At 74.5% G+C, this 56,513-nt stretch carries 50 protein-coding genes, 1 other RNA gene and 2 pseudogenes (2 of these 53 running past the window's edge); 19 read left to right on the plus strand and 34 right to left on the minus strand.

Annotated elements, in window-relative coordinates; genetic code table 11:
- From ACGF4F_RS09980 to nadE, 4 genes are all read left to right on the plus strand, one after another.
- Window positions 1-1,441, plus strand: partial view of a DUF2079 domain-containing protein gene (locus ACGF4F_RS09980; protein ID WP_393076402.1) — the 3' portion only. The gene continues 377 nt to the left of window position 1, outside the view; 1,441 of the gene's 1,818 nt are visible here — the last part of the coding sequence; the start codon falls outside the window, past its left edge; its stop codon occupies window positions 1,439-1,441.
- Between the two features lie 53 nt (window positions 1,442-1,494).
- Window positions 1,495-2,136, plus strand: a complete 642-nt coding sequence (gene lipB, locus ACGF4F_RS09985) for a lipoyl(octanoyl) transferase LipB (RefSeq protein WP_393076405.1) — start codon at window positions 1,495-1,497, stop codon at window positions 2,134-2,136.
- A 152-nt stretch (window positions 2,137-2,288) separates the two neighbouring features.
- Window positions 2,289-2,681 (plus strand): VOC family protein, encoded by a 393-nt coding sequence (locus tag ACGF4F_RS09990; RefSeq protein ID WP_357435000.1) that lies wholly within the window; start codon window positions 2,289-2,291, stop codon window positions 2,679-2,681.
- A 75-nt stretch (window positions 2,682-2,756) separates the two neighbouring features.
- Window positions 2,757-3,635 carry an ammonia-dependent NAD(+) synthetase gene (gene nadE, locus ACGF4F_RS09995; RefSeq protein WP_393076409.1) on the plus strand — a complete coding sequence of 293 codons (879 nt, stop codon included), beginning with the start codon at window positions 2,757-2,759 and terminating at the stop codon, window positions 3,633-3,635.
- Window positions 3,636-3,738: 103 nt separating this feature from the next.
- Here nadE and aspS read toward each other — a convergent pair whose 3' ends face one another.
- Window positions 3,739-5,025 carry an aspartate--tRNA(Asn) ligase gene (gene aspS, locus ACGF4F_RS10000; RefSeq protein WP_393076412.1) on the minus strand — a complete coding sequence of 429 codons (1,287 nt, stop codon included), beginning with the start codon at window positions 5,023-5,025 and terminating at the stop codon, window positions 3,739-3,741.
- A gap of 403 nt (window positions 5,026-5,428) precedes the next feature.
- Here aspS and lipA point away from each other — a divergent pair, with 403 nt between their 5' ends.
- Window positions 5,429-6,475, plus strand: a complete 1,047-nt coding sequence (gene lipA, locus ACGF4F_RS10005; protein ID WP_357434995.1) for a lipoyl synthase — start codon at window positions 5,429-5,431, stop codon at window positions 6,473-6,475.
- A gap of 106 nt (window positions 6,476-6,581) precedes the next feature.
- Window positions 6,582-8,420 carry a DUF423 domain-containing protein gene (locus tag ACGF4F_RS10010; protein ID WP_393076415.1) on the plus strand — a complete coding sequence of 613 codons (1,839 nt, stop codon included), beginning with the start codon at window positions 6,582-6,584 and terminating at the stop codon, window positions 8,418-8,420.
- Window positions 8,421-8,430: 10 nt separating this feature from the next.
- Here the strand turns inward: ACGF4F_RS10010 and ACGF4F_RS10015 are convergent, their stop codons facing one another.
- Entirely contained in the window at window positions 8,431-11,598 is a 3,168-nt protein-coding gene (locus ACGF4F_RS10015; protein ID WP_393076418.1) for an AAA family ATPase, read from the minus strand.
- Entirely contained in the window at window positions 11,595-11,765 is a 171-nt protein-coding gene (locus ACGF4F_RS10020; protein ID WP_387272310.1) for a hypothetical protein, read from the minus strand. Before ACGF4F_RS10020 ends, ACGF4F_RS10015 begins: the two co-directional genes overlap by 4 nt.
- Before the next feature lie 211 nt (window positions 11,766-11,976).
- Here ACGF4F_RS10020 and ACGF4F_RS10025 point away from each other — a divergent pair, with 211 nt between their 5' ends.
- Window positions 11,977-12,666 carry a DUF4191 domain-containing protein gene (locus ACGF4F_RS10025; protein ID WP_073833683.1) on the plus strand — a complete coding sequence of 230 codons (690 nt, stop codon included), beginning with the start codon at window positions 11,977-11,979 and terminating at the stop codon, window positions 12,664-12,666.
- A gap of 68 nt (window positions 12,667-12,734) precedes the next feature.
- On the opposite strand, the gene ACGF4F_RS10030 is transcribed toward ACGF4F_RS10025, so the two are convergent.
- Entirely contained in the window at window positions 12,735-13,133 is a 399-nt protein-coding gene (locus ACGF4F_RS10030) for an RDD family protein (protein ID WP_393076423.1), read from the minus strand.
- 299 nt (window positions 13,134-13,432) lie between these two features.
- Here ACGF4F_RS10030 and glnA (ACGF4F_RS10035) point away from each other — a divergent pair, with 299 nt between their 5' ends.
- The gene (gene glnA / locus ACGF4F_RS10035) at window positions 13,433-14,857 is read left to right on the plus strand and encodes a type I glutamate--ammonia ligase (protein WP_357434986.1); all 1,425 of its coding nucleotides are present in this window, start codon (window positions 13,433-13,435) and stop codon (window positions 14,855-14,857) included.
- A 72-nt stretch (window positions 14,858-14,929) separates the two neighbouring features.
- On the opposite strand, the gene mptB (ACGF4F_RS10040) is transcribed toward glnA (ACGF4F_RS10035), so the two are convergent.
- Window positions 14,930-16,429, minus strand: coding sequence for a polyprenol phosphomannose-dependent alpha 1,6 mannosyltransferase MptB (gene mptB / locus ACGF4F_RS10040; protein ID WP_393076426.1), 1,500 nt, complete (start codon window positions 16,427-16,429; stop codon window positions 14,930-14,932).
- A gap of 12 nt (window positions 16,430-16,441) precedes the next feature.
- Window positions 16,442-17,845 (minus strand): polyprenol phosphomannose-dependent alpha 1,6 mannosyltransferase MptB, encoded by a 1,404-nt coding sequence (gene mptB, locus ACGF4F_RS10045; protein WP_357435300.1) that lies wholly within the window; start codon window positions 17,843-17,845, stop codon window positions 16,442-16,444.
- A 45-nt stretch (window positions 17,846-17,890) separates the two neighbouring features.
- On the opposite strand from mptB (ACGF4F_RS10045), the gene ACGF4F_RS10050 reads away from it, so the two are divergent.
- On the plus strand, window positions 17,891-19,474 hold the full coding sequence (locus ACGF4F_RS10050; protein ID WP_393076429.1) for a hypothetical protein: 1,584 nt from the start codon (window positions 17,891-17,893) through the stop codon (window positions 19,472-19,474).
- 312 nt (window positions 19,475-19,786) lie between these two features.
- Here the strand turns inward: ACGF4F_RS10050 and ACGF4F_RS10055 are convergent, their stop codons facing one another.
- Window positions 19,787-22,813: a bifunctional [glutamine synthetase] adenylyltransferase/[glutamine synthetase]-adenylyl-L-tyrosine phosphorylase gene (locus ACGF4F_RS10055; protein WP_393076432.1), complete on the minus strand. Its 3,027-nt coding sequence runs from the start codon at window positions 22,811-22,813 to the stop codon at window positions 19,787-19,789.
- Window position 22,814: 1 nt separating this feature from the next.
- Window positions 22,815-23,582 (minus strand): type 1 glutamine amidotransferase, encoded by a 768-nt coding sequence (locus ACGF4F_RS10060; RefSeq protein WP_393076435.1) that lies wholly within the window; start codon window positions 23,580-23,582, stop codon window positions 22,815-22,817.
- Window positions 23,583-23,653: 71 nt separating this feature from the next.
- On the opposite strand from ACGF4F_RS10060, the gene ACGF4F_RS10065 reads away from it, so the two are divergent.
- On the plus strand, window positions 23,654-24,586 hold the full coding sequence (locus ACGF4F_RS10065) for an LD-carboxypeptidase (protein ID WP_393076438.1): 933 nt from the start codon (window positions 23,654-23,656) through the stop codon (window positions 24,584-24,586).
- Between the two features lie 19 nt (window positions 24,587-24,605).
- On the opposite strand, the gene ACGF4F_RS10070 is transcribed toward ACGF4F_RS10065, so the two are convergent.
- On the minus strand, window positions 24,606-25,490 hold the full coding sequence (locus ACGF4F_RS10070) for a virginiamycin B lyase (RefSeq protein WP_393076441.1): 885 nt from the start codon (window positions 25,488-25,490) through the stop codon (window positions 24,606-24,608).
- A gap of 181 nt (window positions 25,491-25,671) precedes the next feature.
- On the opposite strand from ACGF4F_RS10070, the gene ACGF4F_RS10075 reads away from it, so the two are divergent.
- Complete coding sequence (locus ACGF4F_RS10075) at window positions 25,672-26,148, plus strand: hypothetical protein (protein WP_393076444.1); 477 nt, start codon at window positions 25,672-25,674, stop codon at window positions 26,146-26,148.
- A gap of 95 nt (window positions 26,149-26,243) precedes the next feature.
- Here ACGF4F_RS10075 and ACGF4F_RS10080 read toward each other — a convergent pair whose 3' ends face one another.
- The 3 genes from ACGF4F_RS10080 to glnA (ACGF4F_RS10090) all read right to left on the minus strand — a co-directional run bounded on the left by ACGF4F_RS10080 (window position 26,244) and on the right by glnA (ACGF4F_RS10090) (window position 28,781).
- Window positions 26,244-26,612, minus strand: a complete 369-nt coding sequence (locus ACGF4F_RS10080; RefSeq protein WP_393076447.1) for a VOC family protein — start codon at window positions 26,610-26,612, stop codon at window positions 26,244-26,246.
- A 95-nt stretch (window positions 26,613-26,707) separates the two neighbouring features.
- Window positions 26,708-27,400 (minus strand): helix-turn-helix transcriptional regulator, encoded by a 693-nt coding sequence (locus ACGF4F_RS10085; RefSeq protein ID WP_393076450.1) that lies wholly within the window; start codon window positions 27,398-27,400, stop codon window positions 26,708-26,710.
- Between the two features lie 31 nt (window positions 27,401-27,431).
- Window positions 27,432-28,781 (minus strand): type I glutamate--ammonia ligase, encoded by a 1,350-nt coding sequence (gene glnA, locus ACGF4F_RS10090; protein ID WP_357434937.1) that lies wholly within the window; start codon window positions 28,779-28,781, stop codon window positions 27,432-27,434.
- Between the two features lie 209 nt (window positions 28,782-28,990).
- Here glnA (ACGF4F_RS10090) and ACGF4F_RS10095 point away from each other — a divergent pair, with 209 nt between their 5' ends.
- Together ACGF4F_RS10095 and panB are read left to right on the plus strand one after the other, a co-directional pair.
- Window positions 28,991-30,751 carry an NAD+ synthase gene (locus ACGF4F_RS10095; protein ID WP_393076453.1) on the plus strand — a complete coding sequence of 587 codons (1,761 nt, stop codon included), beginning with the start codon at window positions 28,991-28,993 and terminating at the stop codon, window positions 30,749-30,751.
- Window positions 30,752-30,924: 173 nt separating this feature from the next.
- Complete coding sequence (panB, locus tag ACGF4F_RS10100) at window positions 30,925-31,770, plus strand: 3-methyl-2-oxobutanoate hydroxymethyltransferase (RefSeq protein WP_393076456.1); 846 nt, start codon at window positions 30,925-30,927, stop codon at window positions 31,768-31,770.
- A gap of 63 nt (window positions 31,771-31,833) precedes the next feature.
- On the opposite strand, the gene npdG is transcribed toward panB, so the two are convergent.
- The 8 genes from npdG to ACGF4F_RS10140 all read right to left on the minus strand — a co-directional run bounded on the left by npdG (window position 31,834) and on the right by ACGF4F_RS10140 (window position 39,310).
- A complete protein-coding gene (gene npdG / locus ACGF4F_RS10105; RefSeq protein ID WP_393076459.1) occupies window positions 31,834-32,532 on the minus strand; it encodes an NADPH-dependent F420 reductase in 699 nt (232 codons plus the stop codon).
- An 82-nt stretch (window positions 32,533-32,614) separates the two neighbouring features.
- Window positions 32,615-34,072, minus strand: coding sequence for an RNB domain-containing ribonuclease (locus ACGF4F_RS10110; protein ID WP_393076462.1), 1,458 nt, complete (start codon window positions 34,070-34,072; stop codon window positions 32,615-32,617).
- Window positions 34,073-34,255: 183 nt separating this feature from the next.
- Window positions 34,256-34,954: a histone gene (locus tag ACGF4F_RS10115; protein WP_357434933.1), complete on the minus strand. Its 699-nt coding sequence runs from the start codon at window positions 34,952-34,954 to the stop codon at window positions 34,256-34,258.
- Between the two features lie 76 nt (window positions 34,955-35,030).
- Window positions 35,031-35,234: a hypothetical protein gene (locus tag ACGF4F_RS10120; RefSeq protein ID WP_073833768.1), complete on the minus strand. Its 204-nt coding sequence runs from the start codon at window positions 35,232-35,234 to the stop codon at window positions 35,031-35,033.
- A 195-nt stretch (window positions 35,235-35,429) separates the two neighbouring features.
- Entirely contained in the window at window positions 35,430-36,395 is a 966-nt protein-coding gene (locus tag ACGF4F_RS10125) for a hypothetical protein (protein WP_393076466.1), read from the minus strand.
- A complete protein-coding gene (locus tag ACGF4F_RS10130; RefSeq protein WP_393076469.1) occupies window positions 36,389-36,718 on the minus strand; it encodes a PadR family transcriptional regulator in 330 nt (109 codons plus the stop codon). Before ACGF4F_RS10130 ends, ACGF4F_RS10125 begins: the two co-directional genes overlap by 7 nt.
- Window positions 36,719-36,887: 169 nt before the next feature.
- Window positions 36,888-38,099 (minus strand): PP2C family protein-serine/threonine phosphatase, encoded by a 1,212-nt coding sequence (locus ACGF4F_RS10135; RefSeq protein WP_393076472.1) that lies wholly within the window; start codon window positions 38,097-38,099, stop codon window positions 36,888-36,890.
- A 134-nt stretch (window positions 38,100-38,233) separates the two neighbouring features.
- The gene (locus ACGF4F_RS10140) at window positions 38,234-39,310 is read right to left on the minus strand and encodes a cation diffusion facilitator family transporter (RefSeq protein ID WP_393076475.1); all 1,077 of its coding nucleotides are present in this window, start codon (window positions 39,308-39,310) and stop codon (window positions 38,234-38,236) included.
- Between the two features lie 66 nt (window positions 39,311-39,376).
- On the opposite strand from ACGF4F_RS10140, the gene ACGF4F_RS10145 reads away from it, so the two are divergent.
- Complete coding sequence (locus tag ACGF4F_RS10145) at window positions 39,377-39,736, plus strand: metalloregulator ArsR/SmtB family transcription factor (RefSeq protein ID WP_357434929.1); 360 nt, start codon at window positions 39,377-39,379, stop codon at window positions 39,734-39,736.
- 36 nt (window positions 39,737-39,772) lie between these two features.
- Here the strand turns inward: ACGF4F_RS10145 and rnpB are convergent.
- The 3 genes from rnpB to ACGF4F_RS10160 all read right to left on the minus strand — a co-directional run bounded on the left by rnpB (window position 39,773) and on the right by ACGF4F_RS10160 (window position 40,910).
- Window positions 39,773-40,184: RNase P RNA component class A (gene rnpB, locus ACGF4F_RS10150), an RNA gene on the minus strand.
- A gap of 58 nt (window positions 40,185-40,242) precedes the next feature.
- Window positions 40,243-40,623, minus strand: a complete 381-nt coding sequence (locus ACGF4F_RS10155; protein WP_393076480.1) for a hypothetical protein — start codon at window positions 40,621-40,623, stop codon at window positions 40,243-40,245.
- A 2-nt stretch (window positions 40,624-40,625) separates the two neighbouring features.
- Entirely contained in the window at window positions 40,626-40,910 is a 285-nt protein-coding gene (locus ACGF4F_RS10160) for a hypothetical protein (protein WP_393076486.1), read from the minus strand.
- A 99-nt stretch (window positions 40,911-41,009) separates the two neighbouring features.
- On the opposite strand from ACGF4F_RS10160, the gene ACGF4F_RS10165 reads away from it, so the two are divergent.
- Window positions 41,010-41,771 (plus strand): sulfite exporter TauE/SafE family protein, encoded by a 762-nt coding sequence (locus ACGF4F_RS10165; RefSeq protein ID WP_393076489.1) that lies wholly within the window; start codon window positions 41,010-41,012, stop codon window positions 41,769-41,771.
- A 69-nt stretch (window positions 41,772-41,840) separates the two neighbouring features.
- Here the strand turns inward: ACGF4F_RS10165 and ACGF4F_RS10170 are convergent, their stop codons facing one another.
- Complete coding sequence (locus tag ACGF4F_RS10170) at window positions 41,841-43,073, minus strand: MFS transporter (protein WP_393076492.1); 1,233 nt, start codon at window positions 43,071-43,073, stop codon at window positions 41,841-41,843.
- A gap of 53 nt (window positions 43,074-43,126) precedes the next feature.
- On the opposite strand from ACGF4F_RS10170, the gene ACGF4F_RS10175 reads away from it, so the two are divergent.
- Complete coding sequence (locus tag ACGF4F_RS10175) at window positions 43,127-43,606, plus strand: MarR family transcriptional regulator (RefSeq protein ID WP_357434924.1); 480 nt, start codon at window positions 43,127-43,129, stop codon at window positions 43,604-43,606.
- Between the two features lie 53 nt (window positions 43,607-43,659).
- Here ACGF4F_RS10175 and mctP read toward each other — a convergent pair whose 3' ends face one another.
- The 7 genes from mctP to ACGF4F_RS10210 form a co-directional block, all read right to left on the minus strand.
- Window positions 43,660-45,315 carry a monocarboxylate uptake permease MctP gene (gene mctP / locus ACGF4F_RS10180; RefSeq protein WP_357434923.1) on the minus strand — a complete coding sequence of 552 codons (1,656 nt, stop codon included), beginning with the start codon at window positions 45,313-45,315 and terminating at the stop codon, window positions 43,660-43,662.
- A complete protein-coding gene (locus ACGF4F_RS10185; protein WP_357434922.1) occupies window positions 45,315-45,560 on the minus strand; it encodes a DUF3311 domain-containing protein in 246 nt (81 codons plus the stop codon). Before ACGF4F_RS10185 ends, mctP begins: the two co-directional genes overlap by 1 nt.
- Window positions 45,561-45,758: 198 nt before the next feature.
- Complete coding sequence (locus ACGF4F_RS10190; protein WP_393076496.1) at window positions 45,759-46,979, minus strand: bifunctional RNase H/acid phosphatase; 1,221 nt, start codon at window positions 46,977-46,979, stop codon at window positions 45,759-45,761.
- 5 nt (window positions 46,980-46,984) lie between these two features.
- On the minus strand, window positions 46,985-47,722 hold the full coding sequence (locus tag ACGF4F_RS10195; RefSeq protein WP_357434920.1) for a C4-type zinc ribbon domain-containing protein: 738 nt from the start codon (window positions 47,720-47,722) through the stop codon (window positions 46,985-46,987).
- Window positions 47,712-48,584, minus strand: coding sequence for a Nif3-like dinuclear metal center hexameric protein (locus tag ACGF4F_RS10200; protein ID WP_393076499.1), 873 nt, complete (start codon window positions 48,582-48,584; stop codon window positions 47,712-47,714). Before ACGF4F_RS10200 ends, ACGF4F_RS10195 begins: the two co-directional genes overlap by 11 nt.
- 160 nt (window positions 48,585-48,744) lie before the next feature.
- Window positions 48,745-49,326: a flavoprotein gene (locus tag ACGF4F_RS10205; protein ID WP_393076502.1), complete on the minus strand. Its 582-nt coding sequence runs from the start codon at window positions 49,324-49,326 to the stop codon at window positions 48,745-48,747.
- 4 nt (window positions 49,327-49,330) lie between these two features.
- A complete protein-coding gene (locus ACGF4F_RS10210; RefSeq protein ID WP_357434917.1) occupies window positions 49,331-50,554 on the minus strand; it encodes a helix-turn-helix domain-containing protein in 1,224 nt (407 codons plus the stop codon).
- A gap of 243 nt (window positions 50,555-50,797) precedes the next feature.
- Between ACGF4F_RS10210 and ACGF4F_RS10215 the strand changes: the two genes are divergently transcribed.
- Together ACGF4F_RS10215 and ACGF4F_RS10220 are read left to right on the plus strand one after the other, a co-directional pair.
- On the plus strand, window positions 50,798-51,469 hold the full coding sequence (locus ACGF4F_RS10215) for a bifunctional DNA primase/polymerase (RefSeq protein ID WP_393076505.1): 672 nt from the start codon (window positions 50,798-50,800) through the stop codon (window positions 51,467-51,469).
- Window positions 51,470-51,999: 530 nt separating this feature from the next.
- Window positions 52,000-52,257 (plus strand): DUF3040 domain-containing protein, encoded by a 258-nt coding sequence (locus ACGF4F_RS10220; RefSeq protein ID WP_073833711.1) that lies wholly within the window; start codon window positions 52,000-52,002, stop codon window positions 52,255-52,257.
- Between the two features lie 45 nt (window positions 52,258-52,302).
- Here the strand turns inward: ACGF4F_RS10220 and ACGF4F_RS10225 are convergent, their stop codons facing one another.
- The 3 genes and pseudogenes from ACGF4F_RS10225 to ACGF4F_RS10235 form a co-directional block, all read right to left on the minus strand.
- A complete protein-coding gene (locus tag ACGF4F_RS10225; protein ID WP_393076508.1) occupies window positions 52,303-53,271 on the minus strand; it encodes an SWIM zinc finger family protein in 969 nt (322 codons plus the stop codon).
- A pseudogene (locus ACGF4F_RS10230) lies at window positions 53,268-55,853 on the minus strand (DEAD/DEAH box helicase); the annotation flags it as partial. The pseudogene ACGF4F_RS10230 and the gene ACGF4F_RS10225, both read right to left, overlap by 4 nt.
- A 116-nt stretch (window positions 55,854-55,969) precedes the next feature.
- Window positions 55,970-56,426: pseudogene (locus ACGF4F_RS10235) on the minus strand (ATP-dependent helicase); the annotation flags it as partial.
- A 63-nt stretch (window positions 56,427-56,489) separates the two neighbouring features.
- Between ACGF4F_RS10235 and ACGF4F_RS10240 the strand changes: the two are divergent.
- On the plus strand, window positions 56,490-56,513 hold the 5' portion of the coding sequence (locus ACGF4F_RS10240) for a carbohydrate kinase family protein (protein WP_393076511.1). The gene runs 849 nt beyond the window's last position; only the first 24 of its 873 coding nucleotides appear in the window; it begins with the start codon at window positions 56,490-56,492; its stop codon lies off the right edge, out of view.

Consider the following 56,513-nt stretch of genomic DNA (forward strand, 5'->3'; position numbering starts at 1 on the left):
CGCCACCGGGGTGGCCTGGTACTGGCTGCTCAGCCGATACCTGGTGGGCAGCCGGCTGGCCGCCGCCGTCGGCGCGCTCTTCATCGCCTACTGCCCGGCGATGGTCTCGCACGCCAACGCGCACCTGAACTGGACCGCCGGTTGGCTGGTGCCGCTGCTGATCTGGGGCGTGTTCCGGCTGCGCCGCCCCGGCCGGGCGGTCCGCGGCGGGATCGTGCTCGGGCTGCTGGTGGCGGTCGCCTTCTCGATCGCCGCCGAAGGGCTCTTCTTCACCGCCCTGGCGCTCGCCCTGTTCCTGCTGGTGTGGGCGCTGCACCCGGCCCGTCGGGCCGAGGTCCGCGCCGCGCTGCCCCGCTTCGCGGCCGGGCTCGGGGTGACCGCGCTGGTGGCCGGGGCGCTGCTCGCGTACCCGCTGTGGCTGCACTTCGCCGGGCCGCAGCGCTTCCACGGCACCGGCTTCGACCCGCTCATCCACTCCGAGGACATCGCCGCGTACGGGTCGTACCCGCGCCGGTCCCTGGCCGGCTGGGCCGGGCTGGGCACCTCGCTGGCACCGAACCCGACGGAGGAGAACTCCTTCTTCGGCATCCCGCTGCTGCTGCTCACGGTGGCCTGCTTCGGGCTGCTCTGGCGGCGCGCCGACCGGGCGTTCCGGGCCACCCTCACCGCGCTCGGCGTCACCGCCGTGGTCTTCGCGGTGCTCTCCTGGGGGCCGACGGCCAAGTGGAACGGCCGGCGCACCGGCCAACTCCTCCCGTTCGGGGTGCTGGACAACCTGCCGGTGATCAACGCGGCGCTGCCCTCGCGGCTGGCGCTGGTGGTCGCGCCGGTGATCGGGCTGCTGCTGGCGCACACGGTGGACCGGCTCCGCGCCCGGCCACCCCGGCACCGGTTGACCACGGTGGCCTGGGCGCTCGGCTTCGCCGTCGCGCTGGTGCCGTTGCTGCCGACCCCGCTGCTGACCAGCGTGCGGGAGCCCGTCCCGCAGTTCATCACCAACGGCACCTGGCAGCAGTACGTCTCGCCCGGCGGGGTGCTCACCCCACTGCCGCTGACCGTCGACGTCACCCCGGACGGCCAGCGCTGGCAGGCGTACGCCCTGGCGCACCGGCAGGGCGAGTTCCGCATCCCGGCCGGCTTCTTCCTCGGCCCGGGCGGCCCGGAGGGCCGGGGGCGGATCGGGCCGGTGCCGCGGACCTTCGACTCGCTGATGGACCAGGCCGGGCGGACCGGGCTCGTCCCGATCATCACCGAGGGCAGCATCCGGCAGAGCCGGGAGGACCTGCGCTACTGGCACGTCGAGACGGTGGTCCTGGCCGACCGGGTGCACGGCGCCAAGTACGACATCAACGAGGAGGCCCTGCTGCGCACCGCCACCGGCCTGCTCGGCCCGCCCCAGCGGGTGGACGACGTGTGGGTCTGGCGGGTCCCGCCGGCCTGACGCGACGAGGCTCACAGGGGCGCACCGGCAGGTGGCGGGACTAGGCTGGACGGGTGAGCGTGACGACTTCCGGGCTGACCCCGGTCCGTGCCGGTGTGCTCGACTACCAGGCCGCCTGGGACGAGCAGCGCCGGCTGCACGAGGCCGTGGTGGCCGGCGAGCAGGGCGACACGGTGCTGCTGCTGGAGCACCCCAGCGTCTACACCGCCGGCAAGCGGACCGAGCCGTGGGACCGGCCGATGGACGGCACCCCGGTGATCGACGTGGACCGCGGCGGCAAGATCACCTGGCACGGGCCGGGGCAGCTGGTCGGCTACCCGATCGTCAAGCTGCCCGACCCGGTGGACGTGGTGGCGTACGTCCGGCGCACCGAGCAGCTGCTGATCGACGTCTGCGCCGAGTTCGGGCTGACCGCCGGCCGGGTCGAGGGGCGCAGCGGCGTCTGGGTGCCCGAGGACGACCGCGGCCCGGCCCGCAAGGTGGCCGCGATCGGCATCCGGGTGGCCCGGGGCGTGACCCTGCACGGCTTCTCGATCAACTGCGACTGCGACCTGACGTACTACGACCGGATCGTGCCGTGCGGCATCCGCGACGCGGGGACCACCTCGCTCACCGCCGAGCTGGGCCGCCCGGTCACCGTCGCCGACGTGCTCCCGGTGGTCGAACGCCACCTGCCGACCCTCGTGCAGGTCTGAGAAACAATCCGCCGCGTGGTGTCCCGGCGGGCAGCCCGCCGATTGTCCCTACCCGACCGCGAGGCGCTGGCCCTGGGCCTGAGCGTTCCGCAGGCCGACCACCTGCGCCGGCGCCGGGCCGAGCTGCCGGGCTGATCGCGTACTCTCGTCCGGTGCGGATCGATCTCGTCACCCTGGTCGTCGCCGACTACGACCCGGCGATCACGTTCTTCACCGAGGTGCTCGGCTTCGAGCTGGCCGAGGACAAGCCGTCGCTGACCAACGACGGCCGCCCGAAGCGCTGGGTGGTGGTCCGCCCGCCCGGCGGCGGGACCGGGCTGCTGCTGGCCCGCGCCGACGGCGAGCGGCAGGAGGCGGTGGTCGGCGACCAGACCGCCGGTCGGGTCGGCTTCTTCCTCCAGGTCGACGACTTCGACGCCACCTACCGCCGGATGCGCGAGGCGAACGTCGAGTTCGTCAAGCCGCCGCGCACCGAGCCGTACGGCCGGGTCGCCGTCTTCCGCGACCTGGAGGGCAACCCCTGGGACCTCCTCGGCCCCGCCTGAACTCGGCCCGCCTGAACTCGGCCGGCCAAAACCGGCCGGCCTGAACTCGGCCCCGCCTGAACCGGAAAGGACCCGATGACCGACCTGATCTCGACGCAGCGGCAGATCGCCGAGGAACTCCAGGTGGCGTCGACCTTCGACGCCGCCGTGGAGATCGAGCGCCGGGTCGTCTTCCTCGCCGACCGCCTGGTCGACACGGGGCTGACGGCGCTGGTCCTCGGCATCAGCGGCGGGGTGGACTCGACCACCACGGGCCGGCTCTGCCAGCTCGCCGTCGAGCGGGCCCGCGCCGCCGGCCACCCGGCGGTGTTCGTGGCGATGCGCCTGCCGTACGGGGTGCAGGCCGACGAGCACCACGCCCAGGCGGCCCTGGCGTTCATCCGGCCCGACCGGGTGCTCACGGTCGACGTCAAGCCGGCCAGCGACGCCGCCCTGGACGCGCTGGTGGCGGCCGGGCTGGCCTTCACCGACGCCGCCCAGCGGGACTTCCTGCACGGCAACGTCAAGGCCCGGCAGCGCATGATCGCCCAGTACGCGGTCGCCGGGGCGATGGGTGGCCTGGTCGTCGGCACCGACCACGCGGCCGAGGCGGTCACCGGGTTCTTCACCAAGCACGGCGACGGGGCGGCGGACGTGGTGCCGCTGACCGGGCTGACCAAGCGGCGGGTCCGCGCGCTCGCCCAGGCGCTCGGCGCCCCGGCCGAACTGGTCGGCAAGGCGCCCACCGCCGACCTGGAGAGCCTGGCCCCGGGCAAGCTTGACGAGGACGCGCTCGGCCTGACGTACGAGCAGATCGACGACTTCCTGGAGGGCCGGCCGGTCCTGGCGGAGGTGGCCGAGGCGCTGGTGGCCCGCTACCGGGCCACCGACCACAAGCGCTGCCTCCCGATCGCGCCGCCGCAGGTGCCAGCGGGCCGCGAGGCGGACGACCGGGTCACCGCCCAGCAGGGCTGATCCGCGCCCGAAGCCACGGTTCGCAGAGCACGATCACGCCGCCGATGAAGCAGCTGGAAAGGAGAGGTCCCCGGTTGACGGGCTGTCAACCGGGGACCTGTCCTCATGGGGTGAGCCGGTGCAGGTCGCGGGGGAAGGCGGTCACCTCCCGGACGTTGGCCGCGCCGGTGAGCCGGGCCACGAAGCGTTCCAGGCCGATCGCGAAGCCGCCGTGCGGCGGCATGCCGTGCCGGAACGCGTCCACGTAGCCCGCGTACGGCTCGACCGGCTCGCCGCGCGCGGCGAGGGCGGCCAGGTAGTCCTCGTACCGGTGCAGCCGCTGCCCGCCGGTGACCAGCTCCATCCCCCGGAACAGCAGGTCGAAGCCGTTGGAGTAGGCCGGCCGGGCCGGGTCCGGATGGGTGTAGAAGGGCCGCTTCGCCATCGGGTACCCGGTGACGAAGAGGAAGTCCGAACCGTGCCCGCGCCGGGCCCACTCCCCCAGCGCCCGCTCGTGGGCGGGGGCGAGGTCCGGCTCGTCGGCCGGCGCCCCGGCGATCTTCAGCGCCTCGGTGAAGTGCACGGCGGGGATCTCGGCCGGCACCTCGGGCGCCGCCACCCCGAGCGTGGCCAGCGCGGCGCCGGCCCGGTCGGCGACCGCCCCCAGCATGCCGGCGAGGGTGTCCCGCAGCACGGCCATCACGTCCCGGTGGTCGGCGACGAAGCCCAGCTCGACGTCGAGCGAGGTGTACTGGGCCAGGTGCCGCACGGTGTCGTGCGGCTCGGCCCGGAACACCGGCCCCACCTCGTACACCCGCTCGAAGACGCCGACCATGAGCTGCTTGTAGAACTGCGGCGACTGGGCCAGGTAGGCGGGCCGGCCGAACCAGTCCAACGCGAACACGTTCGCCCCGCTCTCGGTGGAGGACGCCACCACCTTCGGGGTGTGGATCTCCACGAAGTCGCGGGCGTCCAGGGCGGCCCGGAAGCCGGCCACCGCCGCCGCCGAGATCCGCAGCGCCGCCGAGCGGGTCGGGTGGCGCAGCGCGGTCGGCGCGTGGTCCAGCTGGGTGGGCAGGGTGGCGGTGAGCGCCGGCCGGTACAGGTCGAACGGCGGCGGGACGGCGGGCGGGCCGAGCGGCCGTACCGTCGGCGCGGTGAGCTCGACCCCGGCGGGCGCCGTGTCGTTCGCGACCACCGTGCCGACGACCTCGACGACGGTCTCCTCGGTGAGCTTCTCGACGGCCGCGCGCACCGCCGGGTCGGCGACCACCACCTGCGCCAGGCCGGCGGCGTCGCGGACGATCAGGAAGGCCACCGACTTGAGCAGCCGGCGGCGGTGCACCCAGCCGGCGATCCGGACGGACTCGCCGACGTGGGCGGACAGTCGGGTGGAAAGGATGCGTTGCACGGCTACCTCCTCGATCAATCGCAACGCGATCCCCGGGAGGTGTGGGCGAGCGGGATCCTCGCGGTGCCACCACACCTTCGCCCCCGCCGGAGCGGGAGCCTCGTTCGTCGCCCGTGACGGGGGCCAGCCGGCGGGCTCTACTGGGCGCGGTGAGCAGAGTTACCCGCTCCACCGGAGGCGTGGAGAGGGGCCCTGCCGGGCACGAGCGCCGTTCTTCCCGCAGCTCGGGAGGGTCTTCACGCGCCGGCGCCAGACCGCCTTCCAGCAACCGGCGGCTCTCTGCGCTGGCGGGTCGGCGCGCTACTCGGCTCCGTCGCAGCTTTGCCGGCACGTTAGCACCCCGTACCGGCCCCTGTGACGACCTTTTTTCACCGTCGGTGTCCGGTGTCACAACATCTGCGGCGTGACGCCGGTCGCCCGACGTTCATCGACGGCCACCGTCCGGCGTAGGCTCGGATTCGTGACGATCGAGCACTCCACGCCGACGACCCCGCAGGCCGGCCGCACCGCGACCGCGGCACCCGAGGGGCGGCGGCTGCTGCGGATCGAGGCGCGCAACGCCGAGACGCCGATCGAGCGCAAGCCGCCGTGGATCAAGGTCAAGGCCAAGATGGGGCCGGAGTACACCCAGCTGCGCGGGCTGGTCTCGCGCGAGGGGCTGCACACCGTCTGCCAGGAGGCCGGCTGCCCCAACATCTACGAGTGCTGGGAGGACCGGGAAGCCACCTTCCTCATCGGTGGCGACCAGTGCACCCGGCGCTGCGACTTCTGCCAGATCGACACCGGCAAGCCGGCCGAGTTCGACGCCGACGAGCCGCGCCGGGTCGCCGAGTCGGTGGCCGCGATGGGCCTGCGCTACGCGACCATCACCGGCGTCGCCCGCGACGACCTGCCCGACGGCGGCGCCTGGCTCTACGCCGAGACGGTCCGGCAGATCCACGCCCTCCAGTCCGGGTGCGGCGTCGAGCTGCTGATCCCCGACTTCAACGCGGTCCCGGAGCAGCTCGCCGAGGTCTTCGGGTCGCGGCCCGAGGTGCTGGCGCACAACGTGGAGACCGTGCCGCGGATCTTCAAGCGGATCCGGCCGGCGTTCCGCTACGAGCGCTCCCTCGACGTGATCCGCCAGGCCCGGGCCGCCGGCCTGGTCACCAAGAGCAACCTGATCCTCGGCATGGGCGAGGAGCGGGCCGAGGTGTCCCAGGCGCTGCGCGACCTGCACGAGGCTGGCTGCGAGCTGATCACCATCACGCAATACCTGCGCCCCTCCCCCCGGCACCACCCGGTCACCCGCTGGGTCAAGCCGGAGGAGTTCGTCGAGCTGCGCGAGGAGGCCGAGGAGATCGGCTTCGCCGGCGTGATGAGCGGCCCGCTGGTCCGCTCGTCGTACCGGGCCGGGCGCCTCTACCAGCAGGCGCTCGCCGCCCGCGAGGGCGTCCCCGCCGCCGGCTGAGGCCCGGCCGCCGGCGCGGACCGCGCCACCCGCCGGCTGCGTCCGGGCGGGGGCGCCGGCCGTGTCAGCCGCCGCCGGCCACCGCCCGGATGCCATGATCGCAGGCATGACCGTCGGGGTACGCCAGGAGCCACGCGAGGGCGCCCGCCCGCGCCCGCCCCTGCGGCCCCGGCTGCCGGTGCTGCTCGCGCTGCTCGTCGGGCTGGCCGGGGTCGGATACCGGCTGGCGCTGCTGCTCGCCGACGCCCCGCCCACCAACAGCGACGAGGCGACGATGGGCCTGGCCGCCCTGCACATCGCCCGCGGGCAGGGCTTCCCGGTCTGGTTCTACGGGCAGGCGTACATGGGGACGCTGGAGGCGTACCTGGCCGCGCCGCTGGTCGCCCTCGCCGGACCGTCGGTGCTCGCGCTGCGGCTGCCCACCCTCGCGCTCTACGCACTCTTCCTCGCCCTGTCCTGGCGGCTCACCCGCCGGCTCGGCGGAGATGCCTGGTTCGCCCTGCTGGTCGTCGGCTTTCTCGCGCTCGGCTCGGACCGCGTCGTCAAGAACCAGCTCATCGCCGGGGGCGGCTACCCCGAGCTGAACCCGGCCGGAGTCGCGCTCGCCCTGCTCACCGTGGGGTTGTGCGCCGGCGCGCCGCAGCGGCGCGCCGGGGGGTCGGGGCGGCCGACGTCCAGCCGCGCCGCGCCTCCGGGCCCGGACGCGCGCACCGTCGATGCCGATCCCAGCCGCCCACGGCCCGGGGCGCGACTGCTCCGGTGGGCGGCCTGGGGGTTGGTGTCCGGGCTGATGCTCTGGGTCGACCCGCTGCTGCTGCCGTACATCCTCGGGGCCGGCGCGGTGCTGATGGCCCGCCGCCGGCGGGAGCTGGCCGGCCGGGCCGGGCTGGTGGTGGCCGGCACGCTGCTGCTGGGCGCGGCGCCGATGCTGCTGGACAGCCTCCGGCACGGCCGTAACCCGCTGGCCGCGGTCCTGGCCGCCGGCGGCGGGGACGCGGCGGCAGGCTGGGGCGAGCGGCTGTACGGCGGCCTGGTGCTCGGGCCGCCGCTCGGCATGGGCTTCTGCTCGCCGAGCCACTGCGCCGGCTGGCAGCTCTGGTGGGCCGTCGCGTTCCCGGTGCTGCTGCTCCTCGGGGCGGTGGCCGCCTGGCGCACCCTCCGCACGCCGGTGGCGCCTGCCGCCGGCACGGGACCCGACGACGATTCGGGCGGCGCGGACGAGCGGCGGGTCTCGGGGGCGGTGCGGCTGGCGCTGCTCGCCGGAGCGGCGGCCGTGCTGGCGGCGTACACGGTGAGCAGCTCGGCCGGGCAGACACCGGTGGAGAGCGCCCGCTACCTCTCCTGCCTGGCGGTCGCCACGCCCGCCCTGCTCTGGCCGCTGTGGCAGCTCCCTTTTCCACGCCAGTTCGGCGATCTGGCGGTGTCCGGGTCGGTCGGACGACACCGCCTCGCCGATGTGGAGTCGACCAGCGCCGAGCCGGCCGGCGGACTCGGGCCGGCGGAGGGCGGCCGGCGCGCCCGGGTGGCGGCCCTGGCGGCGGTCGCCGTGCTGGCCGCCATGCTCGGTACGGCGGGGGTCGCCACCGCCGGGGCGATGGCCCGGGTACCGGCCATCCACGCCGAGGCCGAGCGGCACCGCGCGCTCGTCGACACCCTCGGCGGGCTGGGCGTACGGCACGTGCGCGGCGGCTACTGGACCTGCAACCGGCTCACCTTCGCCACCGGGGAGGACGTGGTCTGCTCGGTGGTCGACGACGAACTACGCCCGGGCTTCGACCGGCTGCCGAGCTACCGGCGGGCGGTGACGGCCGATCCGGGCGCGGCCTGGGTCGCGCCGGCCGGCTCCCCGCTGGCCGCCCGGCTCGACCAGCGGCTCGGCCCCGGCCCGGGCGCCCTCGACGTGGTCACCGTCGCGGACTGGCGGATCTACCTCCCCCGCCCCTGACCCGGGCGGGTCAGCGCGGGGTGGGGTCCAGCAGGCCGAGGCGGTGGGCCAGCGCGGCCGCCTCCACCCGGTTGCTCACGTCCAGCTTGGCGATGATCCGGGACACGTGGACGCTGGCCGTCTTCGGCGAGATGAAGAGCCGCTCCGCGATCCGGCTGTTGCTGTGTCCCTCGGCGACCAGCCGCAGCACCTCCTGCTCGCGGCTGGTGAGCAGGTCCGGCCCGGGACGGCCACCGCCGCGCAGCCCGACCCGGCGGGCCAGGACGGCAGCCTGCTCGCCCAGCGGCGTGGCGCCGAGCCGGGCGGCGATGTCGCCGGCCTCGCGTACCGCGGCGGCGACGCTGTCCCGTTCGCCGGCGGAGGCGGCCGCCTCGGCCAGCCCGAGCAACGCCCGGCCCAGCGGGTACGGCTGCCCGACCGCCCGCCACTGCGCCACCGCCGCCCGCCAGGCCGCCAGCGCCACGGCGCCACCGCCGACGGCAGGAGCGCCGGCACCAGCCAGGATCGCGGTGACCTGGGCGGCGTGTGCCCGTTCCGCCGGATAGCGGACGGGCAGGGCGGCGGCCACGGTGGACACCTCACCGGCCAGTTCGGCGTCGCCGGCCAGCGCGGCGGTCCGCGCCGCGGCGCTGAGCACCGGCCACCCCTCGCGGGGCAGGTCGACCAGGCGCTCGTCGGCCAGGGCGGCCCGGCTCGCCTCGAGCGCCGCCGTCTTGTCGTCGGCTGCGAGGGCGGCCTCGATCCGCAGCTCGCGCAGCGGCAGCCGGTGGTTCGGCCAGAGGTACGGCCGAGCCAGGAAGGCCAGCGCCCGCCCGACCAACTCGTCGGCGGCGGGGTGCGCCCGGGCCAGCCGCAGCCCGGCGCGGAGCTGCAGCCAGTGCAGCCCGGAGACGCCCGGCGGGTCGATCCGGGCCGCCTCGGCGCAGGCCGCGTCGGCCTCGTCCCAGCGCCCCAGGGCGATCAGCGCCTCGGCCCGGTTCGACAGCAGGTACGCCCCGATGGAGCGGCTGATCCCGACCCGGCGCGCTTCGGCCACCCCGGCCACGGCCGCCTCGGCCGATTCCTGATAGCTGCCCAGCTCGTAGAGCACGTCGGAGAGGTAGACCAGGGCGCTGACCAACGCCGGCGCGTTGTCGGTCGCCCGGGCCCGGGCCTCCGCCTGGCGCAGCTCGGCCAGCCCGAGGTCCGGCGTCTGGTCGGTGCGGCGGAGCATGGCGATCCGGGTGGGCAGCAGGACCAGGTCCGCCCCGATCGCCTCGGCGCCGGCCATCGCCTCGGCCGCCACCGAGGCGGCCTGTTTCGGATCGACCTTCATCAGGTGTGCCGCGATGTCGGCGAGCAGACCCACGCGCTCCGGCCCGTCCGGCACCCCGGCCGCCAGCCGGTACGCCTCACCAAGCTCGGCCGCACCGTCGCTCTTGCCGAGCAGCGCCAGGAGCCGGCCACGCTGGTCGAGCAGGCGGGCCGCGCGCAGCGGCTCGGCGTCGGCGTCCACCTCGGCCAGCGCGGCCCGGGTGAGGGTGAGGGCCCGGCTGAGGTCGCCGGCCGTGGTGGCCGCGCCGAGCGTCTCCTCCAGCACCCGCAGGTGGTCCATGCCGAGCCGCTCGGCGGCGTCGGGCACCAGCTCCCACAGTTCGAGGACCCGTTCCAGCAGCCGGCTCTGCTCGGCGTACGCGTACCGGTCGGCGGCGGCGCAGGCGGCGACGCGGGCGGCGATCAGGGCGCGCGGGTGGTCGTGTGCCGCGTACCAGTGGTGGGCGATCTCGGCCGGGGCGCGGCCGGCGGCCACCAGGTGCGGCTGCGCCTCGATCGCGGCGGCGTACCGGGCGTGCAGCCGGGCGTGCTCGCCGGGGAGCAGTTCGTCGTGCACGGCCTCCCGGACCAGGGCGTGCCGGAACTCGTAGTCGCCGTCCGGGTCGGCCACCACGAGCTGGGCGGCCACGGCGGCGCGCAGCGCGTCCTCCAGCTCGGGCTCGGGCAGGCCGGCGACCTCGGCGAGCAGCTCGTGGGCGAAGCGGGTGCCACCGGCGGCGGCGATCCGCAGCACCCGCTGGGCCGGCTCGGGCAGCCGGTCCACCCGGGCCAGCAGCAGGTCGCGCAGGGTCTCCGGCAGCACCGCGCAGCCGACGGGGTCGCCGGCGGCGGCCAGCTCCTCGATGAAGAACGGGTTGCCCTGGGTACGGCGGTGCACGTCGTCGACGGCCCGCGGGGGCGGCTCGGTGCCGAGCAGGTCGGCGAGGATGGTGGCGGTGCCGTCCCGGTCGAGCCGGCTCAGCTCGACCCGGTCCACCCCGCGCGCCCGGTCCAGCTCGGCGAGGAACGGCCGCAGCGGGTGGCCGCGGTGCAGCTCGTCGGTGCGGAAGGTGCAGACCAGCAGCAGGCGGGCGGCGCGGGCCGCCCGCACCAGAAAGCCGATCAGGTCGCGGGTGGACCGGTCGGCCCAGTGCAGGTCCTCGATGACCAGCACCAGCGGTCGTTCCTCGGCGATCCGCCGGAACAGGTCGGCGACCAGGTCGAACAGGTAGCCGCGCGGGGTGTCCGAGACGGGCAGGCCGGTGGGCGCGGCGACGCCGGCCGGCACCCGGGCCAGCTCGGGCAGCAGCCGGGCGAACTCCGCCTCGTACCCGGCGAAGGCGGCCGGGCCGTCGCGGCGCAGCACCTCGCGCAGCGCGGCGGCGAACGGCGCGAAGGGCAGGCCGGCCTCGCCCAGCTCCAGGCACTGGCCGACCAGCACCCGCGCCCCGGCGGCGCCGGCCTGGGTGCCGAACTCCTCGAGCAGCCGGGTCTTGCCGACGCCGGCCTCGCCGCCGACCAGGACGGTGGCGGGCTCCCCGGCCCGGGCCCGGCCGAACGCGTCGCGCAGCCCGGTCAGCTCCGGCTGGCGGCCGACGAGGACGGTGCTGGTGGCGCGTGCGGTCACGGCATCGAGCATGCCACGACGGGCGCCGGCACCGTCCCGGCCGACCGGTCGGACTGCCCGGCCGCCGGCCGCCGGTCCGGCCGCCCCCGTGGCGGCCGGACCGGTGCCGTCCGGAGGTCCCCCGTCCCGTCGGGTGGCGGCCGGCCCGGGTGCGGTCGGCACCGGGCCGGCCGGGGACGCCGCCGGACCGGGCATCGCGGTCGCGTCCCGGTCGGCCGGGGCGGTCGCCGCGACGGCCGGCGCGGCGAGGGTGGTCACCGGCGGCCGTCGACGGTACGGGCGGCCTGGTGCCGGCGGCCGAGCCAGCTGCGCGGGTGGCGGCGGGGCAGCGACCGGGCGAGCCGGTCGCGGGCCGCGTCGGCCTGGAGCTCGGCGGCGTGGCTGCGGTGGATGGTGAGCAGGAGTTCTGCGTCGTTACCGAACATCTCGGTTTCCCCTGTCGTGCGGTGTCGTTTCGCGGTCGACACTGACTTTCCGCGCGAAGGTGCCCCCGGGGCATGAGTCCCCTGCCTGATCTTCGGCGTCGCCCCCTCCTTACCGGGACGGCTCAGGGGGCGGACGGCGGCGTAAGGTACTCAGCCGCGGAGGGCCGGCCGGGAATCAACGGGTGGCGGGGCGCCCACTAGACTCTCAGGCATGGCAAAGCCCCAGGAGAAGGTCTCGTTCGGCCAGCGGCTGAAGCAGATCGGGATGGTGTTCCGGTTCACCGCCAAGCAGGACCGGTGGTTCGCGCCGCTGGTCGCCGCGGCGGTGCTGATCCCGCTCGCGCTCACCGTGGTCGCGGTCATTCTCTATGGCTGGCTCTGGCTGCCGATCGGCATCCTGCTCGCGCTGCTCGCCGTGCTGATCGTGCTCAACCTGAGGTCCAACACGGCGATGATGAGCGCCGCCGAGGGGCAGCCCGGCGCGGCGGCGCAGATCATGGAGAGCATGCGGGGCGACTGGCGGGTCACCCCGGCCGTCAGCTCCACCACCCAGATGGACATGGTCCACCTGGTGCTCGGCCGCCCCGGCGTGATCCTGCTGGCCGAGGGCAACCCGCAGCGCGTCCGCGGCCTGCTGGGCCAGGAGAAGCGCCGGCTGGCCAAGGTGATCGGCACCGCCCCCCTGCACGACTACGTGATCGGCCAGGGCGAGGACGAGCTGCCGATCCGCAAGCTGCGCACCACCCTGATGCGGCTGCCCCGCTCCCTCTCCCCCAAGGACGTCAACGCCCTCGACAAGCGGCTCAAGGCGCTCACCGCCCGCCCGCAGATGCCCAAGGGCGCGATCCCCAAGAACATGCGGCCGCCGCGCGGCGCGTTCCGCCAGACCCGGGGCCGCTGACCCCTGCCGTACGCGTGAAGGAGCCGGACCCGCACGGGGCCGGCTCCTTCGTCGTCGGGGCGACCGGGTCAGCGGGGGGCGGCGACGATCACCGAGCCGGTGAGGCGGTCGTGCAGCCCGCGGCGGTGCTCGTCCATGATCACGGCGGGCACCACGAGGGCGAGCAGCACGCCGCGGAGCAGGGCCCGGAGCAGCCCGATCCGTCCGCCGTCGGCCCAGGCCAGGCAGCGGATCCTCGTGACGTACATGCCAGGGGTCTGGGCGAAGAGGCCGAGGAAGAGGGCGTATTCCAGGACCAGCACCAGGACCGGGGCCCAGCCGTCCCGCGCCGGGTCGGCGAAGAGGTTGGAGATCAGCAGGCAGAGCACCCAGTCGATGACCAGCGCGCCGAAGCGGCGGCCGAGGCTCGGGGGTGTGAAGGTCGGGTCCGCGGCGGGCGGCACCGGCACGGCGGCGGTATCGGTCACAGCGGTCAAGGGTAGCCAGGCCCGGCCGGGGCCGGGACGGGCGCGGTGACCAGGGGTGTCGGTCACTGCCCGGGTACGCCGGTTCGGCGCGGAGCGGGGAATCGGACCAAAGCCGTCAATTGGCACCACACCACTACAGCGAGTATCGTCCGAACGGAGACTGACCGGCACCTGAGTGGCCGAGATGACGCTCCGCGAGGGACGTAACACGGCGGAAACAGGGGAGACACGGCCGGGCAACTCCACGGTCATACCGTCGCCAGGAGCCAGCCACCGGAGTGGACCTGCCAGGAGGACGTGTGTTCGCCAATCCCGAGGAACTCCTGCGATACCTCAAGAACGAGGACGTGAAGTTCGTCGACGTACGTTTCTGTGACCTGCCCGGCGTGATGCAGCACTTCAACCTGCCGGTCGAGTCCGTCGACGACGCGCTCTTCACCGACGGCCTCGCGTTCGACGGTTCGTCGATCCGTGGCTTCCAGGCGATCCACGAGTCGGACATGCTCCTGCTCCCCGACGTCGCGACCGCCTTCATCGACCCGTTCCGCGCGCAGAAGACCCTCGCGCTGAACTTCTTCATCCACGACCCGTTCACCCGGGAGGCGTACTCCCGGGACCCGCGGAACGTGGCGAAGAAGGCCGAGGCGTACCTGGCGGCCAGCGGGATCGCCGACACCGCGTACTTCGGCGCCGAGGCGGAGTTCTACATCTTCGACTCGATCCGCCACGAGACCTCCGCGCACCGGTCGTTCTACTACATCGACTCCATCGAGGGCGCCTGGAACACGGGCCGCGAGGAGGAGGGTGGCAACCGCGGCTACAAGACCGCCTACAAGGGCGGCTACTTCCCGGTGCCGCCGGTCGACCACTTCGCCGACCTGCGCGACAAGATCGTCCGCCGTCTGGTCGACAACGGCTTCACGGTCGAGCGGTCGCACCACGAGGTGGGCACCGCCGGCCAGTCGGAGATCAACTACAAGTTCTCCACCCTGCTGCACGCGGCCGACCAGCTCCAGCTCTTCAAGTACATCGTGAAGAACGAGGTCTGGGCGAACGGCAAGACCGCCACCTTCATGCCGAAGCCGCTCTTCGGTGACAACGGCTCCGGCATGCACACCCACCAGAGCCTGTGGCTGAACGGCGAGCCGCTGTTCTACGACGAGACCGGCTACGCGGGCCTGTCCGACACCGCTCGCTGGTACATCGGCGGCCTGCTGCACCACGCGCCGTCGCTGCTGGCGTTCACCAACCCGACGGTCAACTCGTACCGCCGGCTGGTGCCGGGCTTCGAGGCACCGGTCAACCTGGTCTACTCGCAGCGCAACCGCTCCGCCTGCACCCGTATCCCGGTCACCGGCAGCAACCCGAAGGCCAAGCGGGTCGAGTTCCGGGTGCCGGACCCGTCCAGCAACCCGTACCTCGCCTTCTCGGCGATGATGATGGCCGGTCTGGACGGCGTCAAGAACAAGATCGAGCCCCCGGCGCCGATCGACAAGGACCTGTACGACCTGCCGCCGGAGGAGTGGGGCGACGTCAAGCAGGTGCCGGGCTCGCTGCCGGAGGTGCTCGACGCGCTCGAGGCCGACCACGACTACCTGCTCGACGGCGGCGTCTTCACGCCGGACCTGATCTCCACCTGGGTGTCGTGGAAGCGGGCCAACGAGGTCGACCCGGTGCGGCTGCGCCCGACCCCGCACGAGTTCGCCATGTACTTCGACTGCTGACCAGGCACTCCATCAGCACCGGCCGGGCCGGCTCCGCGACCGCGGGGCCGGCCCGGCCGTCCGCGTACGTGGTCAGCCGGCTCGTCGGGCCAACGCCACCCGCACCGCCCGGACCGCCAGCAGCACGACCAGGGCGGTCATCAGGAGCGCCCCCGGGGCCTTGGTGAACCGGGCCAGGTTGGTGCCGTCCGGCAGGGTGAGGCAGGAGGCCACCGCGCAGGGCGCCACGAACCAGACGGTCCGGGCCAACGGCACCGTCGCCACCGCGAGCAGCGCCAGCGGCCAGGTCGCGTACCAGGGGTGGAAGACCGGGGCGAGCAGCACGGTGGCGGCCAGCGCCAGGCCGGCCCCGAGGAGCGCCACCCGGGGCCGGGCGACGGCCAGCCGGACGGCCCGCTGTCGGACGTCGTTGAGCCGGCGCAGCCCGGTCCAGGCCCGCCACCAGAGCGCCACCAGCAGCACCGCGAGCAGCGCCAGCGCGACGAGCCGGACCACCGGCACGGCATGCGGCTCCTGCCCGAACAGGCCGCCCACGTAGTCGACCACGAACCCCACCGCCGTCGGCGGCGAGGTCCACTGCTTCGAGTCGCCGCTGTGCGCGAGGCCGCCCACCCAGCCCAGGCCCAGACCGGTGGCCAGGGAGGTGACCAGCAGCGCCGCCAGCACGCCCGCGGCCAGCCAGCCCGCGTCGCGCAGCAGCACGCGCAGCGTGTAGCGGCCCAGCACCGCGGCGAGCGCGGCGAACGGGAGCACCACCACGGCAACCGCCTTCACCGACACGGCCAGCCCCAGCAGCACCCCGCCCACCACCAGCGCCCGGGGCTTGCCCGGCCGGCGGACCAGCACCAGCAGGCCGAACAGGAGCAGCCCCAGCCCGAGCGCGTCGTTGTGCGCGCCGGCGACCAGGTGCACCCCGACCAGCGGGCAGGCCAGCGCCAGCCAGGCCGCGCGCCGGGTCGGCACGCCGGCCGCGCGGGCCAGGCCGGGCAGGCAGAGCGCGGCCAGCAGCACCCCGGCCACCGCGATCACCCGCAGCAGCACGATCGCCCCGACCAGGCCGCCCCCGAGCAGCACCGCGAGGCCGGCCAGCAGGACGAAGAACGGCCCGTACGGCGCCGGGGTGGCCCGCCAGATCGGCGTCACGGTGTCGGTCCAGGGGCACCCGGCCGCCGCCACCCCGACCCGGTACGGATCGGCGCCGTGCGTCCACGACCAGCCCTGGCAGACGTACGAGTAGACGTCCCGGCTGCCCATCGGCGGCGCGGCCAGCAGCGGCAGCGCCCACAGGCCGGCGGTCACGTACGCCCACCGGGTCGACGGGGCGCCCCAGCGCAGCGACCACCAGGCGCCCACCAGCAGCGCCGTGCCGACCAGCCAGCAGCCGAGGGTCGACGGCCCGTAGGTGGCGTGCCAGAGGCCGGAGAGGGTGGTGCGCAGCGGGGCGTCGGGCAGCGCGCCGCCCAGCCAGGCGGCGACGGTCAGCAGCACCGCGCCGGCGAGCCCGGCGTACCGGGCGAGCCCGGCGGCGACCGGGCGGACCGGCCCGCCGGGCACCGAGCCGGGCTCGCTCACCGGCACTTCTCCTCAGTCTGCGGGAACCGGTTGACGTTCCGCCCGAGCCGACCGTACCAACCGGACGGCCACCACGATCACGAACAGCGTCATCAGGGGGGCACCCGGCATCTTGGTGTACCGAGGTAAACCGGTGCCGTCGGCCAGCACCAGGAAAGACGACACCAGGGCGACGATCACGAACCAGCCGGTCCGGCGGGCGGTCGCGGCGAGCACGGCCAGCGGCCAGGTCCAGTACCAGGGGTGAAACAGCGGGGAGAGCGCCACGGTCGCGACCAGCGCCAGGGCGGCGTGCCAGAACGGATCTTGGCGGCGGAACGCGCGGAACCAGAGCCAGAGCAGCACCGCACCGAGCACCACCACGGCCAGGCCCCGGGTGACCGGTAGCGCGTCGACGTGCGCGCCGAACGGCACCGCCAGGTAGCCGATGGTCTGCCCCACCGCGGTCGGCGGAGAGGTCCAGGCGACCACCAGCCCGCCCTGCTCCAGGCCGCTGATGAAGCCGAGGCCCAAACCGGCGGCGAGGGTCGCGGCGACCACCGCGGCCAGCGCCCCGCCGGCCACCCACCCGCCCTGGCGGACCAGCGCGCGGATCCGGTACGGCCCGACGATCGCGGCCAGCGCCGCGAAGGGCACCACGACCAGCGCAGTGACCTTGATCGCGCCGGCCAGCCCGAGCAGCACCCCACCGGCCAGCAGCGGCAGCGGGCGGCCGGGCCGGGCGGCCACCACCGCCAGCCCGGCGATGAGCAGGCCCACCATGATCGCGTCGTTGTGCGCGCCGGAGATCAGGTGCACGGGCACCAGCGGGCCGGCCAGCGCCAGCCAGAGCGCCCGCTGCGGCGGCACCCCGCAGCGGCGGGCCAGCACCGGCAGGGACACGGCAGCCAGCGCCACCCCGGCCACGGCGAGGACCCGGAACAGCGCGACGCTGGCGGCCAGCGAGCCGGCGGCGGTCACCACCGCCCCGGAGATCATCACGAACAGCGGTCCGTACGGGGCTGGGGTGTCCCGCCAGATGTACGAGATGGTGTCCAGCCACGGGCAGGGCAGGGCGGAGACGCCCTGTTCGTACGGGTTGATCCCGGCGGCGTAGCTGGCGCCCTGGCAGGCGTACGCGTACGCGTCCCGGCTGCCGAGCGGCGGCGTGACCAGCATCGGCAGCAGCCAGAGCCCGATCGTGACGAGCACCCAGCGGGTCGACGGCACCCGGTCGCGCAGCGACCACCAGGCCCAGCCCAGCAGCGCCGTGCCGGCCAACCAGCTGCTGATGATCAACGGCCCGTGCGGGCCCTGCCAGATGCTGACGGGGGTGGGGCGCAGGTCGCCGTACGGCAGCGCGCCGCCGAAGAAGGCGGCCACGGCGAGCAGCACGGAGCCGACCAGCCCGATCCAGCGCGAGAGGTGGTGAGGCACATCGGACATGCTGCCAGTACGGTGGGTCGCGATCAGGAGGTGGGCATGCGGGGCGGTCGGGTGGTGGCGGTGTCCGCCGCGTCCGCGCTCGTCCTGGGCGTGCTGTATGTCACCCTTCCCCCGCTGGGCTCGGACCTGTCGGCCCAGGTGGCCCGCGCCGGCTTCTTCGCCGCCCACGGGCCGGCGCTGGTCGACCTGCGCTGGTACGGCGGCGTCCACCCGTGGGGCTACAGCCTCGTCTCACCGCCGCTGATGGACCTGCTCGGGGTCCGCCCCACCGGCGCGCTCGCGCTGCTCGCCTCGGCGGCCGCGTTCGCCGCGCTGCTGGTTCGGACCGGGGTGCCCCGGCCCCTGCTGGGCAGCCTGGTCGGGGTGCTCACCATCGCCGGCAACCTGGTCTCCGGCCGGGTGACGTACGCCCTCGGGGTCGCCTTCGGCCTGGCCGCGCTGCTCGCCCTCACCCGGCCGGCCGCGCGGCACCCCGGGTGGGCGCGCGGCGTGCTGGCCGGGCTGGCGGCCCTGCTCGCCTCGGCGGCCAGCCCGGTCGCCGGGCTCTTCGTCGGCCTGGCCGGCGTCGCGCTGCTGCTCACCCGCCGGTACGCCGACGGCCTGCTGCTGGCCGTCCCGGCCGCCGTGCCGCTGGCGGTGACCGGGCTGCTCTTCGGCGAGGGCGGCTGGATGAACATCAGTCGCAGCGACACCCTGCACGCGGTGTTGACCAGCCTGCTGGTGGCCGCGCTGGTGGCGTACCGGCCGGTCCGGGTGGGCGCCCTGCTGTCGGCGGCCGGGGTGCTGGCCGCGGCGGTGCTGCACACCCCGGTCGGGTTGAACGCCACCCGCCTCGTGGTGATGTTCGCCCTGCCCGTGCTGGCGGCCACCGCCGGGCTCCCCCGGTGGCTGGCCGACCGCCTGCCGGGGCGGGTGGCTCGGCGGCGGGTGGCCGGCGGGGTGACGCTGGCCGCGCTGCTCGCGGCCGCCTGCTGGTGGCAGCCGCCCGTGGTCACCGCCGACCTGCGGGGCGCGGGCGACCCGAGCGCCGATCCGGCGTACTTCGCGCCGCTGCGGGCGGAGCTGGCGCGGCGCGGGCTGACCGGCCGGGTCGAGGTGCCGCCGACCCGCGACTACTGGGAGGCGGCCCACCTCGGCGAGGTGCCGCTGGCCCGGGGCTGGCTACGCCAGGCCGACATCGACCGCAACCCGCTCTTCTTCACCACCGTCCCGGGCGCCGCCGGCACCGGCGTCCCGCTCACCCCGGCGAGCTACCAGGCCTGGCTGGCCGACAACGCGGTGCAGTACGTCGCCATCGCCGACGCCGAACTGTCCTGGGTGGGCCGCCCGGAGGCCGAGCTGGTCGAGGCCGGTCTGCCGTACCTCACCCAGGTCTGGTCGGACCAGCACTGGCGCCTGTACGCCGTGGCCGACCCCACCCCGCTGGTGGGCGCCCCCGGCGAGCTGGTCCGGCAGGACGCCGCCACGGTCACCTTCCGCGTCCCGGGCCCTGGCCGGGTGCCGGTCCGGGTCCGGCACGACCGTTGGCTGACCGTCAGCGGAGGCGCCACGCTCACCGCCGACGGCGAGTGGACGGCGGTGACCGTGCCCCACGCCGGCACCTACACCCTCGGCGGCTGACCCCGGCCTCGCGCGCCGCCGGCTGCGCCTGGCGATGCCCGCCGGCCCGCGTGCCGGCAGGTGGCTCCCCAGCCGCTACGAACTTGATGACGTGACCGACTCACCTCGCTCGCACCGCCCCCGCGACGGCCGCCGCGATCCATCCACGTCATCAAGTTCGTCGGCGCGTGGAGGGTCGGTCTGCGCCCGAGTAATGTATCGACGCCTTTGGCTCGAAAGCGTGCCGCACCTGAACATCGCCTCGCCTACGGCACGGCGGCACGGCCGTCTCCCTCGGCGACCCGGGCCACCGACGGCCCGCAGTCCATGGCGTCAGGCCGGGGTGTCCAGCACCCGCTGCATGGCGGCGCGCGAGCGGCGGCCGACGCGCAGGTACTCGTCAAGGAACTCGCCGGGGTCGTCCCGGCCGAGCAGGCGCACCACCCCGGCCAGCTCCAGCCCGTGCCGCGGGAGCTGGTCCCCGGCCCGCCCGCGGACCAGCATCAGCGCGTTGCGGACCTGCGCCGCGAGCGTCCAGCCGGCGGCCAGCTCCGTCGCGTCGTCCGGGTCGACCAGCCCGGCGGCCCGGGCCGCGGCCAGGGCGTCGAGGGTACGGGTGCCGCGCAGCGCGGGCAGCCGGCCGGCGTGCCGGAGCTGAAGCAACTGCACCGCCCACTCGACGTCGGCGAGCCCGCCCCGGCCCAGCTTGGTGTGGGTGGCCGGGTCGGCGCCCCGGGGCAGCCGCTCGGTCTCCACCCGGGCCTTGATCCGGCGGATCTCCACCACCTGCTCGCGGGTCAGCCCGTCGGCCGGGTACCGCACCGGATCGATCATCGCCTCGAACTCGGCGCCGAGGTCGGCGTCGCCGCAGACGAACCGGGCCCGCAGCAGCGCCTGCGCCTCCCACACCTTCGACCAGCGGGCGTAGTACTGGGCGTACGCGGCGAGGCTGCGGACCAGCGGTCCCTGCCGGCCCTCCGGGCGCAGGTCGGCGTCGACGCCGAGCGGCGGGTCGGGAGCCGGCGCGGAGAGCAGCCGGCGCAGCTCCTCGGCGATGGCGTGGGCGGCGGCGCTGGCCGCGCCCTCGTCCACGCCGGGCGGCGGGTCGTAGACGAAGAGGACGTCGGCGTCGGAGAGGTAATTCGACTCGTACCCGCCGAGCCGGCCCATGCCGACCACGGCGAAACGCAGCCCGGGCGGCGCCGGCTGGGCGGCCCGGGCGGCCCGCAGCGCGGCGGCCAGGGTGGCGTCGGTGACGTCGGCGAGCGCGGTGCCGACCGCGCGGACATCGGCGAGGCTGGACGCGGGGCGTACCCCGGCCTCGGCGGCCCGCGGCGGGCGCGGGGTGAGCGTGCCCGCCCGGCTGAGCAGGTCGGCGCAGGCGAGTCGGAGCAGCTCCCGGCGGCGCAGCGCACGGACCGCCCGCGCGGCCTCGACCGGGTCGTCGTGCCGCCCCGCCGCCGCGGCGAAGCCCTCGCAGAGCACCTCCCGGGGCCGCGGGGTCAGCTCGCTGTCCTCGGCCAGCAGCCGCAGCGCCTCCGGCTCGCGCGCCAGCAGGTCGGCGGCGTAGCGGGACAGCGCGAGGACCCGGGCCAGGCGGCGGGCCACCGGCCCCTCGTCGCGCAGCAGCCGCAGATACCACGGCGTGCTGCCGAGCTTGTCGGAGACCTGCCGGTAGTTGAGCAGCCCCCGGTCCGGCTCCGGCGCGTCGGCGAACTCGCTGAGCAGCACCGGCAGCAGGGTGCGCTGGATGGCGGCGGTGCGGCTGACCCCGCCGGTGAGGGCCTGGAGGTGGCGCAGCGCCCCGGCCGGGTCGGCGAACCCGAGGATCTCCAGCCGGTGCCGGGCCGCCTCCGGGGTCAGCCGTAGCCCGTCAGCCGGCACTCGGGCCACCGACTCCAGCAGCGGTCGGTACAGCAGCTTCGCGTGCAGCCGGCGTACCTCGGTGGCGTGGGTGACCCACTCGGCGCGGAACTCCTCGACGGCGCTGCGGCCCGGCGTGGCCTGGTGGCCGAGGGCGGCGGCCAGCCAGCGCAGCGCGGCGGGCTCGGTAGGCACGGTGTGGGTGCGGCGCAGGTGCTGGAGCTGGAGCCGGTGCTCGACGCCGCGCAGGAAGCGGTAGCCGCGCAGCAGCGCCTCCCCGTCGGCCCGGCCGACGTAGCCGCCGGCGACCAGGGCGCGCAACGCAGGGATGGTGCCCGGCACCCGCAGCGACTCGTCGCCCCGGCCGTGCACGAGCTGGAGCAGCTGGACCGCGAACTCGATGTCGCGCAGCCCGCCCGGCCCCCGCTTGATCTCGCGTTCCAACTCCTTCGGCGGGACGTTCTCGATGATCCGGCGACGCATCGCGCGGACGTCCTCGACCGCCTCGGGGCGTTCCGCCGCGGTCCACACCAGCGGCGCGAGCTGGTCGATCCACTCCCCGGCGAGCGCCAGGTCGCCGGCCGCCGGCCGGGCCTTGAGCAGGGCCTGGAATTCCCAGGTCCGGGCCCAGCGCCGGTAGTAGGCCAGGTGGCTGGCGAGGGTACGCACCAGCGGGCCCCGGTTGCCCTCTGGGCGCAGCGCGGCGTCAACCGGCCAGGCGACCAGCCCGCAGACCTGGATCAGCCGGGTGGCGACCTGGGTGGCGGCGGTCAGGTCGTCGTCCTCGGCCGCCACGAAGATGACGTCCACATCCGAGACGTAGTTCAGCTCGTCGCCGCCGGCCTTGCCCATCGCCACCACGGCCAGCCGGGGCCGGGGCGTCCCGCCCGGCAGCTCGTCGACGGCGATCTGGTAGGCAGCCGCGAGGGTGGCGTCGGCGAGCGCGGAGAGCGCCGCCATCGTCTGCTCCAGGCCGCGTCCGCCGGTCAGGTCGGCCGCCGCGATCCGCAGCAGCGCCAGCCGGTACGCCTGCCGCAGCACCGGCACCGGGCCGGTGGCGGCGGTCAGCCGGGCGGCGGTGGCCAGGTCGAGCCGGCCCTCGGCGGTGGGTGCGAGCCCGTCCGGCTCGGTGGCCAGCACGGTCCACTGCTCCGGATTGGCCACCAGGTGGTCGCCGAGGGCCGACGAGGCCCCCAGCACGGCGGCCAGCCGGCGGCGCAGCCCCGGGTCGGCGTACAGGGCGTCGAGCACAGCCGGCTTGCCGCTGGCCCGCCACTCCGCCTCGACGAGGCGGTGCAGCTGGCGCAGGGCCAGGTCCGGGTCGGCCGCCCGGGAGAGGCCGGCCAGCAGCTCGGCGGCCCGCTCGTCGGTGGGCTCCTGGGTGTCCGGCCGCCACAGTCCCAGGCCGTCCGGGCCGAGCAGGTCGGCCGCCCGCGCCCGGCCGTCGCCCTCGGCGAAGCCGTACCGGGCGAGGCGCCCCCTGGTCGGTCGGGTCATGTCAGTGCCCGAGCAGCGGCAGGCTGCGGCGCGGCGCGCTGTCGTCCAGCTCGCCGAGGGCGAGGGCGGCGAACCGGACGGCGAACGGCTGCCAGACCTCCTCGACGTCGGCCATCACCCGGTCGCAGGCGGCCACCACCAGCTCCGGGTCGTAGCCCAGCTCCGCCAGGAGCGTCGAGTCTCGGGCCCAGTCGGCGATCATCGCGGTGTCGCACTCGATGTGGAACTGCAGCCCCCAGGCCCGGTCACCGAGCCGGAACGCCTGGTGCGGGTAGCGGGTGGAGGCGGCGAGCAGGGTGGCCCCGTGCGGCAGCTCGGTGATCTCGTCGGAGTGCCACTGGAACACGTCCGGCATCAGCGGCACGTACCGGAAGAGCGGGTCGCTGTCGGCGGCGTCCCGCTTGCCGACCACGGCCGGCCCGACCTCCGGCCCGGACGGGCTCCGCTCGACCTGCCCGGCGTGCGCGGCGGCCAGCAGTTGCGCGCCGAGGCAGACACCGAGGGTGGGTACGCGGTGCCGGACCGCCTTGCGCAGCAGCCCCTCCAGCGCCGGGAACCAGGGCGCGCCGGGGCTGCCGTCGGGCAGCGGGTACGCCTGCTGCTCCCCACCGAGCACCACCATCGCGGCGTACCCGTCGAGGTCGGCGGGGAGCTCGTCGCCCGCGTGCGGGCGCAGCACCCGCAGGTCGAGGCCCCCCTCAAGGAGCCACTCCCCCAGTCGGCGGAGGTCGTCGGTCGGGTCGTTCTCGATCACCAGCGCGGTCGCCACGACGTCGAGGCTAGCCGGTGCTACCGACCAGGGCCGGCACGGCTCGGCGGGTCGCTCACTAGGCTGCCGTCGTGCCCACCGACGAACACTGCCTGCGCCCGCCGGTCCTGCGTGCCGGCGACACCGTGATGCTGGTGTCGCCCTCCGGCCCGACCCGCCCGGAACGGGTGGCCCGCGGCATCGAACTGCTCACCGGCTGGGGGCTGCGCCCGGTGCTGGCACCCAACGCGTACGCCCGGCAGGGCTACCTGGCCGGCGGCGACGAACTGCGGGCCGCCGACCTGAACGCCGCCTTCGCCGACCCGGAGGTACGCGGGGTGATCTGCACCCGGGGCGGCTACGGCGCGCAGCGGGTGGTCGACCTGATCGACATGGCCGCGGTGCGCCGGGACCCGAAGGTGGTGGCCGGCTTCTCCGACATCACCGCGCTGCAGTTCGCGCTCTGGCGGGGCGCCCGGCTGGCCGGCGTGCACGGCCCGGGGGCGGCGTGGCTGGACGACCGCACCCCGCCTCGCTCGGCGGAGTCGCTGCACGCCGCGCTGATGACCACCGGGCCGGTGACCGTCGAGGCGGTGCGGGAGGAGGAGACGTACCCGGTCCGGGTGCCCGGCCGGGCGGAGGGCCGCCTGCTCGGCGGCAACCTCTGCCTGATCACCGCGTCGATCGGCACCCCGGACATGCCGGACCTGACCGGGGCGGTGCTGCTGATCGAGGAGGTGCAGGAGCCGCCGTACAAGGTCGACCGGATGCTCACCCACCTGCGCCGCTGCGGCGCCCTGGCCGGGATCGCCGGGGTCGCGGTCGGCCAGTTCACCGAGTGCGCGGACGGCTGGGACACCACGATCGTCGACGTGCTCGCCGAACGCCTGGGCGACCTCGGCGTGCCCGTCCTCGGCGGCCTCCCGATCGGTCACGGCGTCGGCCAGCTCACCGTCCCCGTCGGCACCCCCGCCATCCTCGACGCCACCGCCGGCACCCTCACGGCCTCCCCCGCCGTCCAATGACCCCCCACCCCAGCCCCGGTCAGGGGGTCAGGTGGGCTACCGCGCCGATCTCCAGCGCGACCCAGACCGTCCCGTCGCGGGTGACCGTGAGGCCGTGAGGTTCCGATCCCGGGGTGGGTAGGTCGTGGGCGGTGATCCGGCCGGCGGCGTCGACGTGGCCGATCCGGTTCGCGCCCCACTCGGTGAACCAGCAGCCGCCGGCCGGGTCGGCGACGATCGCGTGGGGCCGGGCGGCCCGGTCCGGCAGCGGGTGTTCCTCGACCCGGCCGTCGGGGGTGATCCGGCCGAGCTGACCGGCGGCGATCTCGACGAACCAGAGCGCCCCGTCGCCGCCGAGGGTGATGCCCACCGGCCCCGCCGCCTCGGTGGGCAGCCCGTGCAGGGTCACCTCGCCGTCGAGGTCGATCCGGCCGATCGCGTTCGCCTGGTTGAGGGTAAACCAGAGGGCGTCGTCGGGGCCGACGGCCAGCATCGACGGAAAGCCGCCGGTCACCGGCAGCGGAAACGTCGTCACCGACCCGTCGGCGGTGACCCGGCCGATCGTGTCGTTGCCCATGCCCGCGTACCAGAGGGCGTCATCGGGGCCGACGGCGAGGCCGCAGGGGCCGGTCCCCGGCGGCAGCGCCACGGAGCTGACGTCGCCCTCGACGGTGATCCGGCCGAGCCGATGATCGCCGGAGCGGGTGTACCAGAGGGCGCCGTCGGGCCCGGTGGTGATGATCAGCGGCCGGCTCTCCGCCGGGTCGGTGCAGTAGGTACGGACCGAGCCGTCCCGCCCGAGCCGAGCCACCCCGCCCGTCCCGGCCAGCGTCAGCCAGAGCGCGCCGTCCGGGCCGGTCGTGATCGCGTACGGCCCGGAGCCCGGCCCGGTCAGGGCGATCTCGCGGATTGCGGGGCTGGTCATGCGGGTCACCTCTCGTCACGGGCGGGCCTACCCTTCCGGCCTCACCGTGCCCCTCGCAACCGGTTTGCCCGCACTTCGAAACCGGATTTTCAGCGCGTTGACAGGCTCACCATGGGTTCCCCCCAGCTCCGCCCGTCACTCTCGGTCACGTCAACGCACCACCACCGAACTGGAGAACCGCATGATCCGCAAGATGTCGAGGAAGCACGTACTGGCCGGCCTGGCCGCCGCCGGGGTGCTCGGCGTCGGGATCGCCGCCCCCACGGTGGCGCTCGCCGACGACAAGAGCCCGAGCCCGAGCGCCAGCGCCAACGCCGATCAGGGCACCGACCGCAAGCAGCAGCGGGCCGACCGGCAGGCCGAGTTCGCCGACGCCCTCGCCAAGGAACTGGGCGTGTCGACCGACAAGGTCACCGCGGCGCTGGAGAAGATCCGCGAGCAGCACCAGGGCGACCGCCCGGAGCGGCCGTCGGCCGAGGACCGACAGGCGTGGCAGCAGGAGCGACAGGCGCAGCTGAAGGAGCGGCTGGACCAGGCCGTCAAGGACGGCAAGCTCACCCAGGAGCAGGCCGACGCGGTGCTGAAGGCGGTCGAGGCCGGTGTCTTCCCGGGCCCGGGCGGCGGCGGCCACCGCGGCGGCTGGGGTAACGGCCGCTGAGGCCCGTCACGCTGACCGACTGCACGTCGCCGATGTGGCGGCATCCCGGCCTGGGGATGCCGCCACATCGCCGATCCCGCGCCACCCCGGCCCGATCACCCGGCAGGTGGGGTGAAGACGCCGAGGTGGTTCCCGGACGGGTCGAGCAGGTGCGCGAGGGTCAGCCCGCTCGGCGCGGTCCGCAGCGGCACCACCACCTTCCCGCCGGCCGCCTCGGCCCGGCGGCAGGTCTCCGCCACGTCCGCCACCTCGGCGTAGAAGATCGCGTAGTTCGGCGAGTCGCCGCCGGTGGCCCGGATCGCGCCGCCGATTCCCTGCTCCCCGCCGGCCGTCGTCACCCGGTACGACGCGCCCGGCGCCCCCTGCTCGTCGAAGGTCCAGCCGAACAGGTCCGCGTAGAAGCGCTGGACCTCGTCGGGGCGGTCGGAACCGATCTCGAACCAGGTGATGGGCGTGCTGGACATGCTGCCTCCCGTCGTCGTGCCGGCCCGTCGGCCGGCGTCGTCAGGAAGCAGCCTCACCCCCGTCCGCGACAGCGTCCTGTCGGTGTTTTCCGGTCTCACACCAGGCTGAGCGGGCGGACCCGCTCGTGCGGGATGTCGAGGTCGCCGGGGTGCAACTCCCGGGTCACCGGCTCCGCCAGCGGGTGCACCGAGACGATCCGGTCGGTGCGGAAGCAGCGCAACCCGTCGCGCAGCCGGCACCAGGCGACCAGGTACCAGTGCCGGGGGCTGCCGAGGTAGCCCAGCGGCTCCACGTCGCGCACCGAGTCCGCACCGGCGCGGTCCGCGTACCGGAGGCGGAGCACGCGGCGGGCGGTGACCGCGTCGGCGACGGAGGCTGGGACGGAGGTGGCCGGCCCGCCGCCGATCAGGTGCACCCGGCCGGCCAGCCGGTGCGCCTCGGCGGCGTCGGCGGGCGGCATCACCGCGACGAGCTTGCGCAGCGCCGCGCCGGCGGCCGGGGCGAACGGCGTGCCAGCCAGCCGGTGCAGCGCGACGGCCATCGCGACCGCCTCGCCCGGGGTCAGGTTGACCGGCGGCAGGGTGCGCGCCCGGTCCACCACGTAGCCGCCGGTGCGGCCGGGCTCGGCCCAGATCGGCACCCCGGCGCCTTGCAACGCGGCGATGTCCCGCTCGATGGTCCGGGCGCTGACCTCGAAGCGCCGGGCCAGCCAGCTGGCGCTGCGCGGGCGCGGCGACACCGCCCGCAACTCCTCCGCCAACGCGTAGAGACGGTCGGTCCGGTTCACCCCGCGAAGCTATGCCCGGGGTACGACACCGTCAGAGCGACAGGTAGCGCTGCCGCTCGTACGGGGTGACCTCGCGGCGGTACTGCTCCCACTCGGCCCGCTTGTTGCGCAGGAAGAAGTCGAAGACGTGCTCGCCGAGCACCTCGGCGACCAGCTCCGAACCGGCCATCACGTCGATCGCCTCGGCGAGGTTCTCCGGCAGCGCCTCGTAGCCCATGGCGCGGCGCTCGGCGCTGCTCAGCGACCAGACGTCGTCCTCCGCGCCCGGGGGCAGCTCGTAGCCCTCCTCGATCCCCTTGAGACCGGCGCCGAGCATCACCGCGAACGCCAGGTACGGGTTGGCCGCCGAGTCCAGCGAGCGCACCTCCACCCGGGCCGAGTTCGGCTTGCCGTACGCGGGCACCCGGACCAGCGCGGACCGGTTCAGGTGGCCCCAGCAGACGTACGCCGGGCTCTCGGTGATCCGGTCCGGCAGCGCCTGCGGGAAGAGCCGCTTGTAGGAGTTGACCCACTGGTTGGTCACCGCGGTGTATTCCCGGGCGTGGGTGAGCAGCCCGGCGATGAACGACTTGGCCACCTTGGAGAGCTTCATCGGGTCGCCGGCGTCGTGGAACGCGTTGCGCTCCCCCTCGAACAGCGACAGGTGGGTGTGCATGCCGCTGCCCGGCTGGTCGGTGAACGGCTTCGGCATGAAGCTGGCCTGCACGCCGGTGGAGAGCGCCACCTCCTTCACCACGTGCCGGAAGGTCATGATGTTGTCGGCGGTCGTCAGCGCGTCGGCGTAGCGCAGGTCGATCTCCTGCTGGCCGGGGGCCACCTCATGGTGGCTGAACTCCACCGAGATGCCGATCCGCTCCAGCGCCAGCACGGCCTGCCGGCGGAAGTCCCGGGCCACCGCGTGGGTGGTGTGCTCGAAGTAGCCGCCGGTGTCCACCGGGGTCGGCACCGAGCCGTCGTTGGCGCCGTCCTCCAGCAGGAAGAACTCGATCTCCGGGTGGGTGTAGAAGGTGAAGCCCTTCTCGGCGGCCCGGGAGAGCGCCCGGCGCAGCACGTGCCGCGGGTCGGCCCAGGACGGGCTGCCGTCGGGGAGCAGGATGTCGCAGAACATCCGGGCGCTCTCGCCACTCACCCCGCCCTCGAAGGGGAAGACCTGGAAGGTGGTCGGGTCGGGCATGGCGACCATGTCGGACTCGAAGACCCGGGCGAAGCCCTCGATGGCCGAGCCGTCGAATCCGATGCCTTCGTCGAAGGCCGCCTCCAGCTCCGCGGGGGCCACCGACACGCTCTTGAGCGTGCCGAGCACGTCGGTGAACCACAGCCGGACGAACCGGATGTCCCGCTCTTCCAGCGTACGGAGGACGAACTCCTGCTGACGGTCCACTTCCACCCCTCGTGACACGTACGTCCGGCGCCGGTCCGGCCGGCCCGACCCTGACCGCCCAGTCTCCACCGGCCTGGTTACGCCGACGTTACGCGACCACCCCGGGGCTGTCCCGCCGTGTCCCGTCGCCGTCGGCGGGGTGGGAGCGTGGCCGGCGTCTCCCGCGTCCGGCCGGGTTGGGCCCGCCCCGCTGGGGCAAGATGAGGGACATGCCCACCTTGCGTCTCGCCCTGTGTCAGGTCAATCCGACCGTCGGCGACCTCGCCGGCAACGCCGACCTGATCCGCGCCTGGACCCGCAAGGCCGCCGACGCCAGCGCCCAGCTCACGCTCTTCCCGGAGCTGATGCTGACCGGCTACCCGGTCGAGGACCTCGTCTTCCGCCGCTCCTTCGTCGCCGCTTCCCAGGCCGCACTGCGGCAGCTCGCCGCCGACCTGGCCGCCGACGGGCTCGGCGACCTGCCGGTCGTGGTCGGCTACCTGGACGCGGACGGCCCGCCCCAGGTCAGCGGCGACGCCCAGCCGGGCCGGGGCGCCCGCAACGCCTCCGCGCTGCTGCACCGGGGCGCGATCGTGGCCACGTACTTCAAGCACCACCTGCCCAACTACGGCGTCTTCGACGAGGACCGGTACTTCGTCCCGGGCAACACGCTCGAGGTGGTCCGGATCGGCGGGGTGGACGTCGGGCTGACCATCTGCGAGGACCTCTGGCAGGCCGGTGGCCCGTTCGCGGTGGCCCGGCAGGCCGGCGTCGGGCTGGTGGTCAACATCAACGGCTCGCCGTACGAGCTGAACAAAGACGACGTCCGGCTGCCGCTGGTCCGCCGCCGGGCCGCCGAGGCCGGCGCCACCGTCGCGTACGTGAACATGGTCGGCGGCCAGGACGAGCTGGTCTACGACGGCGACTCGATGATCGTCGGCGCGGACGGCACGCTGCTCGCCCGGGCGCCGCAGTTCGTCGAGCACCTGCTGGTGCACGACGTGGATCTGGCGGCGGCGCAGGAGCCGGTCGGCGGCGACCAGCAACTCGGCGGGATGCGGGTGGTCCACACCAGGGTCAGCGACAGCCTCCCGCCGGCCGCCACCGGTGAGATCGCGGTCGGCGGGATCATCGAGCCGGTCGCCGACGAGGCCGAGGTGTGGCAGGCGCTGGTGCTGGGCCTGCGCGACTACGTCAACAAGAACCGGTTCCCGTCGGTGGTGCTGGGCCTCTCCGGCGGGATCGACTCGGCGGTGTCGGCCGCCATCGCGGTGGACGCGCTCGGGCCGGACCGGGTGGTCGGCGTCTCGCTGCCCAGCCAGCACTCCTCCGAGCACTCCCGGGCCGACGCGGAGGACCTGGCCAAGCGGACCGGCCTGGACTACCGGATCGAGCCGATCCAGCCCATGGTGGACGCTTTCCTGGCCAACATGTCGCTCTCCGGGGTGGCCGTGGAGAACCTCCAGGCCCGGGTCCGCGGGGTGATCCTCATGGCGCTGTCGAACCAGGAGGGCCATCTGGTCCTCACCACCGGCAACAAGAGCGAGCTGGCGGTCGGCTACTCCACCCTCTACGGCGACTCGGTGGGCGGCTACAACCCGGTCAAGGACGTCTGGAAGACGCTGATCTGGCGGCTGGCGAGGTGGCGCAACGCGGACGCCGAGCGCCGGGGCGAGACCCCGCCGATCCCGGAGAGCTCGATCGGCAAGCCCCCGTCGGCCGAGCTGAGCCCCGGCCAGTTGGACAGCGACACCCTGCCCGACTACGACGTGCTCGACCCGATCCTGATCGGCTACGTGGACGGCGACCTGGGCCGGGACGGGCTGATCGCGTCGGGCCACAATCCCGCGGTGGTGGACAAGGTGCTGCGGATGGTGGATACCGCCGAGTACAAGCGCCGGCAGTCCGCACCCGGCACGAAGATCTCGCACAAGGCGTTCGGGCGGGACCGCCGGCTGCCGATCACGAACCGCTGGCGCGAGCACGGCTGAGCGGGCCCGCCCGCCGGGCTGCCGACTTCCCGCCCGAGGGGGCTGAGCCTGCCCGGTACGTCGGGCCGGGAAGTGACATCCTCCACTCCGCCCTGCCGCCGCCCGGTCGTCCGGTGCGACGATCGCGGCAGAGCCCGGGGACCGCGAACGCGGCCTCGAGGAAGGAGAGAGTCATGGTGGAGTCCACCCCGGCCGAGGTGACCGCCCTGTACGGCGGGCCGGCCACCCGGCGGGTCCGTACCCGCGACCTGATCGCCGCCAAGGAGCGCGGCGAGCGGTGGGCGATGCTCACCTCGTACGACCAGTACACCGCCTCGATCTTCGACCAGGCGGGGATTCCGGTGTTGCTGGTCGGCGACTCGGCGGCGAACAACGTCTTCGGCTACGAGACCACCCTGCCGGTGACCGCCGAGGAGCTGCTGCCCCTGGTCCGGGCGGTGGTCCGGGCGACGAAGCACTCGCTCATCGTCGGCGACCTGCCCTTCGGCTCGTACGAGGAGGGGCCGACGCAGGCGCTGCGGACCGCGGTGCGGTTCATGAAGGAGGGCGGCTGCCATGCGGTGAAGCTGGAGGGCGGTCGGCGCTGCGCCGCGCAGATCGAGGCGATCGTCGGCGCCGGCATCCCGGTGATGGCGCACATCGGCTTCACCCCGCAGAGCGAGCACACGCTGGGCGGCTACCGGGTGCAGGGCCGCGGCGACACCGCCGAGGAGGTGATCGCCGACGCCCGGGCGGTCGCCGAGGCGGGCGCGTTCGCGGTGGTGCTGGAGATGGTGCCGGGTGAGGTGGCCAAGCGGATCACCGCCGAGCTGCGGATCCCGACCGTGGGCATCGGTGCCGGCCCGGACACCGACGCACAGGTGCTGGTCTGGCAGGACATGGCCGGGCTGCGTACCGGAAAGGCGCCGCGTTTCGTCAAGCGCTACGCCGACCTGGCCGGCACGCTGACCGACGCCACCCGGCGGTACGCCGATGAGGTACGCGACGGGCAGTTCCCCGCCGCCGAGCACACCTTCTGAGCAGGTCGGGCGGTGCGGCTTCCGGGCCGCACCGCCCGCACTGCCCGGTACGGCGGCCGCGGTTCAGAGGTCGGTGACCCGGATGCCGGCGTGCGCCTTGTAGCGCTTGTTGATCGCGATCAGGTTCGCGGTGAACGCCTCGATCTGGTGGGCGTTGCGCAGCCGGCCGGCGTAGATGCCCCGCATGCCGGGGATCCGGGCGGCGAGCGCGGCGACGACCCCGACCAGCTCCCGGTCCTCGGTACAGATCAGCACGTCCAGGTCGATCCGGTCGATCTCCGGGTCGGCCAGCAGCGGCGCGCTGACATGGTTGAACGCGGCGCAGACCCGGGACTCGGGCAGCAGCCGGGCGGCCTGCTGCACGGCGCTGCCCTCCTCGACGGCGAGGGCGTACGGGCCCTGCTTGTCGAAGCCGAGCGGGTTGACACAGTCGATCACGATCTTGCCGACGAGCGCACCGGCCAGAGCGGCGACGATGGCGGCGTGCCCGTCCCACGGCACCGCGATGATCACCACGTCGCTGCGGCGGGCCACCTCGTCGTTGTCCGCGCCGGACACCACGCCGCCGGCCGGTACGCCGGGCAGGGCGGCGATCTCGGCGGCGGCCTGCGCCGCCCGGTCGGCGGAGCGGGACCCGATCAGGACGGTCTGCCCGGCCCGCGCGAACCGGTAGGCGAGACCCCGCCCCTGGTCGCCGGTGCCACCGATGATGCCGACGGTCAGCCCGGAGACATCGGGCAGCGTGCTCGCGTCGTATGCCATGCGATCATCCTCGCAAACCGTGCCAGCGGGCAGCACCGTACACGGCTGTGACAATCCCCGCTGGCCCGGCCGAATCGGTGGGTCAGGCGCGTTCGAAGAGGACCTTGCGGTGGGTGGGGTCGGCGCTGACCAGGCGGACCGGGACGCGCTCGCCGAGTGGCAGTTGGCCGACGCAGCGGGCGCGGACCGGCGGCTCGTCCAGCGCCACCGTGCCGCCGGGCGGTCGACCGGGCCGGCCGTTGCCGGCCTGCCGGGGCGGGTCGGTGGCCGGCCGGGGCTCGTCCACGTCCAGCACCGCCGCCTCGAAGGTCTCCCCCACCCGGTGCTCCAGCAGCACCGCCTCGGCCAGCTCGATCGCGCCCCGGGTGGCCGCCGACGCCACCCGGTCGGTGGTCGCCATCACCTCGGGCAGCTTCGGCAGCGCGGCGCGGGCCCAGTCGGGCACCTCCCGGCCCTCGTGCAGGGCCAGGCAGACCTCGGTCGCGTACCGGTCAGCGAGCCGGCGCAGCGGCGCCGTGACGTGGGCGTACGCGGCGGCCACCCCGCCGTGCGCCGGCTGCTCGGGCAACTCCCCGGCGAAGGCGGTGTACGCGGCCCCGCGCATCAGCTCGGCCGCCTGGTCGATGAAGGCGGCCGCCCGGGGTTGGGAGGCGTCCAGTCCGGCGAGCACCTCGCCCACCGACATCCCCGCCGGCCAGCGGACGCCCAGCGGGCCGGCGGCCAGCCGCAGCCGGTCGACCGCCTCCGGCTTCGGCGCGGGCATCGTCCGCAGCAGTCCGATCCGGCCGGCGAGCATGATGTCGGCGGCGGCCATCCCGGTCAGCAGCGAGATCTGCGCGTTGTGGTCCTCCATCGGGCCGGGCCCGCGCAGCACCAGCCGCCAGCCGTCGCCGTCCGGCTCGACGTCCTGCTCGGGCAGAGGCAGGTTGACCGCGCCCCGGCGCAGCCCACGGGCGGTGAGCAGGGCACCGATCTCGGGCAGCAGGGCGATCGGCTCGGGCAGCCGGCCGGCGTCGGCGGCGAGCTGCACGCCGACGTAGTCGAGCTTGGCCCGGCTGCGGACCCGGGCGCGTTCCACCACCACGCCGACCGTGCCACCGTCGGCGTCGAGGTCGATGGTCCAGAGCACCGCCGCCCGGTCGGCGTCGGGCAGCAGGCTGGCCGCCCCCTCGCTGAGGGTGTGCGGGTGCAGCGGCACGTTGCCGTCGGGCAGGTAGACGGTCTGCCCGCGGCGCCAGGTCTCCGCCTCCAGCGCGCCACCGGGGCGTACGTGGGTGGCCACGTCGGCGATGGCGTACCGGACCCGGAAACCGCCACCGGGGCGGCGGGCGAGGTGCATCGCCTGGTCGAGGTCGCGCGAGGTCGCCGGGTCGACCGTCACGAACGGGATGTCGGTCCGGTCGGCGACGGCCGGCAGCGGCGCAGCGGCCGCCTCGTCGGCCTCGCGCTGCGCCGCGGCCGGGAAGCCCTCGGGCAGTCCCAGCTCACGGCGCAGCGCGCCGAAGTCGATGCGGGGCGCGAGTACGCGTCGGATCACCACGTGGTCAATCCTGACAGTGCGGCGGGTGATCCGCCCACCGACCGAGGCGCCAGCGATGGCTTCTGGTCCCGGCGCGGCGTCAGACCGGCCCTCATCCGGTCCGGAGCGCCGCCCGGCGGCGCGGAGGCCGAATTGTGGCCGCCAGCCGAACTGGCGTTGCCGGAGACCGACGGCGCCGCGACGTCAGGCGGTGGCCTTCCGCGCGGGCGCCTTGCGGGCGGTGGTCTTCCGGGCGGCCGTGGTCTTCTTGGCCGGCGCCTTCTTCGCCGCCACGGTCTTCTTCGCCGTGGTGGCCTTCTTCGCGGGCGCCTTCTTCACCGCGGTCTTGCCTGCGGCGGGACGGGTGGCCGTGGTCTTCTTCGCCGGAGCCTTCTTCGCCGCGGTGACCTTCTTGGCGGCCGCCGTCTTCTTCGGCGCGGCGCCGGCCTTCCGGGCCGTGGTCGCGGTGACCTTGCGGGCGGTGGTCTTCTTCGCGGCCGTGGTCTTCTTCGCCGGCGCCCGCTTCGCCGCCACGGCCTTCTTCGCGGGCGCCTTCTTCGCCGGAGCCCGCTTCGCCGCGGTGGCCTTCTTCGCGGCCACCGTCTTCTTCGCCGTGGTGGCCTTCTTCGCGGGCGCCTTCTTGGCGGTGGTCCTGGTGGCCGGCGCCTTCTTCGCGGGTGCCTTCCGCGCCGCCGACACGGCCTTCCTGGCGGCCGCCTTCTTCGCGACCGCCTTCTTCGCCGGCACCCGGCCCGCGCCCGCACCCGAGGCGTTGGCGGACGCCTTGGTGACCGTCGCCGTCCTGGCCGTGGCCGTGCCCACGGTACGCCTGGCTGCGGTGGTCTTCTTCGCGCTCGTACGTCTGGCGGCCGGGCGGGTGGTGGCCTGCTGTGCTTCGGCCATCTCGGTTCCCTCCTTGGGGACGTGCTCTCGCCCTCGCGGAGCACGGATCACCTCGACGCGGGCCGTCCCGCGCCGTCTAGCTGCCCTCCCCGGCCCAACGGGCGTCCTCGGCGTCCCACGCTTCGTTCCGCTCCCGCACCGTCTGCAGGGCGTTCTCCGCGTCGGCGGCTGAGGCGTACGGTCCGAGAACGTGCTTCGCGGGGCACACGTCGGCATCGGTCTCGACCCGGTGGTGTCGCGTGCACCAGTAGTAGTGCCCACCACTTCCGTCGTCGCTCATGCGATCACTGTGCACCGCGAAGTGCCCGGCCGCCACCGGAACGCCGCAAATAGTCCTGATGACCTCCACAGTAGACGTGCTCCGGCCGCCGCGGGACCAAACGGGCGAAGTCGCACACGATTCCACTCCCGCTCAGCCAGGATTCGGTCACGCTCGTGGTCCGCCGGGCGCAGGGAGCGACCTGACCGGGTCCGCTCAGGCGGGCGAAGAAACCGGCGCCGGCACGGCCACCGGGTCGGCCGGCCGGGCCGCGCCGATGACGTACGCCAGCGCGTACGGGGTGCAGGCCAGGTAGAGGAAGGGTTGCAGCTCGACCAGGTCACCGATCAGGAAGATCTCCCACTGCGTCGGGCGGGGCAGCCCGAATGACCAGTCGGTCCAGCAGGTGAAGAGCCACAGCGGCGCGGAGACCCGGTTGACGCTGTCGTACTGCGCCACCCCGTCGACGACCGTCCCCGGACCGCCGGGGATGTGGTTGACCACGGTGAGCACCACCGCCGCGTCGGCGACGGCCAGCGCGGCCAGCACCCCCAACCACCAGGCGGCCCGGACCCGTCCCCGCCCGGCGAGCGTCCCGGCACCCCAGAGCACCAGCGCCAGGCCGGCCAGCCACACCACCAGACCGGGGGCGGTACGGATCAGGTCGTCGGTGGTGGTGTTCAGCGCGTACTCGACGGCGACGACGGTGAGGCCCAGGGGCAGCATCACGCCGAGCGCCCGACGCAGCGGTCCACGCAGGGCCGTACGCGCGGCGCCCCGGCCGACCCGACGGGCCAGCAGCACCGCGAGCCCGGCGGTGAGGGCGCTCAGCACGGGCACCTGCGACAGGTTCGCGTCCACCACCCCGAAGAGCGAGCCGACCAGCGCCCCGGACCCGACCACCGCGATCATCAGGATCGCCAGGCAGGCCGGCGGGGCCAGCAGCAGGGTGGCGGCCGTCCGGCGGGCCTGGGAGTCGAACCGGGTCCGGTCGACCACCGGCGTGCCGGCCCGGCTGGCGGCCAGGCTGGCGGCGAAGCGCAGCATCCGCCACCGCTGGCCGCGCTCGGCCAGCACGTGCAGCTCGGCCTGCCACTCCCGGGACAGTTCGTCGTGGAGTTCCGCCGGCCAGCGGCGCACCGCCGACCGCAGCAGGAACTCGGCCAGCCGCCGGCTCACCACGCCGGGGCTCCCGTCGGCTCGGCGCCACCCCACGCCCGGCCGTCCGGGGCGAGGGCCCGCAGCTCGGCGAGCGCCTGCCGGGCGGCGCGTACGCCCTCGGGGGTGAGCAGGTAGTAGCGGCGCGCGGGCCGACCGGCCGCGACCGGATCGACCTCCTCCCAGTCGGCGGCGAGCCAGCCGGCCGCCTGGAGCCGGTGCAGGACGGGATAGAGGGTGCCGCTGGGCAGGCCGGTGAGCTTCATCAGGTCGAGGCCGTAGCGGGGGGCCGCCGGGTCGGCGAGGAGTGCGGCGAGCACCTTCGCCACCGGAATCGTCATCCGCATGGTCGGCACTGTATCGGATTTCTACATAGGGTGCGAGGGCAGCACGGGCGCCAAAGTGGATGGACGGCGGCCCGGCCGGGCGTGGGCCCGGCCGGCACCGGATCCGCGACCTCGCCGAGCGGTCCACCAACCCGGCACGGCCGCCCTCCCCATCGCGCGGCGGCCGCCCCTAGGGCAGGCGGCGGATGGCCAGCAGGGCGATGTCGTCAACCGGGTGCTCGGTGTCGAGCATCGCCATGACGGTGGCGCAGACCGTCTCGACGGGCGCCAGCGGCACGGCGGCCAGCAGCCGGGCGATGCCGACGTCGAGCAGTTCGCCGCGGCGTTCGACGAGGCCGTCGGTGTAGGAGACCAGGACCGCGCCGGGCGGAAAGTCGACCGTGGTGGTGTGCCGCTCGGGCGGCCGGCGGCCGGTGCCGAGCGGTGGGTCGACGCGGGCGGGGAGCACGTCGTTCGGTTGGCCGGGGACGGCCAGCACCGGGCGGGGGTGCCCGGCCAGAGCGACGCGCACGGTGGTGCCATCCGGGGAGATCATCGCGTACAGCGCGGTGGTCAGGCTGCCGGCCTCGAAGTGGACCACCTTCCGGTCGAGCAGCGTCAGCGCCTCGGCCGGATCGTCGCAGACCAGCGCGTACGCGCGCAGGGCACTGCGGACCCGGCCCATCACCACGGCCGACTGCAGCCCGTGACCCGACACGTCGCCGACCACCACACCCGTCCAGCCGGACGGGAGGGTGAAGACGTCGTACCAGTCGCCGCCGACGCCGGAGGCGTGTCCCGGCACGTACCGGGCGGCCATCTCGATACCGGGCACCTCGGGCAGTTCGGTGGGGATCAGGCTGCGCTGCAGCGCCAGCGCGGCGGCCTGGTCCAGGGTGTTCGCGCGGGCCCGGCTGGCCAGGCTGAGCCGGTCGGCCACGAGTTCCAGCAGGCGGACGTCGTCGGGGGTGAACCGCCGCGGCGTGAGGGTGCCGACGTGCAGGACGCCGACGAGGTCACCCCGCGCGATGATCGGTACGCCCAGCAGGGACCGGACACCGGTGTCCAGCAGGATCGGGTTGACCACCTTGTCCGGGGTGACCTGCTCGATGATCACCGGCTGCCGGGTGTAGGCGATCCGGCCGGCGAAGCCACGCCCGATCGAGACCCGGAACCTTTGTCGTACCTCCTCCTCCAGCCCCTTGGCCGCGGTGGCGACCAACTGCTGGGCGCGTACGTCGAGCAGGAGGATGGCCGCCGTGTCGACCTGCAGCAGATCGCGGACCCGGTCGAGCAGTTCGTCGAAGAGGTCGGCGACGTCGAGACGAGAGAGCGTGGCATCGGTCACCGCCTCGATGCGGTGCAACCGCTGCTCGTCCCTCAGGTGCTCGGCGCGAACCACCTCAGGATCGTAGTTGCATTCCCGCAACTTCCGCCCGTCCGCGCCGCCCCGATGTCGGCGCGTCGGCGGCATACGCAGGGGCGCGAGCTGCCCAGACAGGGCCGGTCACGGCGATCGGGGCAGATATCGGGCACTCATCGGGAGGGCGCACGTCGGCGGTGCGACAGCGCGGTGTGATGGTGCCCCCCGGGATGACTGTCCGGGTCGGTATGGACGGTGGCCGTGGCCAGCCGGGGCACGGCGTGGGTGAGCTGGTGTTCGGCGTCGGCCGCGATCTCGTGCGCGGCGAGGAGGCTGAGCTTCGCGTCGACCACCAGCTCCGCCTCGGCGTGCAGCCGGTGGCCGATCCAGCGCAGTCGCACGGCGGCCACGTCCTGCACGCCGTCGACGGCCCGGAGCGCGGACTCGGCCTGGTCGACGAGGTCGGGATCGACGGCGTCCATCAGGCGCCGGTAGACCTCGCGGGCGGCGTCCCTGAGGACGAAGGTGATGGCGGCGGCGATGGCCACGCCGACGACGGGATCGGCCCAGCGCCAGCCGAGGGCGGCACCGCCGGCCGCGGCGAGCACGGCCAGCGAGGTGTACCCGTCGGTGCGGGCGTGCAGCCCGTCGGCGACGAGGGCGGCGGAGCCGATACGCCGGCCGACCCGGATGCGGTACTGGGCGACCAGCTCGTTGCCGAGGAAGCCGACGAGGCCGGCGGCGGCGACCCAGGGCAGGTGGGTCACCTCGGCGGGGTGCAGCAGCCGGGCGACGGCGGTCCCGGCCGCAGCGACGGCGGAGGCGGCGATGACCGCGACGATGATGATGCCGGCGAGATCCTCGGCCCGGCCGTACCCGTAGGTGTAGGCGCGGGTGGCGGCACGCCGGCCGACGAGGAAGGCGATCCCCAGCGGCACGGCGGTCAGGGCGTCGGCGACGTTGTGCAGGGTGTCGCCGAGCAGCGCCACCGAGCCGGACAGCACCACGATGACCGCCTGGGCGAGCGCCGTGATCCCGAGTCCGACCAGCGAGAGCCACAGGGCGCGTAGGCCCTGCCGGGAGGACTCCAGGGCGGGGTCGACCTTCGCCCGGGAGTCGTGGGAGTGGGGGACGGCGGCGTGGGTCAGCCGGTGCCACCAGGCGGTGTGCCCGTCGTGGTGGTGATCATGGTCGCGCTCGTGCCGGCCGTGGTCGCGCGAGTGGTCATGGCCGTGGCCGTGGTCCGTCACCGCTCCCCCAGTTCGCCCGGTCGCACGGACGGTCCGTACCCCTGGCGGCGGCGATAATATGTGCTCATGTATGCACGCGACAATGTTGCAGCTGCCAGTGACCTGCAACAGCGCCTACCGGGCGGGCCAGACGTGGCGGCGGCGACGGAGATGCTGCGGATGCTGGCCGACGGCACCAGGCTGCGGCTGATGCACCTGCTCAGCGAGGGCGAGCACGACGTGACCGCGCTGGTGGCGGCGGTGGGGCTGGCCCGGCCGGCGGTGTCGCAGCACCTCGGCAAGCTCCGGTTGGCGGGGCTGGTCAGCGTGCGGCGGGAGGGCCGCCGGGCGCTCTACCGGGCCCGGGGCGGCCATGTGCGCCGGCTGGTGGCGGAGGTGCTGCACGCCGCGGCGCACCGGGTCAGCGGCCTCCCGGAGCACGACTGAGCAGCCCCAGGGCCGCGCCGGCCAGCCGGAGGGCGACGGACGAGTCGACCTGTACGCCGGATTCTGTGACCGACGCGGCCCGAAGGCGCGTCGGCGGCGGCCATCCATCTCGGCCTACCGTCGCCGGCAGGCTCCAGCGGCCTACCCGCAGACATCGGACGGGCAGCCCTCAAGCGTCTGCGCGGACCATCGCCTCGCGGCGAGGATCCTTTCTTGGCCTTGCTCCGGGTGGGGTTTACCGAGCCATCCCGGTCACCCGGGATGCTGGTGGGCTCTTACCCCACCGTTTCACCCTTACCGTCCCGTTTCGGGCCGGCGGTCTGTTTTCTGTGGCACTGTCCCGCGGGTCACCCCGGGTTGCCGTTAGCAACCACCCTGCCCTGTGGAGTCCGGACGTTCCTCGGCGACGGGCCGCAAAGCCCGTCGACGCGACCGCCCGGTCGACTCGTCCGTCGCGTCCATCATCCTAACGACGCCCGCGCCGCCGCCATTTCCCGGCCGTGCGGTCACCCCACGTCGATCGTCAGAACACCCAACCCGGCGTACGCCTTGGGCGTCTCCGTCAGCACGGGGCGGCCCTGGGGCCACTCCGGGCCGGGTCGCCCCAGCACCACCGCGTGCGCCAGCTCCCAGTCCACGCCCTGCTTCACCAGCCGACCCACGGCGAGAGCCCCGGAGTAGCGCAGCTCCACGACGTCCAGCACCGGTAGGGCTCCGACGTGCTCGCCAAGGGCCGGCCGCTGGGCGGCGGCGCCAGCCAGGCAGAGCGCCGGTACGAACAGGTGCCTTCCGTGCTCCCGGTGCGCCTGGACAACGAGACCGGAGAGCAACTGGTGCCCAGCACCGAAGGCGAGCAGCGCGGTGTGGTCGAAAACCACTCCGTTCATGGTCACGCGACTCGTGGTCGAGGCTCGGCCAGGCACTCGGGAGCCTCGCCGGCTTCGATCGCCGACCACACACTCTCGCCTCGGGCAAGACCCTCATCGCTCAGGTCGGGCGCGATTCGCGCCCGGATGTACGCCTCGGCTCTGGTCGCGCGTTCACGCAGTTCCTCGCGGGTCGGCGTCGTCCGGGCGAACTCGGCCAACAGGTCGCGCATGCTGACGCCCCGCTCCTGCGCCAGGACGGCCAACCGGTCCCGTACCTCAGCAGCCACCTTGATGGTCGTGTCCACCGCGGAAGTATACGAGCGGTATACCACTCCGGCTGGGAACGACGCGGCAGGGCAGCGAAAAGTTGAGATCCGTCCCGGCCGTACTAGCCTCCGGTAACCATGGACCTCTCCGACGCCGCGCTCCTGCTCGCCGCCGGTCTCGCCGCGGGCACGGTGAACGCGGTGGCCGGGGGCGGCTCCCTGATCACCTTCCCGGCCCTGATCGCGACCGGCCTGCCGCCGGTGCCGGCCAACGTCACCAACTCGGTGTCGGTCTTCCCCGGGTACGTGGCCAGCGTCGCCGGCAGCCGGATGGACCTGCCGCGCGGGCCGCAACTGTGGCGCCTGCTGCCCACCACCGTGCTCGGCACGGGCGTCGGCTGCCTGCTCCTGCTGGCCACCCCGGCGCGGGCGTTCGAGCTGGTGGTGCCGTTCCTGGTGCTGGGCGCGACCGCCGTCCTGGCCTTCCAGGACCCGCTGCGCCGGCTGGTCGGCCATCCGGCCGACCTCAGCCCGCGCCGCCGTACCGTCACCGTGCAGGCCATGGTCGCGCTCGGCTCGGTGTACGGCGGCTACTTCGGCGCGGCGCTCGGGGTGATGCTGGTGGCCGGCCTGGCCCTGGTGCTGGACGCCACCCTGGCCCGGGTCACCGCCGTCAAGAACCTGCTCTCGGCCGTGGTGGGGCTGACCACGCTGGTGGTGTTCGCGCTCTTCGGCCCGGTCAACTGGGCGGCGGTCGCGGTGGTCGCGCCGGCCACCGTGGTCGGCGGGTACGTGGGCGCCCGGTTGGTCCGCCGGCTCCCGCCGGTGGTGCTGAAGACAGTCATCGTGGTGTTCGGCACGGTGATCGGCCTCGACCTGCTCTGGCGCGCGCTGCGCTGACCCTCCTGGACACCGAACCGCCCCGGCGTGAGGCTGCGCCGGGGCGGTTCGACCAGGAGGGGCAGTGGCTCAGTACGCCTCGCCGACCGGCTCCTCCGGCGCGTGCTCGGCGCCGCGGGCGGCCCGGTTCCACCGGGACCAGAGCACGCGCTCGCCGTAGCCGGCGGCCATCACGTGCGCGAAGGCGAGGTAGACCAGCACGCCGACGGCGAGCACCCCGAAGCCGACCCAGAACGGCAGGGCCAGCCCGTGCTCGGCGAGCTTGCCGGAGATGATCGGGGCCGGCGCGGCGGCGCCCCAGCGGACCAGGTTGAACGCGCCGGTGGCGACCCGCCGGTCGGCGGAGCCGAGGCCGAGCGCCAGGTCGGTGAGGTTGGCGTTGGCCAGGCCCATGAACAGGCCGGACAGCACCAGCACGACCAGCGACTCGGTGGTGCCGGACGAGGTGGCGAAGAGGACCATGCAGACCAGCAGGCCGGCGATGGCCACGCCGACGGTCTGCACCGCGCCGATCCGGTGCGCCAGCCGGTGGCCGATCAGCAGGATGCCGGCGGCCAGGCCGAGGCCCCAGCCGGTGAAGGCCAGCCCCAGCGGGATGACGTCGAGGTGCAGGAAGAGCGGCGTGTAGCCGAGCACGACGAAGAAGACGAAGTTGTACGCGGCGGTGACCACGCAGAGGGTGATGAACGCCGGCTTGCGGTACGTCGAGAAGATCTGGCCGAGGCGTACCGGGGCCTGCCGGCGGGCCGGCTCGCGGAGCTTGCGCGCCGCCACGCCCAGCGCGAGCACCATGAACACGCCGCAGACGAAGAACGGCAGCCGCCAGCTCACCTCGCCGAGCAGGCCGCCGATCAGCGGGCCGACGGCGAAGCCGAGGCCGAGCGCGGTCTCGAAGAGGCCGACCACCCATTCCCGGTCGTTGGCGAGGTTGACCAGCACCACCATCGCGGTGGCGAAGAACATGGCGTTGCCCATGCCCCACACGCCGCGCAGCGCGGAGAGCTGCACGATGTCGTTGCTGAACGACGCGAGGATCGCGGCCAGGCCGACCACCGAGACACCGGTGATGAGCACCGGTTTGAAACCGAACTTCCCGCTGGCCAGGGTCGCCGGGATCATGCCGACGGCCATCACCGCGATGTACGCGGTGAACAGCAGTTCGACCTGCCAGGCGGTGACCCCGATCGCCTCGCCGATGGCCGGCAGGATCGGGTCCACCACGGCGATGCCGGCGATGGCGAGGAAGGCCACCAGCGTGGTGGCGTAGATGGCACTGCGGTTGGGCTCGGATTGCCGATCCACTCCGCCTCCCAGATAGCTGTATCGTACAGGTAATTCGGTTGTATCATACAGCTATGAGGGACGACCACACGACCGGACCGGCTCAGGACGAGGCCACCCTCGGCCGAATCGAGACCGAGATCGCGCTGCTGATGCGGCTGGGCGAGGCGACCCGCCGGGCCACCGGCACGGCCGAGCACCGGGTGCTGGACCGGGCGGCGTACGTGATCCTGCGGCACCTGGACAGCGCCGGCCCGCAGAACGTCTCGGCGCTGGCCGCGCGGCTGAACCTGGACGGCTCCACGGTCACCCGGCAGGTTTCCGCCATGCAGCGGGACGGCCTGATCGTCCGGACGCCGGACCCGGCCGACGGGCGGGGCACGGTGATCTCCCCCACCCAGGCCGGGCTGCAGCGGATGGCCGCCGTCCAGACGGCCCGCACCCGGCTCTACGGCGACATCCTCGCCGGCTGGACCGCCGGCGACCGGGACACCCTCGCGGAGCTGCTGCACCGCCTCAACGAGGCGTTGGAGTCGCGCAATCGACGCCGCTGACGGCACGGCGAGGCCCCCGGCCGCCTGCGCGGGGCCGGGGGCCTCGGAGTACCTCAGGCGACCGGCTCCGGGGCGGAGTCGGCGTCGCGGGTGGCGCCGGGGGTGACCCGGGCGTCGCCCTCGTCGGCGAAGTAGTCGTCCGGGGTGGTGCCGTCCGCCCCGTCGGCCACCTTGCCGGCCCGCAGCACCAGCGTGAGCAGCGCGGCGACGACCAGGTTGACCAGCACCGCGACGATCCCCACGTAGATCGTCTTCTTGGTGTCGAAGCCGAACTCGGAGAGCGGGAAGGCCGAACCGGCGAAGTGCTTCTTCCCGGTCGCCGGGTTCGCGATCTGGTAGAGCATCCACATGCCGAGCGCCATGCCGGCCGCCCAGCCGGCGATCAGCGCCCCGCGGTGGAACCAGCGGGTGTAGAGGCCCAGCGCCACCGCCGGCAGCGTCTGGAGGATGATCACGCCGCCGATGAGCTGCAGGTCGATGGAGAACTGCGGGTCGAGGAAGACGATGCAGGCGACCGCGCCGACCTTCACCACCAGCGAGGTGATCTTCGAGACGTTCGCCTCCTGCGCCGGGGTCGCGTCGCGCTTGAAGTACTCCTTGTAGATGTTGCGGGTGAACAGGTTCGCCGCCGCGATCGACATGATCGCCGCCGGCACCAGCGCGCCGATGCCGATGGCCGCGTACGCGATCCCGGCGAACCAGTCCGGGAACTGCGCGTCGAAGAGCCGCGGCACGATGGTGTTGGTGTCGAAGCTGCCCTCCTTGGTCCCCGCCAGCGGCGTCACCTTCGCCGCGATGGCCATGTAGCCGAGCAGCGCGATCAGCCCGAGCAGCAGGCTGTACGCCGGCAGCGCGGACATGTTCCGCTTGATCACGTCCCGGTTCCGGCTGGCCAGTACGCCGGTGATGCTGTGTGGATAGAGGAAGAGCGCCAGCGCCGAGCCGAACGCCAGGGTGACGTACTGGAGTTGGTTGTTGGCGTTGAGCAGGATGCCGTCACCCGGTGCCGGGGAGGCCTGGAACTTCGCGTCCGCCGCGTCGAAGATGCTGCCCCAGCCGCCGAGCTTGTACGGCAGGTAGAGGACCGCCACCAGGATCACGATGTAGATCAGCGAGTCCTTGACGAAGGCGATCAGCGCCGGCGCGCGCAGCCCCGACTGGTAGGTGTAGGCCGCCAGGATGGCGAACGCGATGATGATCGGCAGGTGCCGGGCCAGTGCGCTCTCCCCGGTGACCCCCATCGTCTTCAGCACCGCCTCGATGCCGACCAACTGCAGCGCGATGTACGGCATGGTCGCCACGATGCCGGTGATCGCGACCAGCAGCGCCAGGACCGGCGAGTCGAACCGGCTGCGGACGAAGTCGGCCGGGGTGACGAAGCCGTGCCGGTGCGACACCGACCAGAGCCGGCAGAGCACCAGGAACACCATCGGGTAGATGACGATCGTGTACGGCACCGCGAAGAACCCGGCCGCGCCGGCCCCGAAGATCAGCGCCGGCACCGCCACGAAGGTGTACGCGGTGTAGAGGTCACCGCCGACCAGGAACCAGGTGATCCAGCCGCCGAAGCTGCGCCCGCCCAGTCCCCACTCGTCCAGGTGCGCCATGTCGCGCGGCGCCCGCCACCGGGCCGCCACGAAGCCCATCGCGCTGACCAGCAGGAAGAGGACGGTGAAGACGATGATCTCGGTCAGGTGGTCCCGCCACATCACCGTTCACCTCCCCGCTTCTTCGTCATCTGGTAGACGAGCGTGGTGGTGCCGACGCCGAGCAGGATCCAGGCCAGCTGCAGCCAGTAGAAGCGCGGAAACCCGAAGATCCGGGGTGAGTCGGCGTTGAAGAAGGCCGGGATGAGCGGCACCACGATCGGTATGAAGAGCAACCAGTTCCAGGGACTGTGGTCCTTCGCCCTGGATCGCGCCGTCGTCGGCGCCGCCGGCTCGGGTGCAGCCATGTGACACACCTCCGGGAAGTCGTAACTCGCCATGTGACGGCCGGAGGCTACGACCCTGTGAGCCCGGTCACGTCCAGCCGGACAACGGCGATGCGCCGAGCGGACACCCGGATGCGCCGAACGGCGGAGCCGATCGGTCGGACGGCCGGCGGCGGCTCCAGCCACCGCGCCCGACGCGCCGAACCGGAGCCGCCGTGGTCAGTGGGAGGTCAGGTGGGCGGTGTCGTTGACCGACCGGACCGCGACGCCGCCGTCCGGGTACAGGTCGAGCACCGAGACGCCCGCGGTGTCCAGGTAGAGCCGGTGCAGGAAGGCGTCGCCGGCCGCGAGGGCGTCGCGCAGCACCAGCTTGATCGGCGAGACGTGGGAGACCACCACGACGATCTCTCCGGGGTACGCCGTACGCAGCCGCTCGACCGCCCGGCCGGTCCGCTCGGCGACCGCGGCGAACGACTCGCCCTCGGGCGGGGCGACCCGGGTGGAGGCGAGCCAGGCGTCCAGCTCCCCCGACCAGTCAGCGCGCACCTCGGCGAAGGTCCGCCCCTCCCAGATCCCGAAGTCGCACTCGACGAGGTCGTCGTCGGTACGTACCGGTGGGTTCCCGACCACGGCGGCGATCGCCTCGGCGGTGGCCGTACAGCGGGACAGGGGCGAGCTGACCACGGCCGCGACGGACGGCGCGAGGGCGGCCACCCGGGCGGCGGTGGCCCGGGCCTGGGCCCGGCCCCGATCGGTCAGCGGGACGTCACCGCGACCGGAGTACTGCTTCTGCACGGTGCGCTCGGTCTCGCCGTGCCTGACCAGGATCAGTCGGGTGGCGCTCTCGGTCGGGCGCGGTTCCCAGGAGGCCGGCGTGGTGGCCGGGTCGGTGCCGGTGGCCCGGTTGGTGGCGGCGCGGGCGGCGACCTCGCGGGCCGCGGCCCGGGCGGCCGCGTCGGGGCCGGCGACCTCGCGCGGCGGCTCCACGATGCGGGGCGTGGCGACGACCGGCCGGGCCGGCGCCATCCCGGCGGCGGCGTCCATCGCCGCATTGGCCAGCGCGTCCGCGTGCTGGTTACGCTCCCGGGGCACCCAGGTGAACCGGACGGCGGCGAACCGGGCGACCAGGCCGGCGGCCTGCGCGGCGAGCGGCCGCAACCCCGGGTTCTTGATCTGCCAGCGGCCGCACATCTGCTCGACCACGAGCTTCGAGTCCATCCGGGCCTCGACCTCGGCCGCGCCCAGTTCGGCGGCGGCCTCCAGCCCGGCGATCAGGCCCCGGTACTCGGCGACGTTGTTGGTGGCGGTGCCGATCGCCTCGGACCGCTCGGCCAGCACCTCGCCGGTCGCCCGGTCCCGGACCACCGCGCCGTAGCCAGCCGGCCCCGGGTTGCCCCGGGACCCGCCGTCGGCCTCGACGACGACCGCACGCACCGCCACGGCGGTCAGAGACCCGACTCGGCGGTCCGGACCATGATCCGCCGGCACTCCTCGCAGCGCACCACCTCGTCCGGGTCGGCCTTGCGGATCCGGGCCAGGTCGGCGCCGGAGAGCTCCAGCCGGCAGCCGCCGCAGCGGCCGGCGGTGAGCAACGCGGCTCCGAGCCCGGTGTCCTCGCGGATCCGGTCGTAGAGGGTGACCAGGTCGGCCGGGAGGTCGCCGGCCAGCGGCTGGCGGGCGCCGCGCTTGAACTCCTCCTCCTTGGCGATCTCGGCCAGGCTCTCGTCGCGCCGCTGCTCGGCGGCGGCCCGCCGGTCCCGGGCCTCGGCGATCCGCCGCTCGACGCCGTCGAGCACCCCCTGCGCGGTCTCCCGCTGCTCCATCAGCTCCAGCTCGGCGTCCTCCAGGTCGCTCTGCCGGCGGTTCAGCGAGGCCAGTTCGTGCTGAATCGCCTCCAACTCCCGGGCCGGCCCGCTGCCGGACGCGAGCCGCGCCTCGTCCTTGCTCTTGCGGGCGCGCACCTGGTCGACGTCCTTCTCCAGCCGAGCGATGTCCCGGTCCAGGTCGTCGACGGCCACCTGCGCCCGGACCCGCTCGTCCTCCAGCGCGGAGAGCTCCCGGGCGAGGGCCTCCAGCTCGGCCCGCTCGGGCAGCGACCGGCGGCGGTGGGCGAGCTGGGCGAGGGCGGTGTCGATCGCCTGCAGGTCGAGCAGCCGGCGCTGCACCTTCGGATCAGCCTTCACGGTCGGGACTCCTTGTCGTCCGGTCGGGTGCGGCGGCGTGCACGGTCCACGGGTCGGTGTCCAGGTCGGACACCACGGTCTCGACGCCCAGCTCGTCCCGCAGGTGGGCGGCCAGGTCGTCCAGCCAGGGTCGTTCGGTCGCCCAGTGGGCGGCGTCCAGCAGGGCCGGGCCGCCGGCGGCGAGGTGCTCACCGGCGAGGTGGTGGCGCAGGTCCGCGGTGAGGAACGCGTCCACCCCGGCGGCGGTCGCCTCGGCGAGGAAGCTGTCCCCCGAGCCTCCGCTGACGGCAAGGGTACGAACCATACGCCCGGGATCCCCGGCGGCGCGAACTCCCCAGGCGGTGGCCGGGAGCACGGCCGCCGCGTGCCGGGTCAGCTCGGCCAGGGTCATCGGGGCGGGCAGCTCGCCGATCCGGCCGATGCCCCGCCCCGGGCCGTCGGCGGGTGACCCCGGCCGGGGCCGGTGCAGCGGGCGCAGCCCGGTCAGCCCGAACCGGGCGGCGAGCGCGTCGGAGACGCCCGGGTCGGCCACGTCGGCGTTGGTGTGCGCCACGTACAGCGCCACGTCCGCCTTGATCATCCGGTGGACGATGCGCCCCTTGTACGTGGTGGCGGCGACCGAGGAGACCCCCCGCAGCAGCAGCGGGTGGTGCGCGACGATCAGGTCGGCCCCGGCGGCGAGCGCCTCGTCCACCGTCTCCGGGACCACGTCGACCACGCAGGCGATCCGGCGTACCGGGGTGCTGGGCTCGCCGAGCACCAGGCCGACCCGGTCCCACTCCTCGGCCCACGCGGGCGGGTAGCGGCGGTCCAGCACGGCCACCACGTCGGCGACGGTGGGCGGGGATCCGGTTGTGCTCACGGCCGGCCAGCTTACCGGCGTCCGGGCCCGGTCCGGCGGCAGACGGAACCTGCGGCCCACGGGTCGCCCGTCATCCGCTCGCCGGTGGCCGGGCGCGACCCGGGGTCGGTGCGGCCGGACGGGCCGGCGCGAGCTGACCCCTCGGCACGTCGGGGCCGGCTCAGCCGACCGGGGCGGCCGGGCGTGGCGTGCCGCGCAGCGCCGCGAGGCCGACCTCCCAGGGGAACACGTCCGCGTGCCGCTCACCGGTACCCGGCGGGTGCAGCGGTACGACATGCTCGCCGAAGACCACCCGCACCCCCCACTCACGCAGCCGGTCCAGGCTGGCCCGGAACGCCGGGTGCGCGGCCATCGCCGAGTTGGTGTACGGGACGGCCGCGATCGGCACCTTGAGCCCCTGCGCCTCGATCAGCAGCCCCAGGGCGAGCGTGTCGGCGATGCCGGCCGCCCACTTGTTGACGGTGTTGACCGTCGCCGGGCAGACCAGCATCGCGTCCGCCGGGGGGAGCACGTCCGGGTCGCCCGGGTTCTTGTAGTGGGTGCGTACCGGGTGCCCGGTCTGCCGGGCCAGCGACGCGCGGTCGACGAACTTGGCACCGTCCGGGGTGGTGACCACGCAGACGTCCCAGCCGTCCTGCTGGGCGAGGTCGACCAACCGGCCGGCGTTGCGGGCCAGCGGCGAGCCGCAGGCGATCACGTAGAGCACCCGACGGCGCCGGTGGCTGAGATGCGGACTGTTCATCCGCTCATACTCCGACTCCCATGTGCTCAGCCAACTCCCCGATCGGCGGAGGCGGCGTACCCCGTGTGCGACGGAGCACGTCGGACATCACCTCGTGGGCGATCGGCCGGCAGCGGATCTCGGACGGGGCGAGCCGGTCACCGAGCAGCAGCATCTCACCCGCGTTGGCGACGTCGCCGATCTGGGCGTAGCCGCGGGCGATGTCGAGCAGGTGGTGCGCGCGCCGCTCGGGCAGCAGCGCGTTGAACGCCGGCTCGGGGATCCGCTGGTGGATCTCCACCGCCCGGCCCCCGTCGCCGAGTTCGACGGCGGCGGCGGCCCGGTGCAGCTCGAGGTTGGTCGGGCCGAACGAGGTCCAGTAGTGGTTCTGGTCGCTGCCCAGCAGGGTGGCCGCCTCCTGGGCCCCGTTGAGCAGATCGTCCACCGTCGCGGAGTCGCCGATGCGGGCGGCGGCCATCGCGCCCTGGAGCAGCAGCATGCCGTAGACGGAGAGCTGCTCCGGGCTGGCGTCGCCGTTGCCGGGCGCCAGCCGGTTGGCGATGTTGACGTTGAGTTCCAGCGCCGGCCGGGACCGGCCCATGGCCGCCAGCGCGTTGCAGACCCGGGTGGTGGCGACACCGGCCAGCAACTGGTCGTCGGCCCGCTGGGCGACCGCCATCGAGCGGTCGGCGGCCAGCCAGGCCAGGTCGCACTCGCCGAGCTTGCGGAGCACCGAGGAGGCGATCTGGTAGACCTGCCCGAGCAGGTGGGCGGCGTCCCGGGCCTGCTCGTCGGCGTAGCCGGCGTCGGCGGCCTGGGCGTCGCGCAGCAGCTTCGGCAGGGCGCGGGTGAGCATCCCGTAGCGGCCGTACTGGTAGGTGAGCCAGGCGTGGTTGACCGCCTTGCGCATGTCCGCCAGCGGGGGCGGGTACGGCGCCGCGTCGAAGTAGGCGGTCATCGAGTCGTACCGCTCCAGCGCGGCCCGGATCTCCTCGACCTCGACCTGGTCGATGCAGTTGAGGGTGTCGGTACGCCGCTCCGGGTCCTTGCCGAGGAGCAGTTGGACGTCGACCTGGAGAATGTCGGCGATCTCGTAGAGGACGGAGAACTTGTCCAGCCGCCGGACTCCGCGCTCCACCTTGTCCACCCAGCTCTTGGACTTGCCGAGCCGGTCGGCGAAGACCTGTTGGGACATCTTGCGCCGCCCCCGCCAGTACGCCACCCGGCGGCCTATGGGTAGTTCGTCCATCTCGCCATCCCTCCCCCTGCGCACGTCCGGCTGAGCCAACCCGGTCGACGGTCGCGACGACCGGTCGGTTCTCAGGTTTTCCCTGGTCGCACACTCTGTACGTCAGCCGTACGGCCAGTTCTCGTAGTTTCCGTGCAAGTTGCATCAGCCGTTCGTCAGCTCAACGACCGCGGGTTACGGCAGTGACGGCGTTCGACGTGCGATGTGGACCATCCAGTGCGGACGAGAGGGGATGTGGCACACATGTGGGGGAATGTCGGACCACGCGTGGCTCACCTGTCGCCCCTGGAACGGGTCCGGCTGCGCCGGGTCGCCGTCCGCTACGCCGTCCACGGCTGGGAGGTGACGCCCGGCGCCTGCCTGGCCAACAGCCGCTTCGTCTGCGGCCGGGCCGGCTGTCCCACCAGCGGCTGCCACCCGGCCCTGGAGAACTGGGAGCACGCGGCGAGCGCCGACCCGGCGCGGGTGGCCACCTGGTGGCGCAGCCGCCCGCACGGGGTGCTGCTGCCCACCGGGCGCGCGTTCGACGTACTGGAGGTCGCGGCCCACCTCGGGCGACGGGTCCTGGACACGCTCGCGACCCACCCGGCCGGCTTCGGCGTACGCGGGCCGGTCCTGGTCACCCCCACCGGCCGCTGGATGTTCCTGGTCCGCCGCGGCGACCCGCTCCGGCCGGAACTCGATCACTGCTTCCACGTGATCCGGCACGGCGGCGGCTCCTGGATCCCGGCACCGCCGACCCGGCTGCCCGAGGGGACGGTGCGCTGGGCGGTCGCCCCCGAGCAGGCGCGCTGGCAGCTTCCCGACTCCTATCTGGTGCAGAACGCGCTGATCGAGGCGTTACGGGCGGCTGGCGTCACGCTCACCTCCGATCTGCTCCCGGGCCAACTCCCCCTACCCCGCCGCGGCTGCTGACCGCGGGCAGCGTCCTCCCCGGTGCCGGACTCGTTGGACCCGGGTGACGGCGCGCTCGCGCCAGAGCGGGGGTTGACCATGTCCAGTGATGACGCGGCCCGCCACACCGGCGGCACCGAACCAGCACCACACCGCCGCCGCCCGCGCCGCTGGGCCGGCACCCGGCCCTGGGGCTCGCGCCCCGGCCGACCCCGCCCCACCGGCTCCCGCCCCAACACCACCCACCGCCCCCTCCGCTGACCTACCCCCGCCCGGCCGACCCGGCCGCCCACCGTGCCCCGCCGCCCGTTGCGCACAAATATTGTCGCCGCGGCGGCCGGGACCTCACGTTTTCGCCCGCGGCGGCGCTGTTGGGGCCGTTCGAAGGCACCGCGGAAGGTAACCCCCGGGCAGGCCTGCGCTGAGGTCGTCCGGCCGGAAGATGCCTACCCGCCCGACTTTCATCGAAGTGGCGGCAGGAGCAGCGCGTGACCCGCCTCCGTTGCGGGTATGCCGCGGGACCGCTGAAGCCGTGAGGGGAAGGCACCGCCATGCTCAGCAAAGAGGATCAGCGCAGGTTCGAACAGATCACCCGCCAGCTGCGGGAGAGCGACCCGCAGTTCTTCGCCCGGCTCGATCACCGGGCCCGGGGCCGCCGAGGCCGCTATCTGATGCTGTTGACGATCGTGCTGTGGGCCTCGCTGCCGGCGATGACCGTACTGGCCGGCCGGCTGGCCGGCGCGATCTGCGCCGTGGTGCTGCTGGCCAACGCCGGGCTCATGTGGCACTTCCGGCGACGCTGGCTATGACCGCGCCGATCGCACCCTGCGGGCCGGGAGACCGGACGCCGGGGATCAGCGCGCCGAGGTGTCCGGGTCCGTCGCCGGTCGCGGCCGGCCGAACTCCCGGTAGGCCCGCCGTAGCCGCTCGACCAGGCCGGGGCCGCCGATCGCGGCCCCCGGCGGGGCGAGCTGGCGCAGCAGCAGCTCCGGTCCGGTCGCCAGGGTGGGTGGCCGGTCGGGCAACGGCGCCGGAGGCAGCCAGAACCGGTCCAGCTCGTCGGCCAGCTCGGCCGCCGGCAGGCCGCCGAGCACCCGCCCGGCGCCGGCCACGGCTCGTTCCGCCGCCGCCGCGGGCCTGTCACCGGCGTCCGCCGGGCCGGCCGGTACGCCCGGCACCGCCGCCTGCTCGGCCGGTACGCCGTCCGCGCTCGCGGCGACGCCCCGCAGGGTACGCAGCCGGTCGAGCAGCTCGGCCCGGCTCCGACCACGCCAGTGCAGGAGCCGGAACGGGTCGGCGTCGAACGCCTCGGCCAGCAGGTAGAAGGTGGCCGCCAGGTGCTTGCACGGGACGGCGAAGTCAGGGCAGCCGCAGTGCTGCTCCAGCTCGGCCACGTCGGCCGGGAAGAGGGGCGCCTCCGCCTCGACGAACAGCTCCTCCAACTCGGACGGCAGGTCGCCGGCGAGCAGTCGGGCGCTGAAGAACGCCTGCCCGGCCAGGTCCGCCTCGAGCCGGTCCCAGACTTCGTCCGGGTACGCCGCCAACCCGATCCGCACCGGGTACGGCTTGGGCCGTGACCCCTGCACGCTGGCGGTCACCAGCCCGGGGGCGACGTCGAGCCGGAGCACCTGGCCCCGGCGCGCGTACGCCCGGCCCCGGGTGAGCCGGGTGCCGAGCGCGAAGGACTCCAGCACCTCCAGGAAGCGCCGGGACCACCAGGAGCGGCCGATCGCGCCTCGGGTGCTGCGCGCCTTCAGGCCGCCCTCGACCCGGCGCGGCGGCCCGAACTCGGCGAACCGCGACCCTCGGTCCGGAGTGGTCACTCCACCACCGCCCCGGCGTCCAGCGCGAACAGCTCACGCAGGGTGTCGGTGGACAGCTCGGTGACCCACTGCTCGCCGCTGCCCACCACCCGCTGGGCCAGGCTGCGCTTGTCCGCGATCATCGCGGCCACCTTCTCCTCGACCGTGCCGGCGCACACGAACTTGCGTACCTGCACCCGGCGGCGTTGGCCGATGCGGAAGGCCCGGTCGGTGGCCTGGTCCTCGACGGCCGGGTTCCACCAGCGGTCCACGTGCACCACGTGGTTCGCCGCGGTGAGGGTCAGCCCGGTGCCGCCGGCCTTGAGCGACAGGACGAACAGCGGCGGACCGTCCGGGGACTGGAACCGGGTCACCATGGCGTCCCGCTCGGCCTTGCCGACGCCGCCGTGCAGGTAGAGCACCTCCCGGCCGGTACGGGCGGACAGGTGCCCGCGCAGCATCCCGCCGAACTCGGCGTACTGGGTGAAGAGCAGGGCCTTCTCCCCGGCCGCGAGCACCTCGTCGACGATCTCCTCGAGCCGTTCCAGCTTGCCGGAGCGGCCGGGCAGGGCCGAGCCGTCGTGCAGCAGCTGGGCGGGGTGGTTGCAGACCTGCTTGAGCCGGGTCATGGTGGCCAGCACCAGGCCGCGGCGTTCCATCCCGTCGCTGGACTCGATCTTCGCCATCATGTCGTCGACCACCGCCCGGTAGAGGGCGGCCTGCTCGGCGGTGAGGTTGCAGAGCACCTCCATCTCCAGCTTCTCGGGCAGGTCGGAGATGATCGACGCGTCGGTCTTGAGCCGGCGCAGCACGAACGGTCCGGTGATCCGGCGCAGCCGCCCGGCCACCTCGGCGTCGCCGTGCCGCTCGATCGGCTCGGCGAACTTCTTCCGGAAGGTGGCGGCCGGGCCGAGCAGGCCGGGGTTGGCGAACTGCATGATCGACCAGAGGTCGGCGAGCCGGTTCTCCACCGGCGTACCGGTGACCGCGACCCGGTGCCGCGCGGGCAGCGACCGGACGGCCTCGGCCTGCCGGGTGGCGGCGTTCTTGATCGCCTGCGCCTCGTCCACCACCACCCGGTGCCAGTCGATCCCGGCCAGGTCGTACGCGTCGCGGGCGGCCACCGAGTAGGTGGTGAGGACCAGGTCCGCGGCGTGCACCGCCGCAACGAACGCCTCACCCCGGGCGCGCTCGGCCCCGTGGTGCACGTGGACCCGCAACCCGGGCGTGAACCGGGCCGCCTCCCGCTGCCAGTTGCCGACCAGCGACATCGGACAGACCAGCAGCGTGGGCCCGCCCTCCGGCGGGTCCCCGGCGAGCAGCGCGAGCAGCTGCACGGTCTTGCCCAGCCCCATGTCGTCGGCGAGGATCCCGCCCAACCCGAGCGACTGGAGGAACGCCAGCCAGGCCAGCCCGCGCCGCTGGTACGGCCGCAGCGTCCCGGCGAACCCCGGTGGCGGGTCGGCCGGGGTGAGCCGCCGCTCCGCCTCCCCGGCCAGCAGCTCACCCAACGGCCCGTCGGCGGTCACCTCCAGCACCGGCAGCGCGTCGGGGCGGTCGGCGCCGGCCAGACCCATCCGCAGCAGGTCGGCCACGGTCAGCTCGCCGGCCGAGCGGAGCAGCCGCAGCCCGGCGGCGAGCCGGTCCGGGTCCAGCTCGACCCAGCGGCCCCGCAGCCGGACCAGCGGGGACTTCAGCTCGGCCAGGGCGGCCAGTTCCTCGGCGGTCAGCGGCTGGTCGCCGAGGGCCACCTCCCAGCGATAGTCGACCAGGGCGTCCAGCCCGAGGCCCGCCGCGGCGGCGGCGACCGTGGCGGGGGCGCTCCGGCTGCGCGCCCGCAGTCGGGCGCCGAGGCGGGACGAGGGCCGCCGCCACCAGGACGGCAGCAGCACCCCGAAGCCGGCCGCGTGCAGCACCGGCGCACCCTCCCGGAGGAACCGGTGCGCGCCGTCCGCGTCCAGCTCCATCCCCTCCGGCGCGGCGGTCCGCAGCGCGTCGTCCAGGTCCGGCCAGAGCCGGCTGGCCCGGCCCAGCTCGGCGAGGAGGGTTTCCTGCGGCTCGATCCGGTGGTCGACGAGGGCGGGCGCGGACCCGCGCCAGATCTGCGCCGCGTCCACCACCAGGCCCGGCTCGTCGGTGGGGTGCAGGCCGAACTCGAGTCGCCAGGATCCCCCTTCGACCAGCTCGGCCACCGGGTCGACGGGCGGCTCGACCAGCCGGAAGGCGGCCCGTACCCGGCCGCCGGCGGCGTCGCGCTGCCAGGCGTCCAGCTCGGTCCGCAGGGTGTCGAGGGCGGCCGGCTCGGCGTGGAACGCGCGCTCCGGCCCGGTGAGCGCGGCCAGCCAGCGGGGCACCGGCCCGACCGGGCGCATGCCCCGGTGCAGCAGGGTGTCGGCCAGGGCGGCCCGGGCGGCGGCGTCGGTCAACGCGTCCAGCGCCTCGGCGACCAGCTCCCCTGGTCCGACGGCGCCGGCCGCGGCGCCGGGCGGCGTGACCTCCCATTCGACGGCGGCGCGGGCGGCCGGGGGCAGGGCGAGGGCCAGCGAGCGCGCCCAGGCCGCGTCCGTGCCGGTGAGCAGCGGCCGCCAGACCGCCCGGGCGGTGACCACGTCGGAGTGGTCCACCGGACGCAGGTGCCGCCGGGGTCGCGCGCCGTCCACCGCGTCCCGCCCGGTCCGGGTCCGCGCCGCGGAGTCGGCGGATGGCACGGCGCCGACGTCGGCCACACCGGGCAGCAGCCGGCCGCGGCTGACGAGGTCGGCGGCGAAGTCGGCCAGTTCGGCCAGGTGACGCAGGGTCGCCCCCGGCACCACGTCCCCCACCTCGAGGGCGCGGAGCAGGGCGAGCGCGGCGTCCGGGGCGTACGCCAGGGCGGGAACCCGCCACCCGGCGAGGGTGACCGGACCACGGACCGGTTCCCCGGCGGTGGTCCGGACCAGCTCCGGGGAGTCCATCGGCGAGCCGGCCCGGGTGGGCAGGGTGAGCAGCACCGACGCCGGTTCGGCCGGCGGGTCGCCGAGCGCGGCGGCGAGGGTGGCGTGGTCGGCGGCGAAGGGGTGCGGACGCTCCCGCGGCGCCCGGCCGGGTCGGCGCGGGGCCCGGGCCGGGCGGGTGCTGTCCTCGGCCCAGACGGCGAGCCCGACACCGGACAGCCACAGCCCGTGGATGACCAGCACGCACTCCCCCTCGACGACGCCCGAGGCCAGGATAGGCGGCCGGGACCGACTACTCTCGCCGCCATGGTCGATCTGCTCGTGATCGGT

Source organism: Micromonospora sp. NPDC047740, assembly GCF_043204735.1.
GTDB lineage: Bacteria > Actinomycetota > Actinomycetes > Mycobacteriales > Micromonosporaceae > Micromonospora.

Excerpts from the sequence above, each read along its gene's own strand:
- ACGF4F_RS10130 (WP_393076469.1), bottom strand. The coding sequence starts at position 36,718 with ATGCGGATGACGATTCCGGTGGCGAAGGTGCTCGCCGCACTCCTCGCC.
- ACGF4F_RS10115 (WP_357434933.1), bottom strand. The coding sequence starts at position 34,954 with ATGGCCGAAGCACAGCAGGCCACCACCCGCCCGGCCGCCAGACGTACG.
- ACGF4F_RS10145 (WP_357434929.1), top strand. The coding sequence starts at position 39,377 with ATGTATGCACGCGACAATGTTGCAGCTGCCAGTGACCTGCAACAGCGC.
- ACGF4F_RS10075 (WP_393076444.1), top strand. The coding sequence starts at position 25,672 with ATGATCCGCAAGATGTCGAGGAAGCACGTACTGGCCGGCCTGGCCGCC.
- ACGF4F_RS10210 (WP_357434917.1), bottom strand. The coding sequence starts at position 50,554 with ATGGACGAACTACCCATAGGCCGCCGGGTGGCGTACTGGCGGGGGCGG.
- ACGF4F_RS10010 (WP_393076415.1), top strand. The coding sequence starts at position 6,582 with ATGACCGTCGGGGTACGCCAGGAGCCACGCGAGGGCGCCCGCCCGCGC.
- npdG (WP_393076459.1), bottom strand. The coding sequence starts at position 32,532 with ATGGCATACGACGCGAGCACGCTGCCCGATGTCTCCGGGCTGACCGTC.
- mctP (WP_357434923.1), bottom strand. The coding sequence starts at position 45,315 with ATGTGGCGGGACCACCTGACCGAGATCATCGTCTTCACCGTCCTCTTC.
- ACGF4F_RS10070 (WP_393076441.1), bottom strand. The coding sequence starts at position 25,490 with ATGACCAGCCCCGCAATCCGCGAGATCGCCCTGACCGGGCCGGGCTCC.
- ACGF4F_RS10205 (WP_393076502.1), bottom strand. The coding sequence starts at position 49,326 with ATGAACAGTCCGCATCTCAGCCACCGGCGCCGTCGGGTGCTCTACGTG.
- ACGF4F_RS10020 (WP_387272310.1), bottom strand. The coding sequence starts at position 11,765 with ATGTTCGGTAACGACGCAGAACTCCTGCTCACCATCCACCGCAGCCAC.
- nadE (WP_393076409.1), top strand. The coding sequence starts at position 2,757 with ATGACCGACCTGATCTCGACGCAGCGGCAGATCGCCGAGGAACTCCAG.
- panB (WP_393076456.1), top strand. The coding sequence starts at position 30,925 with ATGGTGGAGTCCACCCCGGCCGAGGTGACCGCCCTGTACGGCGGGCCG.
- ACGF4F_RS10220 (WP_073833711.1), top strand. The coding sequence starts at position 52,000 with ATGCTCAGCAAAGAGGATCAGCGCAGGTTCGAACAGATCACCCGCCAG.
- ACGF4F_RS10185 (WP_357434922.1), bottom strand. The coding sequence starts at position 45,560 with ATGGCTGCACCCGAGCCGGCGGCGCCGACGACGGCGCGATCCAGGGCG.
- ACGF4F_RS10050 (WP_393076429.1), top strand. The coding sequence starts at position 17,891 with ATGCGGGGCGGTCGGGTGGTGGCGGTGTCCGCCGCGTCCGCGCTCGTC.
- ACGF4F_RS10155 (WP_393076480.1), bottom strand. The coding sequence starts at position 40,623 with ATGAACGGAGTGGTTTTCGACCACACCGCGCTGCTCGCCTTCGGTGCT.
- ACGF4F_RS10080 (WP_393076447.1), bottom strand. The coding sequence starts at position 26,612 with ATGTCCAGCACGCCCATCACCTGGTTCGAGATCGGTTCCGACCGCCCC.
- ACGF4F_RS10175 (WP_357434924.1), top strand. The coding sequence starts at position 43,127 with ATGAGGGACGACCACACGACCGGACCGGCTCAGGACGAGGCCACCCTC.
- ACGF4F_RS10055 (WP_393076432.1), bottom strand. The coding sequence starts at position 22,813 with ATGACCCGACCGACCAGGGGGCGCCTCGCCCGGTACGGCTTCGCCGAG.
- ACGF4F_RS10095 (WP_393076453.1), top strand. The coding sequence starts at position 28,991 with ATGCCCACCTTGCGTCTCGCCCTGTGTCAGGTCAATCCGACCGTCGGC.
- ACGF4F_RS10025 (WP_073833683.1), top strand. The coding sequence starts at position 11,977 with ATGGCAAAGCCCCAGGAGAAGGTCTCGTTCGGCCAGCGGCTGAAGCAG.
- ACGF4F_RS10165 (WP_393076489.1), top strand. The coding sequence starts at position 41,010 with ATGGACCTCTCCGACGCCGCGCTCCTGCTCGCCGCCGGTCTCGCCGCG.
- ACGF4F_RS10120 (WP_073833768.1), bottom strand. The coding sequence starts at position 35,234 with ATGAGCGACGACGGAAGTGGTGGGCACTACTACTGGTGCACGCGACAC.
- ACGF4F_RS10215 (WP_393076505.1), top strand. The coding sequence starts at position 50,798 with ATGTGGGGGAATGTCGGACCACGCGTGGCTCACCTGTCGCCCCTGGAA.